The 57,671-nt window shown below is 48.2% G+C and carries 59 protein-coding genes and 1 riboswitch (1 of these 60 running past the window's edge); of the genes, 13 read left to right on the top strand and 46 right to left on the bottom strand.

What is annotated here, in order from left to right:
- From CHH60_RS27625 to CHH60_RS27600, 6 genes are all read right to left on the bottom strand, one after another.
- Positions 1–312, bottom strand: partial view of a hypothetical protein gene (locus CHH60_RS27625; RefSeq protein ID WP_176476235.1) — the 5' portion only. Its footprint begins 42 nt before the window's first position; only the first 312 of its 354 coding nucleotides appear in the window; its start codon is at positions 310–312; the stop codon falls past the left edge of the window.
- 262 nt (positions 313–574) lie between these two features.
- Complete coding sequence (locus CHH60_RS27620; RefSeq protein ID WP_110755419.1) at positions 575–784, bottom strand: hypothetical protein; 210 nt, start codon at positions 782–784, stop codon at positions 575–577.
- Positions 785–795: 11 nt separating this feature from the next.
- Positions 796–1,347, bottom strand: coding sequence for a VanZ family protein (locus tag CHH60_RS27615; protein WP_095362120.1), 552 nt, complete (start codon positions 1,345–1,347; stop codon positions 796–798).
- 28 nt (positions 1,348–1,375) lie between these two features.
- Positions 1,376–2,239, bottom strand: coding sequence for a M15 family metallopeptidase (locus CHH60_RS27610; RefSeq protein WP_095362119.1), 864 nt, complete (start codon positions 2,237–2,239; stop codon positions 1,376–1,378).
- A gap of 99 nt (positions 2,240–2,338) precedes the next feature.
- Positions 2,339–3,427 (bottom strand): HAMP domain-containing sensor histidine kinase, encoded by a 1,089-nt coding sequence (locus CHH60_RS27605; protein ID WP_095362118.1) that lies wholly within the window; start codon positions 3,425–3,427, stop codon positions 2,339–2,341.
- The gene (locus CHH60_RS27600; RefSeq protein WP_095362117.1) at positions 3,420–4,115 is read right to left on the bottom strand and encodes a response regulator transcription factor; all 696 of its coding nucleotides are present in this window, start codon (positions 4,113–4,115) and stop codon (positions 3,420–3,422) included. The genes CHH60_RS27605 and CHH60_RS27600 overlap by 8 nt, the downstream gene beginning before the upstream one ends.
- A gap of 84 nt (positions 4,116–4,199) precedes the next feature.
- Between CHH60_RS27600 and CHH60_RS27595 the strand changes: the two genes are divergently transcribed.
- From CHH60_RS27595 to CHH60_RS27585, 4 genes are all read left to right on the top strand, one after another.
- Entirely contained in the window at positions 4,200–5,150 is a 951-nt protein-coding gene (locus CHH60_RS27595; RefSeq protein ID WP_095362116.1) for a helix-turn-helix transcriptional regulator, read from the top strand.
- 73 nt (positions 5,151–5,223) lie between these two features.
- Positions 5,224–6,057, top strand: coding sequence for a zinc ribbon domain-containing protein (locus CHH60_RS27590; RefSeq protein ID WP_095362115.1), 834 nt, complete (start codon positions 5,224–5,226; stop codon positions 6,055–6,057).
- A gap of 650 nt (positions 6,058–6,707) precedes the next feature.
- Positions 6,708–6,875 carry a hypothetical protein gene (locus CHH60_RS30015; RefSeq protein WP_176476234.1) on the top strand — a complete coding sequence of 56 codons (168 nt, stop codon included), beginning with the start codon at positions 6,708–6,710 and terminating at the stop codon, positions 6,873–6,875.
- Positions 6,876–7,056: 181 nt separating this feature from the next.
- Entirely contained in the window at positions 7,057–7,746 is a 690-nt protein-coding gene (locus tag CHH60_RS27585) for a hypothetical protein (RefSeq protein WP_095362114.1), read from the top strand.
- A 265-nt stretch (positions 7,747–8,011) separates the two neighbouring features.
- On the opposite strand, the gene thiC is transcribed toward CHH60_RS27585, so the two are convergent.
- Both thiC and CHH60_RS27575 read right to left on the bottom strand, forming a co-directional pair.
- A complete protein-coding gene (gene thiC / locus CHH60_RS27580; protein WP_255248105.1) occupies positions 8,012–9,817 on the bottom strand; it encodes a phosphomethylpyrimidine synthase ThiC in 1,806 nt (601 codons plus the stop codon).
- Positions 9,818–10,170: 353 nt separating this feature from the next.
- Positions 10,171–10,284, bottom strand: a riboswitch (TPP riboswitch).
- Positions 10,285–10,406: 122 nt separating this feature from the next.
- Positions 10,407–11,150 carry an IclR family transcriptional regulator gene (locus CHH60_RS27575; RefSeq protein ID WP_095293204.1) on the bottom strand — a complete coding sequence of 248 codons (744 nt, stop codon included), beginning with the start codon at positions 11,148–11,150 and terminating at the stop codon, positions 10,407–10,409.
- A 361-nt stretch (positions 11,151–11,511) separates the two neighbouring features.
- Between CHH60_RS27575 and CHH60_RS27570 the strand changes: the two genes are divergently transcribed.
- Both CHH60_RS27570 and CHH60_RS27565 read left to right on the top strand, forming a co-directional pair.
- Positions 11,512–12,537 carry an alpha/beta hydrolase gene (locus tag CHH60_RS27570; protein ID WP_095362113.1) on the top strand — a complete coding sequence of 342 codons (1,026 nt, stop codon included), beginning with the start codon at positions 11,512–11,514 and terminating at the stop codon, positions 12,535–12,537.
- 160 nt (positions 12,538–12,697) lie between these two features.
- A complete protein-coding gene (locus CHH60_RS27565; protein ID WP_095362112.1) occupies positions 12,698–14,005 on the top strand; it encodes a Fe-Mn family superoxide dismutase in 1,308 nt (435 codons plus the stop codon).
- Positions 14,006–14,150: 145 nt separating this feature from the next.
- Here CHH60_RS27565 and CHH60_RS27560 read toward each other — a convergent pair whose 3' ends face one another.
- The 8 genes from CHH60_RS27560 to CHH60_RS27525 form a co-directional block, all read right to left on the bottom strand.
- Positions 14,151–14,375: a hypothetical protein gene (locus tag CHH60_RS27560; protein ID WP_095293207.1), complete on the bottom strand. Its 225-nt coding sequence runs from the start codon at positions 14,373–14,375 to the stop codon at positions 14,151–14,153.
- A gap of 70 nt (positions 14,376–14,445) precedes the next feature.
- Positions 14,446–15,309 (bottom strand): lipoate--protein ligase family protein, encoded by an 864-nt coding sequence (locus tag CHH60_RS27555; protein ID WP_095362111.1) that lies wholly within the window; start codon positions 15,307–15,309, stop codon positions 14,446–14,448.
- Between the two features lie 179 nt (positions 15,310–15,488).
- A complete protein-coding gene (gene folE, locus CHH60_RS27550; RefSeq protein WP_095293209.1) occupies positions 15,489–16,082 on the bottom strand; it encodes a GTP cyclohydrolase I FolE in 594 nt (197 codons plus the stop codon).
- Between the two features lie 93 nt (positions 16,083–16,175).
- Positions 16,176–16,439 carry a YneF family protein gene (locus tag CHH60_RS27545; RefSeq protein ID WP_095362110.1) on the bottom strand — a complete coding sequence of 88 codons (264 nt, stop codon included), beginning with the start codon at positions 16,437–16,439 and terminating at the stop codon, positions 16,176–16,178.
- Between the two features lie 225 nt (positions 16,440–16,664).
- Complete coding sequence (locus CHH60_RS27540) at positions 16,665–17,696, bottom strand: HD-GYP domain-containing protein (protein WP_095362109.1); 1,032 nt, start codon at positions 17,694–17,696, stop codon at positions 16,665–16,667.
- A gap of 15 nt (positions 17,697–17,711) precedes the next feature.
- Positions 17,712–19,547, bottom strand: coding sequence for a tRNA epoxyqueuosine(34) reductase QueG (queG, locus tag CHH60_RS27535; protein ID WP_095362108.1), 1,836 nt, complete (start codon positions 19,545–19,547; stop codon positions 17,712–17,714).
- A 170-nt stretch (positions 19,548–19,717) separates the two neighbouring features.
- Positions 19,718–20,323: a signal peptidase I gene (gene lepB / locus CHH60_RS27530; RefSeq protein ID WP_441339418.1), complete on the bottom strand. Its 606-nt coding sequence runs from the start codon at positions 20,321–20,323 to the stop codon at positions 19,718–19,720.
- Positions 20,324–20,552: 229 nt separating this feature from the next.
- Positions 20,553–20,978: a GNAT family N-acetyltransferase gene (locus CHH60_RS27525; protein ID WP_095293213.1), complete on the bottom strand. Its 426-nt coding sequence runs from the start codon at positions 20,976–20,978 to the stop codon at positions 20,553–20,555.
- Positions 20,979–21,510: 532 nt separating this feature from the next.
- Between CHH60_RS27525 and CHH60_RS27520 the strand changes: the two genes are divergently transcribed.
- Positions 21,511–22,122, top strand: coding sequence for a superoxide dismutase (locus CHH60_RS27520; RefSeq protein ID WP_056697187.1), 612 nt, complete (start codon positions 21,511–21,513; stop codon positions 22,120–22,122).
- Positions 22,123–22,189: 67 nt separating this feature from the next.
- Here CHH60_RS27520 and mutY read toward each other — a convergent pair whose 3' ends face one another.
- The 5 genes from mutY to CHH60_RS27495 form a co-directional block, all read right to left on the bottom strand.
- Positions 22,190–23,506: an A/G-specific adenine glycosylase gene (gene mutY, locus CHH60_RS27515; protein WP_095362107.1), complete on the bottom strand. Its 1,317-nt coding sequence runs from the start codon at positions 23,504–23,506 to the stop codon at positions 22,190–22,192.
- Between the two features lie 51 nt (positions 23,507–23,557).
- A complete protein-coding gene (acpS, locus tag CHH60_RS27510; RefSeq protein ID WP_095362106.1) occupies positions 23,558–23,956 on the bottom strand; it encodes a holo-ACP synthase in 399 nt (132 codons plus the stop codon).
- A gap of 323 nt (positions 23,957–24,279) precedes the next feature.
- Complete coding sequence (gene nadE / locus CHH60_RS27505; protein ID WP_095362105.1) at positions 24,280–25,089, bottom strand: ammonia-dependent NAD(+) synthetase; 810 nt, start codon at positions 25,087–25,089, stop codon at positions 24,280–24,282.
- A 138-nt stretch (positions 25,090–25,227) separates the two neighbouring features.
- Positions 25,228–25,662, bottom strand: a complete 435-nt coding sequence (locus tag CHH60_RS27500) for a BrxA/BrxB family bacilliredoxin (protein WP_095362104.1) — start codon at positions 25,660–25,662, stop codon at positions 25,228–25,230.
- A 221-nt stretch (positions 25,663–25,883) separates the two neighbouring features.
- A complete protein-coding gene (locus tag CHH60_RS27495) occupies positions 25,884–27,581 on the bottom strand; it encodes a two-component system sensor histidine kinase NtrB (protein ID WP_176476233.1) in 1,698 nt (565 codons plus the stop codon).
- A gap of 299 nt (positions 27,582–27,880) precedes the next feature.
- Here CHH60_RS27495 and CHH60_RS27490 point away from each other — a divergent pair, with 299 nt between their 5' ends.
- On the top strand, positions 27,881–29,155 hold the full coding sequence (locus tag CHH60_RS27490) for an NAD(P)/FAD-dependent oxidoreductase (RefSeq protein WP_095362102.1): 1,275 nt from the start codon (positions 27,881–27,883) through the stop codon (positions 29,153–29,155).
- A gap of 75 nt (positions 29,156–29,230) precedes the next feature.
- Here CHH60_RS27490 and CHH60_RS27485 read toward each other — a convergent pair whose 3' ends face one another.
- The 4 genes from CHH60_RS27485 to CHH60_RS27470 all read right to left on the bottom strand — a co-directional run bounded on the left by CHH60_RS27485 (position 29,231) and on the right by CHH60_RS27470 (position 33,221).
- On the bottom strand, positions 29,231–29,614 hold the full coding sequence (locus CHH60_RS27485) for a hypothetical protein (RefSeq protein ID WP_095362101.1): 384 nt from the start codon (positions 29,612–29,614) through the stop codon (positions 29,231–29,233).
- A gap of 84 nt (positions 29,615–29,698) precedes the next feature.
- A complete protein-coding gene (locus CHH60_RS27480; RefSeq protein WP_095362100.1) occupies positions 29,699–30,949 on the bottom strand; it encodes an ABC transporter permease in 1,251 nt (416 codons plus the stop codon).
- Between the two features lie 19 nt (positions 30,950–30,968).
- On the bottom strand, positions 30,969–31,700 hold the full coding sequence (locus CHH60_RS27475; protein ID WP_095362099.1) for an ABC transporter ATP-binding protein: 732 nt from the start codon (positions 31,698–31,700) through the stop codon (positions 30,969–30,971).
- Between the two features lie 201 nt (positions 31,701–31,901).
- A complete protein-coding gene (locus CHH60_RS27470) occupies positions 31,902–33,221 on the bottom strand; it encodes an MFS transporter (RefSeq protein ID WP_095362098.1) in 1,320 nt (439 codons plus the stop codon).
- A 489-nt stretch (positions 33,222–33,710) separates the two neighbouring features.
- Here CHH60_RS27470 and CHH60_RS27465 point away from each other — a divergent pair, with 489 nt between their 5' ends.
- Complete coding sequence (locus tag CHH60_RS27465; protein WP_095362097.1) at positions 33,711–34,172, top strand: MarR family winged helix-turn-helix transcriptional regulator; 462 nt, start codon at positions 33,711–33,713, stop codon at positions 34,170–34,172.
- An 86-nt stretch (positions 34,173–34,258) separates the two neighbouring features.
- Here CHH60_RS27465 and CHH60_RS27460 read toward each other — a convergent pair whose 3' ends face one another.
- The 4 genes from CHH60_RS27460 to CHH60_RS27445 form a co-directional block, all read right to left on the bottom strand.
- Positions 34,259–34,696, bottom strand: coding sequence for a hypothetical protein (locus tag CHH60_RS27460; protein ID WP_095362096.1), 438 nt, complete (start codon positions 34,694–34,696; stop codon positions 34,259–34,261).
- A 233-nt stretch (positions 34,697–34,929) separates the two neighbouring features.
- A complete protein-coding gene (locus CHH60_RS27455) occupies positions 34,930–36,444 on the bottom strand; it encodes an MDR family MFS transporter (protein ID WP_255248108.1) in 1,515 nt (504 codons plus the stop codon).
- Between the two features lie 45 nt (positions 36,445–36,489).
- Positions 36,490–37,062 carry a GNAT family N-acetyltransferase gene (locus CHH60_RS27450; protein WP_095362094.1) on the bottom strand — a complete coding sequence of 191 codons (573 nt, stop codon included), beginning with the start codon at positions 37,060–37,062 and terminating at the stop codon, positions 36,490–36,492.
- Positions 37,063–37,259: 197 nt separating this feature from the next.
- Positions 37,260–37,556 (bottom strand): hypothetical protein, encoded by a 297-nt coding sequence (locus tag CHH60_RS27445; RefSeq protein WP_095362093.1) that lies wholly within the window; start codon positions 37,554–37,556, stop codon positions 37,260–37,262.
- 198 nt (positions 37,557–37,754) lie between these two features.
- Between CHH60_RS27445 and CHH60_RS27440 the strand changes: the two genes are divergently transcribed.
- Positions 37,755–38,234: a GAF domain-containing protein gene (locus tag CHH60_RS27440; protein WP_095293228.1), complete on the top strand. Its 480-nt coding sequence runs from the start codon at positions 37,755–37,757 to the stop codon at positions 38,232–38,234.
- A 156-nt stretch (positions 38,235–38,390) separates the two neighbouring features.
- Here CHH60_RS27440 and CHH60_RS27435 read toward each other — a convergent pair whose 3' ends face one another.
- The 7 genes from CHH60_RS27435 to CHH60_RS27405 form a co-directional block, all read right to left on the bottom strand.
- On the bottom strand, positions 38,391–39,182 hold the full coding sequence (locus tag CHH60_RS27435; RefSeq protein ID WP_095362092.1) for a MerR family transcriptional regulator: 792 nt from the start codon (positions 39,180–39,182) through the stop codon (positions 38,391–38,393).
- Between the two features lie 293 nt (positions 39,183–39,475).
- Positions 39,476–40,900 (bottom strand): aldehyde dehydrogenase family protein, encoded by a 1,425-nt coding sequence (locus CHH60_RS27430; protein WP_095362091.1) that lies wholly within the window; start codon positions 40,898–40,900, stop codon positions 39,476–39,478.
- Positions 40,901–41,054: 154 nt separating this feature from the next.
- A complete protein-coding gene (locus tag CHH60_RS27425; RefSeq protein WP_095362090.1) occupies positions 41,055–41,477 on the bottom strand; it encodes a universal stress protein in 423 nt (140 codons plus the stop codon).
- 17 nt (positions 41,478–41,494) lie between these two features.
- Entirely contained in the window at positions 41,495–42,712 is a 1,218-nt protein-coding gene (locus tag CHH60_RS27420; protein WP_095362089.1) for an MFS transporter, read from the bottom strand.
- A gap of 157 nt (positions 42,713–42,869) precedes the next feature.
- The gene (locus CHH60_RS27415; protein ID WP_095362088.1) at positions 42,870–43,325 is read right to left on the bottom strand and encodes a MerR family transcriptional regulator; all 456 of its coding nucleotides are present in this window, start codon (positions 43,323–43,325) and stop codon (positions 42,870–42,872) included.
- Between the two features lie 176 nt (positions 43,326–43,501).
- Entirely contained in the window at positions 43,502–43,864 is a 363-nt protein-coding gene (locus tag CHH60_RS27410) for an SdpI family protein (protein ID WP_095362087.1), read from the bottom strand.
- Positions 43,865–43,972: 108 nt separating this feature from the next.
- The gene (locus tag CHH60_RS27405; protein ID WP_095362086.1) at positions 43,973–46,291 is read right to left on the bottom strand and encodes a heavy metal translocating P-type ATPase; all 2,319 of its coding nucleotides are present in this window, start codon (positions 46,289–46,291) and stop codon (positions 43,973–43,975) included.
- A gap of 227 nt (positions 46,292–46,518) precedes the next feature.
- Between CHH60_RS27405 and CHH60_RS27400 the strand changes: the two genes are divergently transcribed.
- Positions 46,519–46,890, top strand: coding sequence for an ArsR/SmtB family transcription factor (locus CHH60_RS27400; protein WP_095362085.1), 372 nt, complete (start codon positions 46,519–46,521; stop codon positions 46,888–46,890).
- A gap of 102 nt (positions 46,891–46,992) precedes the next feature.
- On the opposite strand, the gene CHH60_RS27395 is transcribed toward CHH60_RS27400, so the two are convergent.
- The 10 genes from CHH60_RS27395 to CHH60_RS27350 all read right to left on the bottom strand — a co-directional run bounded on the left by CHH60_RS27395 (position 46,993) and on the right by CHH60_RS27350 (position 55,493).
- Positions 46,993–48,153 (bottom strand): AI-2E family transporter, encoded by a 1,161-nt coding sequence (locus tag CHH60_RS27395; protein ID WP_095362084.1) that lies wholly within the window; start codon positions 48,151–48,153, stop codon positions 46,993–46,995.
- Positions 48,154–48,455: 302 nt separating this feature from the next.
- The gene (locus CHH60_RS27390) at positions 48,456–49,490 is read right to left on the bottom strand and encodes an LLM class flavin-dependent oxidoreductase (protein WP_095362083.1); all 1,035 of its coding nucleotides are present in this window, start codon (positions 49,488–49,490) and stop codon (positions 48,456–48,458) included.
- 160 nt (positions 49,491–49,650) lie between these two features.
- The gene (locus CHH60_RS27385) at positions 49,651–49,962 is read right to left on the bottom strand and encodes an ArsR/SmtB family transcription factor (RefSeq protein ID WP_095362082.1); all 312 of its coding nucleotides are present in this window, start codon (positions 49,960–49,962) and stop codon (positions 49,651–49,653) included.
- 92 nt (positions 49,963–50,054) lie between these two features.
- Positions 50,055–50,636: an NAD(P)H-dependent oxidoreductase gene (locus CHH60_RS27380; protein WP_095362081.1), complete on the bottom strand. Its 582-nt coding sequence runs from the start codon at positions 50,634–50,636 to the stop codon at positions 50,055–50,057.
- 115 nt (positions 50,637–50,751) lie between these two features.
- On the bottom strand, positions 50,752–51,126 hold the full coding sequence (locus CHH60_RS27375; RefSeq protein ID WP_341173756.1) for a MarR family winged helix-turn-helix transcriptional regulator: 375 nt from the start codon (positions 51,124–51,126) through the stop codon (positions 50,752–50,754).
- Positions 51,127–51,320: 194 nt separating this feature from the next.
- Complete coding sequence (locus CHH60_RS27370; protein WP_441339417.1) at positions 51,321–51,977, bottom strand: NAD(P)H-dependent oxidoreductase; 657 nt, start codon at positions 51,975–51,977, stop codon at positions 51,321–51,323.
- Between the two features lie 252 nt (positions 51,978–52,229).
- Entirely contained in the window at positions 52,230–52,688 is a 459-nt protein-coding gene (locus CHH60_RS27365; RefSeq protein ID WP_095362078.1) for a DUF523 domain-containing protein, read from the bottom strand.
- A gap of 57 nt (positions 52,689–52,745) precedes the next feature.
- Positions 52,746–53,996, bottom strand: coding sequence for a hypothetical protein (locus tag CHH60_RS27360; RefSeq protein WP_095362077.1), 1,251 nt, complete (start codon positions 53,994–53,996; stop codon positions 52,746–52,748).
- Positions 53,993–54,571, bottom strand: a complete 579-nt coding sequence (locus CHH60_RS27355) for an RNA polymerase sigma factor (RefSeq protein WP_095362076.1) — start codon at positions 54,569–54,571, stop codon at positions 53,993–53,995. Before CHH60_RS27355 ends, CHH60_RS27360 begins: the two co-directional genes overlap by 4 nt.
- A 190-nt stretch (positions 54,572–54,761) precedes the next feature.
- Positions 54,762–55,493, bottom strand: coding sequence for a class I SAM-dependent methyltransferase (locus CHH60_RS27350; RefSeq protein WP_095362075.1), 732 nt, complete (start codon positions 55,491–55,493; stop codon positions 54,762–54,764).
- A 166-nt stretch (positions 55,494–55,659) separates the two neighbouring features.
- On the opposite strand from CHH60_RS27350, the gene CHH60_RS27345 reads away from it, so the two are divergent.
- The gene (locus CHH60_RS27345; protein WP_095362074.1) at positions 55,660–57,015 is read left to right on the top strand and encodes an MATE family efflux transporter; all 1,356 of its coding nucleotides are present in this window, start codon (positions 55,660–55,662) and stop codon (positions 57,013–57,015) included.
- A 253-nt stretch (positions 57,016–57,268) separates the two neighbouring features.
- Positions 57,269–57,451: a hypothetical protein gene (locus tag CHH60_RS27340; RefSeq protein ID WP_095362073.1), complete on the top strand. Its 183-nt coding sequence runs from the start codon at positions 57,269–57,271 to the stop codon at positions 57,449–57,451.
- The last annotated feature ends 220 nt before the right edge of the window (positions 57,452–57,671 follow it).

Genomic DNA, 57,671 nt, shown 5'->3' with positions numbered 1-57,671 from the left:
CACAGCAGTGTAATATTCAATGCCACCTGCTAATTCCTGTTTGGTTTTATGTACGAGATAATAGGAATATTTCTGCATTAGTTCAGATCCGGTTAACTCAATGGGCAAATGAATGATCTCAACGTCATCTTTGTCGAAATAGTAACGATACCCTCTCTCTGACCGCCCAACGTTCATTACTGTCTGGATAACTAACAACTCATCACGAGTACAGCTGTTAATCAGATCTGATCTTTTCTGTTCTAAAGCACGCACTACTTCTTCGCCAAGGTGACGCAGCTTAGCTTCAGCCATTTCACTTTCGATTTCCATGATTGCTCTCATTCTACCTGTCAAGCTTATAGCTAATGAATATAACAATAAATATCCTCCTTTGTTAATATGTAGTTTGGTAATCTTTGGTCCTACTCTACCGCAATAGGAAGCCCATCCGCAAACCCCTCTCAAGACTTGTGTTATCAAATCCTGATACAATGACATACAAAAAAAGCTTCCCACCACCGTAGTAGTACGTGATGCGAAGCTTAATATGATGCATGCAAGATTGCTCTGTTTACTTAAGCTCAGTATCTTCCTAGTGTCCGATATGATGTGACGCCTCATCCAACAGCTGGATTGTACCCATGATCAGGAACAGACATGACATAACGATCAGTGAGCCTCCGACCCATCTCGACATGATCACTCGTTCCGCGATCTGCCGGCTCGAGCCATCTGTTACACTTCGTGGGTACACAAGAAACATCAAACCTGTGCTCATCAATAGTAAAGTGACTAGGATCATAATCTCCCTCCTTACACAGGACTCTCTTTAGGATTATACTCCTTCTTCACCGTTCGGGATTCTCCTCCAATCAACAACCGTTTCATGCCGAGAGCCATGGTAAACAGAATATATCCAATCACCCCGCCTAATGTATTCAACATCAGATCGTCCACATCGAATATGCCCATGCCAGTGAGCAGCTGTGTTACTTCATAGCCTAAACTTAGAAGTAGAGATGACAGAAATACGTTCGCTCCTGACAGCAGCTTGTTGCCCATCAGCATCGGAATGAACATCCCCAGTGGAATGAAAGCCATCACATTGCCCACCAGATGGATTGCAGTGCCTGGACGATGCAGTGACAGGCTGTTCCAGTCTCTTGAGATCTCCTGAAATGGCGTCAGATTGACGGTTCGTGTATGAATCAAATCCGGTTGATGAAGAAAAGCCATAAGCTGGACCCGGACAACTTCAAAGTCGACCGGCCCCCCTTTAAAGAGAATGAGCTTGGTTAGCAGATACAAATAGATGATTAACGCGGCAATCCAAAGGATTTTATGTTTGATTTTTCTCTGTCTCATGTTGAAGAACCTCCTTTGTGCAGCCTTGTTACTCCTTTACTGTGACAATGACTCCATCCCTGTTATCTCCCGATATGTCATATTGGCCATGCTCAGGTATGTATACGGTCGTATCCCCGGCTGCCCGGTAATAGCGGATATGATACTTCTCACCCTCCACTTCAACCATAATGTTATCTTTCTCTTTTAGCAAATCCAGATACTCTTCCAGCACCAGGTTATTCTTATACATGACAGCACTATGCGGAAGTCCCACATATCGAAAGTGCCAGGGTTCATATTGAATGCCCGTGAGACTCACCTTGTCCTTCGGATAACGGAGGATAAATCCATATTTCCAGGCATTTTTCTCGAGCCAGGCACCCTCTGGCGCTTCATCCATGGTGGTCAGCGTGGAGCCGATATCCATGGATAATCCGAGATTATGCTCACTGTGTCCTGCCGGAAGGGCGTAGTCTGATCCCTTTTCCTGATAAAGTTCATCCTGCTTGGCGAAGTCCCGATATCCGCTGCTGATGAGAAAATAACGTACTCCCTCTTCACCGGCCGCTTCAATCATCTTCTGAAAGGCTTGGGCCACCTCTCTCGAGAGCAATATGTTTTGATCCAACAATCCGTATCCACGGACCAGATCGTCCTGCTGCGCCACATTTATAATATCGGTTCTTATGCCTTCCGGATGAACCGGATAGGTTGTATTAACAAGCAGCAAGTTGCCCTTATGTACTTGATCCTGAATATTACCGGTGATGGATACTGTATACCCCGTATGGTTTTCATGCTTATCCTGAATTTCAATGATCATCTCATCCTTCTGCTGAAAAGATGCCGGCGATCTTGTCATCACGTATCCGATCAAAATGATGCATAGCAAAAAGCCCCACTTCTTCATCCTTGCTCCTCCTTTGCCTCGTACAATCAAGGATAGAGAAAACTAGTTAAAGAAAAAGCAGGGCATTTTTAAAGTTTTTCTTAAATTTGACGGCAAACCTCATTCCATTGCTGGAAGGCGCACCTCAAATAAGGTCCGTACCACATCACTCTGAGCCGAAATGGTCCCGTCATGCTGTTCCACAATATTTCGGGCAATAAACAGGCCGAGGCCTGTCCCACCCTCCTGAGGGGTCCGTGCACGATCTCCGGTGTAATACATATCGAAAATATGCGGCAAATCCTCCGGGTGAATATGCCCTCCATAGTTGATAACCTGGATGACGACCTGATCTGCTTCCCGGTATCCTTTCAGGTCCACATAGATGCCATCCTTGCCATGGCGTGCAGCATTAATCAGCAGGTTCTCAAACACCCTGGCGAGCAATTCTCCGTCTCCGGAGATGGTCAAATCCGACTCGATGGTTAATCGGGTGAGCAGACGATTCTTCTCAAATACAGGATATAATTCTTCATTCATCTGTTTCAGCAGTTCGCTAAGATCCAGCCGCATTTTCTGTATAGGCAGCATGCCATAATTCATCCGGGTAATTTCAAACAAACTATCAATCAGCTTCTCCAGCCGCTGGGATTTGGTAAAGGCAATCGATGTAAAGTGTCTGACCTGTTCCTCTGTCAGCTGATCATCCTTCATGAGCAGATCCAAATACCCAAGCACAGAAGTCAGCGGTGTTCGCAAATCGTGTGCCAGATTAACGACGAGCTGGTCCTTGCTGTTTTCGGCAAAATCTCCCCGTTCTACCGCCTCCCTAAGCTTCTCACTCGCCAAATTCACATCCTCCGCGATTGTACCCAATTCATCCTTCGAAGAGATCTGGACTCGATGCTGGAAGTCTCCATTTGCCAAATGCCTGATGCCTGTGGAAATATCCTTGAAATAGGTCACGTAGGGCTTGGTAAACCAGAAGAAAAACAGAATGGCGAGCGGGATGAATAAAATGAGGAAGAAATAGATATCTCCAATGCTTTTCATAAAATGGCGATATTCGGCAAGCTGATCTTCTGCTCTCACACCTGAATAATAAGCCTGCAAAAGCTTGTAAATCCCATAGGTGATCGCGCCAGAAGCCAGCATGCTCAGACCCAGCAGCATAATCATGGTTGTCCGAAAACTTCTTTGTTTAGTCATTAAATGTATACCCCACGCCCCAGATCGTTTTGATAAACTTGTTCTTGTCCAGATCTTCTCCGAGCTTTTTGCGCAGGGTTCGAATATGGACCATTACAGTATTGCCGCTCTCGTAATAGGCCTCTCCCCATACCTGTTCAAAAATGCTTTCCGCGCTGAACACCTGCTTGGGGTGACTTGCAAGCAGATACAGAATGTCGAACTCCTTCGGTGTTAGTTCCACCGGTTTGCCGTAGAGTGTTACGCTATGCTGATCCGGCGCGATGACGAGTCCGCCCTTCTCCAGAATGGAACGCTGGACGGGTAAAGACTGGCTGAATTGCAAGGAACGACGAAGCTGGGAGTTCACCCGGGCTACGAGCTCCATCGGATTGAACGGCTTGGTCATATAATCATCAGCGCCCATCACGAGACCCGTAATTTTGTCCATATCCGACGTTTTGGCACTCAGGAAAATGATCGGCATGTGGTGCTGTTCCCGGATTTTGCGGGTGACCTCATAGCCGTCCATGCCTGGCATCATAATGTCCAGGACTGCCAAATCGATCGCTTGCGTCTGAATGGCGTGCAGGGCCGACTTGCCATCGTATGCCGTGACGATGTGGTATCCTTCTTTTTGCAAATGCAAAGCAACCAGATCAGCGATCTCAACTTCATCGTCCGCAATCAGAATCGTAATTCGCTTCATTGCTTATCCCACTCCTATATGTGATGCTCAACAATATAACATATCTGAATCCAACATATAAATCATTGAGAGGAAACCTTTTTTATGAAATTGGACCGTTTATTAGCCATCGTTGTACTACTAATCAATCGTGGCCGTGTACAGGCCAAGGATCTGGCAGACACGTTTGAAGTTTCTATCCGCACCATTTATCGTGACATTGATACCCTGGGCCAGGCAGGCATTCCTGTCGTGACATATCAGGGCATGAGCGGTGGCATCGGCCTTGCGGAAGGTTATCGTCTGGATCGAAACGTATTGACTGACCGGGATCTGGCATCTATTGTTACCGCACTGCGCAGCGTCTCCACATCGCATACCAATGTAGCACGGGAGTTGTTGATGGAGAAACTAAGCAGCATTGTGCCGGAATCCAAAAATGATGACTTTCAGGCCGAAACCAATCGTTTCATTGTGGATTATTCGATGTGGACCCACCCGGAAGCGCTGCAAGACAAACTGCAAATCATTGAACAGGGACTGGATCAGATGCGTTCAATCACCTTTACCTATTGCAGCGCCGAAGGAGCCAACACTCACAGAACCGTCGATCCTCATACCCTTGTTCTTAAAAAGCACTCCTGGTACCTCTATGCGTTCTGTCATGAGCGTAATGAGTTTCGCATGTTCAAACTGGTCCGTATGCAGGACGTGACACTTGCTCATGAAAGCTTTGAACGCAAACCCATCAACCTGCAGGACAGGCCCTGGCAGCAGGAATGGGCGACTCCAGGGAACACGGTTGCCATGACGATGAGATTCCACGCCCGTGTCCGTCATATCGCCGAAGAGTGGTTTGGCATAGAGAACGTGATCCCAGACGGCCAGGGATATTATATAAGTCAGGTGGCTTTTCCGGAAGATAACTGGCTGTACGGGTTCATTCTTGGCTTTGGCGCGGATGCCGAGGTATTGGAGCCTCTTCATATACGTGACGAAATTCGCCGGATTGCAGAACAAATCGTGCAAAATTATGCTGCCCCTCCGCAAACCTGACAGACTGATGTCCAGTTCCTCTCGTTATACTTCATCTATATTCAAGCTGTACATAACGAGGAGGAATTGATGAATGAACGTCACTATATGCCAGAGCTGCGGAATGCCGCTGACCACCCCTACCCAATTCGGAACGGAAGCAGATGGAAGTGCAACCCGTGATTACTGCATCTATTGCTACAAAGAAGGCATGTTCCAACAGCCCAACATTACAATGGAAGGCATGATTGAGATGTGCACCGCGATCCTCATGGAAGAAGGTATGGATCAGGAATCCGCGCGGGCAATGCTGCGCAATCAGCTTCCCTTTTTGAAACGATGGAGCCCCTCCAATCCAGAAGGAAAAACAATATCGGCAGTAAGGAATTCCGCAGATAGCACCGAACTTCATTTTACCGATAAAGACCAGTCCATCTTAACTCAACCTGTTCGATATGTTACACTTCCTGGCAAACGCCTGGCTGGCATATCAGCCAGAACGACCAACGCGATCGAGATGAGCGGCCAAGGCTGCATTCAGGATCTGTGGAGCCGCTACTTCTCATCAGGGCACATCCCTGCACCGGAAGCACCCCGATATGGATGCTATACAGATTATACCAATGGTATACACGGGGAATACACCATCCTCGTAGGCCACGAGGTAGCTGCAGATGAAACGTTACCAGCTGGCATGAACTCCGTCGAGTTGCCACCAGCAACATACGCCGTATTCACCTCCCGCAAGGGTCCAATGGCAGAAGTTGTAGGTGAAGCATGGGGAGCCGTTTGGGGCTGGAGCAATCAGAACGAGCGAACGTTTACCGGTGATTTCGAGTTATATGATGAACGGAGTATGGATCCTGCCCATGTTCAGGTCGATATCTATATTGCGGTAAACCAAGCTAGGGCAACTACGGAAAATTGACATTTTTCATTTACATTTCCAGATTAACGTTACACAAGCCATCCAGCTCGCTGGATGGCTTTTTTGGTGCTGTTCCACTGTCTCACCTCCAAAACACGTATAAACTACCCCCATCCCGCTCACAACAACCGACTATGGTACCAAGTTAGTTAGCTGCAATGATACCTACTCTCCCAGACAATTTGTCTTATTTTCGTCACAATTGACATTCCTGAAACTGGGACTATTCACTTAACACCCGATTCGTTCCTCCCATACCAAACCCTGTATTTCAGGTCCTTTATTCCTGAATTTCCCTCAAACCGTTTACATCTCCTGAATACGGGGTAAAATCACTACAATCCAATTGGAATTACGTCATAACTTCCCGATTTCGTCTAACAAGTCACATGTACCTATATGCGCACTTGGAACGACTACCAATCAAAATACATAGTCCATATAAGATGAATTTAATGTTTACACCCCAACGGAGAGGGCAGGACTCACTGAAGAAGCGAAGCGCTCGCCTTTATCACCGGATTTTCCCCTTAAAGAGGGAATTCAAAAAATCTGGGGATAACAGCGATCGGAAGAGGGTACTGCAATCGCAGTGTTAAGTGTAACGTTTATAGGCTCAACTTATTTATCTACCAAAAGGAGGAACCAAGATGATCCGCATGCCTATTCAGCAAATGATCCCGTACCACCACCAATATCCGCGCAACACGGCGACCACTGCTCCCAAAAAGGAGAATGAGAACACTCAAGGTCTATCCTTTCACGAGATTCTGCAGCAAAAAATGGCTCAAAAGAACGTATCTCCTTCCATGCGATAAAATGAAACCTGACTGTATTGGAGTCTGACTATAGAACCGTCCTTCTGCCATTTGGCGGAGGGACGGTTGTTGGCATTGGTTTAAACGCTGTACAATTCCCGGCCCGTGTTTCTATAATGGATTAAATATCTGCAGCACTCACGACTCACAAAAAAGAAGCATTGGCAAAGGGGATGTCATTATGATCACGATCGGCTGTTATCACGCTCACTACTCCAACATCGCACTCATTGAAGAGGCGCTCGTCCCCTATGAAGTGGAACTTGTGCATTATGTCGATCCCGGTCTGGATCGCCTTAAGCAGGATACGGACTTCTCAGAGGCTGTCATTCGAGAAAAGGTATCCCGGACATTAAAGTGGATTGCCCAGTGTCATGCAGATGCGATTCTAGTCACCTGTACCCTGTTTGCTGCAGTACTGGCGCACGAAGCCCATCATGTCTCCATCCCCGTTATCGGTATTGATGATCCATTATTGCAGAAGCTGCAGCAGGATTCGCAGGAATACATTCTTGCTTTTACCAATCCAGCAACGGTTGAAGGAACGATGGCACGGGTGAATGAAGCACTACAGCAAGGTGAAACTAACGGGCAGGCAAACGTTGCGGCTCCTTCGAGAACAAAGGCCGCACTAATTCCTGGTACATTTGAATTGATCATGCGCGGCGATAAGGAAGGATATATGGAGGCGGTGACAACGGGCCTTCAGCAACTCGCTGCACAGTCACCAGAGAAAACAATTGTAGCTGCTCAGCTATCCATGGCTCCCGCGGCTGCCCTTGCTTCAGCAAATACGGGTAGTGAGATTTACAGCCCGCTCGCATCGCTGGCATCTTATTTGGAGCAGCAATTAAAAATTGGTAGACGTTAGTTAGGGTTATTCATTGCGTGAATGAAAGCTACCTCTGCCTTTCACGCATTAAAAAGGCTCTCGAAGGAGGGCCTGACTCAGAGGAATACCTGACGTCAACGCTGTGCTTAAGTAGCCGTTAGCCGGCTCCAACATAGAAATATCCGGAAGTTTACTTTTCTTATCAACGAAGCTAAAGGATTACAACTAAAAGCCGTTCTTCTCCCAGTAGTGGAGAGAACGGCTTTTATATATCTTAGGCTGCTTAAATTGCGCTGTAACGAGCTTAGGTTCGGGTTCGGTATTCCTCAGCCTTCTCCTGCATTCCGGCCGCTACAGCCTCATTCTCGGACAAGCCTTTGTCTGCGGCAAATGCACGAATATCCTGCGTAATGCGCATGCTGCAAAATTTAGGTCCGCACATGGAGCAGAAATGGGCCTCCTTGGCCCCTTCAGCCGGGAGTGTCTCATCGTGATAGGACAGCGCACGTTCCGGATCCAGTGACAGGTTGAACTGGTCCCGCCAGCGGAATTCGAAACGGGCCTTCGACAACGCGTCATCCCGGCGCTGTGCACGCGGATGGCCTTTGGCCAGATCAGCGGCATGTGCCGCAATCTTGTAGGCAATAACGCCCTCCCGGACATCATCCTTGTTTGGCAGGCCCAGATGCTCCTTTGGTGTCACATAACAGAGCATCGACGTTCCGAACCAGCCGATCATCGCCGCTCCAATGGCTGAGGTAATATGGTCATAGCCTGGTGCTATATCGGTTGTCAGCGGACCGAGTGTATAGAATGGTGCCTCCTTGCAGATCTCCATCTGAAGGTCGACATTCTCCTTAATCTTGTGCATCGGCACATGTCCTGGCCCCTCAATCATCACCTGCACATCGTGCTTCCACGCAATCTGTGTCAGTTCACCAAGCGTAGCAAGTTCAGCCATCTGGGCTTCATCATTGGCATCATAGATGCTGCCCGGGCGGAGTCCATCTCCGAGAGAGAAGGCTACATCATACCTTTTCATGATTTCACAGATTTCCTCAAAATGCGTATATAAAAAATTCTCCTGATGGTGTGCAAGGCACCATGCCGCCATAATGGAACCACCCCTTGAAACAATGCCAGTCATCCGTTTGGCCGTCATCGGTATGTAACGCAGCAGTACGCCTACATGGATTGTAAAGTAATCCACACCCTGCTCAGCCTGCTCAATGAGCGTATCCCGGTACAACTCCCAGGTGAGTGCCTCAGCTTCGCCATTCACCTTCTCCAGCGCCTGATATAGCGGCACCGTCCCGATCGGTACCGGGGAATTGCGGATAATCCATTCCCGAGTGGTATGGATATCCTTGCCCGTGGAAAGATCCATTACCGTATCGGACCCCCAGCGTACCGCCCAAGTCATTTTCTCCACTTCTTCTTCAATCGAAGAGGATACGGCAGAGTTGCCAATATTCGCGTTGATCTTCACGTGGAAATGACGTCCGATCAGCATCGGTTCGCTCTCTGGATGATTGATATTCGATGGCAGAATGGCCCTTCCGCTCGCCAGCTCCTGCCGGACGAATTCCGGCTCCACGCCCTCACGGATAGCAGCAAACTCCATCTCAGGCGTAATGATGCCCTGCCTCGCATAGTGCATTTGGGTGACACAGCGTCCGGATTGTGCACGCAGCGGTTTGCCGCGGAGGCCTGGATATTCTTCAGCTCCGGTTCTCTTGCCTCCAGGCTTCAGCCCGTTATCCTCCGGTTTGACGGTGCGTCCCTGGTACGCTTCTACATCGTTTCGTTCCGTGATCCATTGTGCACGCAAAGCTGGCAGGCCTGCCCGGATATCGGCGTGAAATCCGGGATCCGTCATAGGGCCGCTCGTATCGTACACGCGCAGCGGCTCGTTATGCTCCACCCCTTGGGGTGTATTCGTGTCATGAAGGGCAATTTCACGCTCGGGTACGGCAATGTCCGGACGCGAGCCCTGAATGTAAACTTTGCGGCTGCCGGGAAACGGTTGGACCCGTTCAGCAGCCACTGTTCCCTTTTCCAACCCCTGCCCTACATGTTCCTGTGCTGTTGTTCTGTTGTTTGTGCTCATCGCTACCTCTGCCTCCTCGTTGATTGTCCCATGGATGGGCCAGTTTGATTGCTCATGCACCCGTTCCATATCATCCACGCATAGGCAAGAAAAGAGCGGCCAACTTCCGAAGAAAGAACATTACAGCGGCATAGCACAGACAGAATCTGGCACAGGCATAAGTGGGTTACACCCAACTCAGCTCCCCCGCAAAAGAAGATAATCCCCTCTGCTGCGAATGATCGCTTGACGCTGTAAATAAAAAAAGCCGGTTCCCGAGGGAACCGGCTTATGTCCATCACCCATAACAAGCCTGATGCCAAGCTCCCACAAGTGGAGACATGCCAAAGGCTGGATTATGCAGGTGTTCGTGGTTATATCGCCGATTACTTCCCTACGCTGGTATGATCCAGATCAGGTGCAAAGGGTCCGGAATCTCATGCGATCCCGTCTCAGTCCGGACAATTCGGACTCCCCCAGTAACGTTAACAGTTGCGGTATGTGTACCGCAGTTTCATATTCAATTCATTCCAGCCCCGCTGGGCTGTCCATTACAGACTAGCGCAAGCTCATCAGAAAAACAACCCTTTATCTTCCATTGCATGCCGGATCAGGACAACATGAGGCCCATCTGCGCGGCTGCTTCCTTCAGTACAGGTGCATATTCGTGCAAAGTTTCCTGGGACAGGCGGCTAACGGGACCCGATACGGATAGCGCAGCAGCAATATTCCCCTTTCGATCCATAATGGGAACCGATACTGCAGCCGCTCCAGGCTCACGTTCTTCGTAGCTGGTCGCATACCCATTCTCCCGGATATCGCCCATCTGGGCCAGATAAACTTCGGGATCGATAAATACGGGCCATTCGGGGCCATTCATCAGCTCCTCCCGGTCTTCTTCCGTCGCAAATGCCATGAGTACCTTGCTGGAAGCCCCTACGGATAGAGGAAGACGTACACCAACCGGAGCCACCCGCCGGATGGCCTGATCACTCTGAACAGCCTGAATACGGATACGCTCACTGCCATCCCGCAGGTACAGACTGACCGTCTCACCCAAACGATCTCTGAGCCGCTCCATCGCTGGAAGCAGCAAAATAGCAGGGTCATCACTACGGGACATATGAGCAGACAGCTCCCAGATTCGAATGCCGAGCCTGTATTTCTCAGTGGCCGCATCGCGAATGACGAATCCCTTCTCCTCCAGCGTCGCCATCAGACGATGAACCGTACTTTTGTGCAAACCAATCTGGCTCGCAATTTCCGTGAGTCCAAGATCGCTCCGTGTGGTAAAACATAATAATATATCCAGCGCCCGTTCTACAGCCCGGACGGTTAATTTGCGGTCTTCCATGGCATAAAGCCCTCCTCATGTTTCATCACATGAAACTTGGTTACATAAATTATATGAGAAACGATCTCATCTGTAAACTAAAATGAGCCAAATCATGACGATAAGAAGTGTAAATATTTTCTTTTTATAAGACTAAACCCCCTGCAATTTGCACCATCAGGAAATGTTACCCATATATCTTTTGGACTATATAACAATTGCGTAACAAATGCCTCCAATCAATTGACTTTGACTATATGGAAACATACGATAAAGATATAAAAGCAAGACTTTGCTGCACATGCCAGCAAGGACTCCACGACATACTATCTGATCTGAACTCGTTGTTATCTTCAATTGATCTTAATAAGGAGGGGCAATCATGTTTCCGACATCCCAGAGCGAAGCCCCGCTGCAAACGAAAGTGTCCGATCTGCCTTCTTCGTTATCACCGAGGCTGATCCGGTTCAAACATATTATCGTAGCGTTGCTGCTCTCCGTTGTATTTTTTCTGCTCTTTTGTTTCATCGCCTTACACGGCTATATTGCCTGGGTATTATCCAACCCGACCGTAGCTCCCGTGTTCTCCAATCCCATGCAGGCCAAGAACATGAAATACGAGGACATCACGTTCCCGGCAGCAGATGGCAGCCGTACGATGCAGGGCTGGTATATCCCCGCAGACACAGATGTCAACAAAACCATTATCTTCAGTCATGGATATGGGGCCAATCGGGAGGAAACCTGGGTTCCCATGTATGACCTCGCTCACTATGCCCACCAGCTCGGGTTCAATGTCGTGATGTTCGACTATGGTTTCGCCTCACAGGTGAACAAGGCAGTCGCTACAGGAGGCAAAGCCGAGTCCCAGCAATTGCTTGGTGCCATTCAGTTCGCCAAGCAGCGCGGTGCTCAGGAGCTTGTCGTCTGGGGATTCTCAATGGGCGCAGGCACAGCATTACAGACTGGGCTGCTAACCGAGAACGTGGATGCCATGATTCTCGACAGCACCTTCCTGCTGGAGCCGGATACACTGTATCACAACATTCATAACCAGATTGATCTGCCGCGACAACCTACTTTGCAGATCATGAATCTGTTATTCCCGGTTCTGAATGGCACCGGATTACAGCAGATTCCGTATCAGGAAGTCAAAAAGAAAGACTATCCGTTCCCGATCTTCTTCATTCACGGGACGGAGGATGAGAAGGCTCCATATCCAATTGCCGAGCTTCTCGCCGCCAACCAGACGAACACCTACTCAGAGGAATGGATCGTTCAGGACGCGCATCATGAGCTGATCTTCCGGGAACATCCGAAGGAGTATCTCCGCCGTGTCTCTACGTTCCTGAGTCATGTGACGAAGACAAGCAGCGATGATGTGGAAAATACCAATACCGGAGAATAGAATCTTCCGGTGATCAGAGCCCCTATGGGGCTCTTTTTTTATGCACACATAGGACAACATGGCAGGAGAATATACTTTTGGGACGATTATAAATGGTTAATCACACCGTATCCCTTGAAGGGCTGATTTTACAATTTAATTGAATGGAGGTTTGCCGCATATGAATTGGTCTGGCTATGGACCCTTGCTGCCTCTGCGCATCCTAGAGGAGATAAGGTTCTGGAAGGAGCAGGAGAAAGAGCATACGCTTGTTATCCGGGCACTGGTTCCCGATCTGGAGCCCACTTACGTGAAGCTGCTTGAAGAATGGGCAGTGACGTTTGAAAATACCGAGAAGGTAGCCAACCAGCTGCTGAAACAGCTGTTACCCGGAACCCATCCGCCTGCCCCTTACATCATCGGATGTGTGGAACAGCTTGTCGCCTCTGCACGTTCACAATCGCGGGAGTTCATCAGGCAGCTGTACGTCCTGCTTGAGCAAAGTGCCGCTGTGCAAGCTGTCCCGCTCGCTAAGGCAGTCATTCTGCACTTTATCCGCGAATCGGAGTATTTCCTCGGCGTACTCGATACCTTGATTCAGCCTGGAATCATGCGGGATTCGGCAAGTGATGCACCCTTTTCTTTGGAGAAGTATGTTCAATTGTCAGGACGCACCGAGCGTGAAGCAGCGGAGGAGCCGTCTTCCGTTGCTGGAAAAGCTAACGCTCCGTCAGCTCCATCAGCTCCGGCACCTTCATCATCTTCTTCACAGGTGCAGTATTCAGAGGTCTCCGGTCTATCACCTTCTTCCGGTACGACAGAGAGCATCACCTTACCTTCTACACCTCCAGTAAAGGAGAGACCTGTTCCGATTGGAGGACACACGCTGCCTCCTCTGCCGTATGCCTACAACGCACTCGAACCACATATTGACGAGATGACGATGCGCATTCATCACGATAAACACCATCAATCCTATGTGGATGGACTCAATACAGCCGAGAAGAAATTGGCAGAGTCGCGCAAAAAAAATAATTTCGAACTCGTCAAACATTGGGAACGAGAACTTGCCTTCAATGGTGCAGGCCATTACCTGCATACGATCTTCTGGACGATCATGAATCCCAAAGGCGGCGGCAAACCTTCCGGCTTGCTTGCTGAACAGATCAAACGAGATTTTGGCAGTTATGAGGCATTCAAAAATCAATTCACTGAAGCAGCCAACAAAGTGGAAGGCAGCGGTTGGGCTTTGCTCGTCTGGAGCCCGCGGGCGCACCGTTTGGAGATTTTACAGGCAGAAAAGCACCAGAACCTGTCCCAGTCCGACATCGTCCCCCTCCTGCCGCTGGATGTATGGGAGCATGCCTACTATCTGAAGCATCAGAATGAGCGCAAGAAATATATTGAGGACTGGTGGAATGTCGTCTATTGGCCTGCGGTGGCTGAACGTTACGAAACGGCACGGAAGCTGTTGTGGCCACCCTACTAGAACTGAAAAGGGAACAAGAAAAAGAGATATCTCCAGCCGATAGACTGCCAGATATCTCTTCTTCATTTGCAATAAAAAAAGCAAGCCCTCTTGATTCAAGAAGACTTGCTTGTATTTGGATAGGTCTCTGACGCGTCATGCTAGACTAGGAAGCACAGCCCTCGCACGCAACATAGTTGTCCCCAACCTGTTTGCTGATGGCAATCAGGTCACCCAGCTTGATATCTTCCTCACCTGTGAACTCCAGGTCGGCAATACGTGCAACGATCAAAGCCGCAGCTTCTTCCTTGCTTGTTGCCATTTGGCTGAACTCAGACTTCTCGCCTGAAGAAACAACCTCATATTCAAATGTATATCTCAAAGTTTCCATCTTGGCACTCTCCTTCCGAAATCACATCATATCATCTCTATTAACCAATTCCAAGTGTTCTCGAACGATACTAATCGTAGCGCAATTTCATCTGCTCTGCCGTCTGCCTGACTGCCTCTCGATCAACGGACAATACGCGGTCAGTCTCAGCCAAAGGGTATCGATTACGAAGCGTACGGACCAAGGAAGCAGTGTAAGCTGCTGCAGAAGGCACTCCTGCCAGCTCTTGAAGACTCGCCATTGTGCCGGGGCGAACATCGGGATACCCTTCCTGCAGGCCGTCTGCTGCATGCTCATAGAACCTGCGTACCTCTGCCGCCAGCTTGTCTCCATGCCCTTCGACGATAATAAAAGCCGTAATAATATAAGCCTTCGCCTGTCTTCGCTGGGCGATACCGCAAAATTTCAATCCGCCGACACTAACATCATAATCACCGGGGCAGAAGGCACCCTCGATCTCTCCGGTTTGCGCCTGATTCGACCATGGCGTTAACGACTCGGCAATTAAAGCAGCCATCTCGCGGAAGTCATCGTGAATATTAATAGCACGGGCCGGATTAGGCAAAATCAGTGAAATGTTAACCACGCCCGGATGAAGAGGCACAGCCGCACCTCCTGAGGGACGAACACAGACAGCGGTTCCCTGCGATGTTATGCCTTCCATTGCCTCTACAGCCTTGGGGAGGCGGCGGTCCCGCAGTCCTGCAACAAAAGCGTCAGGATGACGCCAAATATGGGCGACCGGCAGATGCCCTTCGCCTACACGGCGGCACATCACCTCTTCCCATGCAAATGCTTCAAGCACACTGCTTCCATACCGAAGCAATGGTGTTTCCCAGATCTGTATACGACGCAGCCTGGATGACGAGCTGGACAGAACCGGCTTCTCTGCCCCAGGCTGTCCGGTTGTGGCTGAATTCAAAGGTACACTCATATTTGCTAACCTCCGACTAAACGAATCTGAATCAGGATAGGACAAGAACAGGGCTTTAAACATGCTGGATGTATACAAATGCTCATATAAATAAATAAGCCGGTTCCCAGGGAACTCGGCTTATTAGATGAACCGTTTTAATGATTGGACAAGGCTTGAAAGCTTGTCCGGGTCAGGTCTTAGTCCTTAACCAAAGACAGAAACTCGGCACGCTGCGCCGTATTGTCCCGGAAGGAACCACGGACCGCGGATGTTACCGTCTTGCTGCCAGGCTTCTTCACGCCGCGGGAGCACATGCACAAGTGCTCACCTTCCACAACGACCATGACACCATGTGGTTCAACAGCCTCGTTCAGGATGTCGGCAATCTGTGAAGTGATACGTTCCTGAACCTGAAGACGACGGGTAACTGCCTCCACCAACCGGGCCATTTTGCTCAACCCGACAATTTTGCCGCTGGGTACATACCCAATATGCACTTTGCCGAAGAAGGGTGCCATATGATGTTCACACTGGCTGTAATAAACGATGTCCTTCACAATGACAAGCTCTTCATGATTCTCGTCAAACGTCACGCCGAGTACATCGCGCGGGTCCACTTCATACCCGCCAAAAATCTCTTCATACATCCGGGTTACGCGTGCAGGCGTCTCAAGCAGCCCTTCACGCGTACTATCTTCTCCGATCAGTTTGAGGATCTGTTCCACATGGTACTCGATCTTCTCCCGATTGTCGGATACTTTTGAATTCAAATAATCTTTCACGCCAGCCACTGCCGAACGCCTCCTTTCGAACCACTTGGTGTAAGCCTTCTTTCACTTCCGCATTATGCATAATCGATTATGCAATTTGCTTGCTTACAACTATTATTTTCGGCGGCCCGAGTTTTTACGCGCAGGATGCTGCCCCGGCTGAGGCATCTTCGTGCCAGGCTGCTGGTTCTTCATCATCTGCTGGGCGCGCTGCATTTGCTTGCCATTCAGGTTATAACCCATTTGCTTCGCCATTTTTTGAAGCATGTCGGGATCGCTTTGCATTTTCTCGAGTTGTTTACGCAAGTAGTACACCCCGATGAAAAATCCCCCGACCAGACCTACAATCAATGTGATAATCGGTATTACTATTTCCATCTCTTAGACACCTCTGTATGCAATCTAAAAAGCCTGATAATCCGTGTCAGCACCTGATGTCCACTTGCCTGCTTGTACACGTGTCACGGACCGGATTTCCTGAAAGTTATCATAGCATTTCCGCACGATTGGAGCAAACGGATTTTCCAGCTAATAGTTAAAAAACGGTGAACCCAAACTTCGCTTCAACCTGAGGGTTAACCTCTCATGAAGATCCATGTAAACCTAGGTCATAACCGTCTCAATGAAAACGGTCGTTTCCCTGGCCAGATCCACTTCGATCACATCCAGATCATAACGCGTGCTTCCGCGTGCAACCCGAATGACCGGTCTGCCTGGCAGCCCCCGATGCTGCCGGACAATGACTCCAGTTTCTCTGGTGGACAGCCTGACGGCTGTTCCATTCGGATATACGGATACGCTGCGGTTAAATTCAATCAAAATGTCCCGATCCAGTTTCGTACCCGACATGGCCATCATCTCTTCACAGGCTTCATGCGGCAGCAGGCTTTGACCAGACGAGCCGTTGATCAGATTATCATAGATATTGGCCGCAGCGACTATTTTGGCAAACAGATGAATATCCTTGCCCATAATGCCTCTCGGCAGCCCGGTACCATCCACATGCTCATGGTGCTGAAGGGCCGTATGGGCCACAAGCAGACTGAACTCCCGCTTGGACTTGATGACTTCAAATCCCCGCCAGGTATGGTGAAGGGAAGCATTTGCTGCAGAAGCGCTGCCGGGAGGCTCTCCAACTTTGCCGATATCGTGAAGCAGCGCACCCACCGCCAGATCCTTCAACTGATTGTAGTTCAAACCCAAATTGAGTCCCATTACAGATGAAAGCAAACATACATTCATGGCATGTACGTACTGGGCGTTGTCCTTGGTTCGGATATCCGTTAACTGGACAAGCAGTTCCCGCCCGTTTAATACGTCGTTCAGCAGCTTGTCTATGCTAAGGGCAACCTTTTTCGGGCTCCAGTCTTTCCCGGAGCGCACCGCCTCCAGCGTCACGCTCATTTCATTAATAATAGCCCGCTTCGTGGCTTCATCCAGAATGTCTTCTGTCTCCACATCTTTATACGCTTCATCCTGGATGTACAGCATGGTTACGCCAATACGCTTCAGCGTATTAATCATAAATACGGTGAGCTGGACTCCTGCAGACAACAGCACTGTTCCGTTGCCTGAATATACGGTTTTGCCCAGACACTCGCCCGCCTCCACACTTTCCACGTTTACATACTTCATGAACGTCCCCCGCTCTTACGATTGCTGCTCCAATGTGAGCAATTGCTCCTTGGTTTGCAGACCGCCTACATAACCTACCAGGGTTCCGTCTTTGCCGCTGATGCGGTGACAGGGAATAATGATCGGAATCGGATTTTTGCTAATGGCATCCAGAACTGCACGAACAGCTTTGGGTCTTCCGATCGTTTCTGCAACCTGCTGGTGTGTTGAGGCCTCTCCATAAGATATATCGGACAGGACTTGCCATACTTGAAGCTGGAACGGTGTTCCCAGCAGATCCATTTCCAATTCGAAGGATTTTCGCTCCCCGGCAAAGTACTGCTGCAGCTGCTTCGCAGCTTCACTCAGCTTGTCTTCGTTTTTCTCGTATCGGTACTCACCAATCCAGGTTCGGGCCCATTGCTGCAGGTGAGCCTCACGTACATGAAATGCTCCAAAATCAATGTGACAGAGTCCCTTTTCCGTAGCACACAGCGTAAGTGTACCAATAGGTGTCAGCACTTCATCATAAAATACCGGCGTACCATGAAGCCCTGTTACGGCCGAAGGTTTCCACGCAGCCGCTTCCTGTTTCACCGGTTGGCCGGATGTATTCGAATTTGTATCGGTTGATTCATTCTTCTGTTCTTCTTGCTGCTTGTCACTCATTAGCCCAACCTGCGGCTTCTCGGGTAAGGTCCCGGACGAACTGAGTCGCTCCTTGGCCTTCTGCAGCATGCTTAGCACGTTTCCATCTTGTTCGTTAGCGGCAGCTTCCCCAATTGCTCTCATTGCGTCTTCTCCTCCAATTCTGCTTAACGCCCAGGCTGCGGTTCCCCGCAGCTCCGGACGCGGATCACGCTTCAGTACCTCCGTCAGCTTCGGTACAGCGCTTTTGTCTTTGAAATTGCCGAGTGCTATGACTGCGTTGCGCTGAATCGGCTTCTTGCCCCGCCAGGCGGCAGAGCTCTGCCCGAAGCGTTCCTTGAACTCGCGGTTGCCGATATCCAGCAGCGGTAGCAGCAGCGGCTTCACAATCTCCGGATCGGGCTGCAGATCGGGATGGTGGTCCCAGTTTTTGCCCCGATTCTTCGGACAGACGATCTGACATGTATCACAACCGTACAGACGGTTGCCTATTTTCAACATGAATTCTTCGTCCACAAACCCTTTGGTCTGCGTTACAAAAGAAATACACCGCTGTGCATTCAATTGTCCCGGACCCACCAGTGCTCCTGTCGGACAGGCATCGATACATTTGGTACATTCCCCGCAATCTTCCGTTACCGGTGTATCCGGCTGGAAGGGAATGTTGGTCACCAGTTCACCAAGATAGATCCACGATCCAAACTTGGGTGAAATGATGGAACAGTTTTTGGCGCTGAAACCAATGCCCGCTCGCTGGGATACTGCCCGGTCAACAAGTGCCCCTGTGTCCACCATGCTCTCAATCATGGCCTCTGGCACCCGTTCCCGTATAAACTGAACCAGCTTGTCCATTGCTTCGCGCAGCACATGGTGATAATCCCTGCCCCAGGCCGAACGGGCCAAAATGCCGCGATATGCACCAGGTTCCGACTTAGGCGGATTAACCATCTTCGATGGATATGCCACAGCGATGGCAATAAGCGAAGCAGGCTCGCCCTCCTTCAAGGCAGGGCGCACCCTTTTCTCGATGTCCGGTTCTTCGAAACCGGATGCATAACCGTTGTCCCGGTGCTGCTCCAGCAGTGATTTTAACGAAACAAAGGGCTCTGCCGAAGCAAAACCGACATCATCAATGCCCAGCCCGGGGGCAGCTGCCTTGATCTCCTGTTTTAACTGTTCCCACACGGAACCAGCATGAGCCGCCCCGGTCTGTACGCTCGTCATGTTCTCTTCCCTCTCTTCTTCTCCACTCATATTCACTAAACAGTGAACGCCCGCCTCAGTTGGGAGGACAGGCGTCTATATCGATACACTTCCGTGTGTACCGCATTTAAATGTGATAAGGGTCTATCTATTTGACGCAAAATGCAGTCTAAAGTTTCCGGACCAACATTTTACAGCTTCTTAATCTCGGAAAACGGCCAGAAAATAAACTCGGCTTTGCCGACAATTTCGCTGGATGTAATACTGCCAAACACGCGACTGTCCTTGCTCTTCCCTTCATGACGGTTATCACCCATCACAAAATAATGATCATCCTCAAGCGTGATCGGGCCAAAATCAGGATCCTGCACCTCGGTATCCGTATACGCCTCTGCCTGCTGTTCTCCATTCACAAACAAATGGTGGTCACGTACTTCAACCGTATCGCCCGGTAGTCCAACAATACGTTTAACCAGAAACTCCTTTTTCTCCACACCTTCACTCGGGTCCCGCAGTACAATAACGTCAAACCGGGATGGCTTCCCAATATCATAGACAATCTTGTTGACGAACAAACGATCACGCTCGACCAGTGTCGGCTGCATCGACTGACCTTTAACCATCGACAGGTTAAATACAAACAAATTCAGCAGCATCATGATCACAAAAGCAACAACGATTGTCTTCACCCAGTCCCAGAGTTCTGCAGCCCAGGATTTAACCGGCTGTCCAGACCCTGTCTGGTTGCTTCGATCTTCGGAATTCATACGCTCTGTAGAAGGTATATTGGAGTTCAAAGGGACACCTCGTTTATCAATTTTGTTCCAAATGAAGGCGTTCATATTCCCTCTAAGTCTATCTTATTTGCCGGAGTGAAACAATTGGTTATGAACACCAGCAGCGCGAGGCATAATCCGAAGCGTGTTATCATACAAATAGAAAGGCATATCCCCACGTGGTTACGTTAAAGGATATGCCTAATATAAAATGAAAATCTGTTTATTTCTTTTCTTTAATCATTCAAACCTAAGCTTTGGACAAAATACTAAGTTTCTGAAAAGCACTTAATATCTTGTTGGCACCGTAACCCATAGCTTCGTATAGAGGCATGGCTGCTTTGTTGTGCTCATCACCCGCGACCCATATTTGGCTGACTTTTCGTTGCTGAAAACGTTGCTCCATGGCCTCGACAAGTGTTTTGCCGACTCCACGGCGACGATAGTCTGGATGGACCGCAATACGGTAGATGCATCCCTGGTTGTGATCAATCGTACCGATCAAGGCGCCGACGAGGTCTCCCTCTTCTTCCGCAACCATAATCAGGTCAGAATCCCATGACAATTGACGGGCAAACGGGCCCATCGTGTTCTCATAACACTCTTCCGATAGTGCAACCTGGAGAAGCTCCGTCATCTGGCTTGCATCACTCAACTGAAAGGAACGAACGTGCATGTCTTAAATCTCCCTTTTCGTTAGCTTGATGAGGTTTTACAAAAAAGGGATCCCCTTTTTACCAAAAACCCAATGTTCGAATAATGACAAAAAACGAGAAAATACCGCTTCTTCGTCAATTAAACCATACTTTCCGCCATAAAACACGCATTTTCTTTTGAAAGCGCTTAATTGTAAACGTTTACATCCGAATATTAACTTTTACGTCTATGAAATCGACGAATATCACATAAATATATTCATATTGGGTAAAATATGTTTGTTAACCCGAGTCATGCAATTGATCAACTTCCCAGGGGACTTAATAAACAAAAATGTTGCTTAATTAGCCCGGATGCGGTTTAATATTAGTGGCAAGGGTATTATTACATATGTACCTGAGCAGTTTGCATTCATCCAATGATCGACTCTCCTTCACCAAGGTTGAGATCGAAATGATTCCTTTCGTCTATATCCTTGTACCGGGGATCGAATCAATTGATGATGCAAAATGCTGATTAAAAAATTCAAAATCTCAGGAGGTATTTTCACTATGGCTTTTCAATTACCGGCACTTCCTTACGCTAACGACGCTCTGGAACCACATATCGATGCACAAACGATGGAAATCCACCACGATCGCCATCACAATACTTACGTAACTAACCTTAACGCAGCTCTGGAAAGCGCTCCTGAACTGCAAGAAAAAAGCTTGGAAGATCTGATCGCTAACCTCGACAGCGTACCAGAAAGCATCCGCACAGCGGTTCGCAACAATGGTGGTGGACATGCTAACCATAGCCTGTTCTGGGAAATCATTGGACCTAACGGCGGCGGCGCTCCAACAGGCGACATCGCAGCTGCAATCGACAGCGAACTGGGCGGCTTTGACAAATTCAAAGAAGACTTTGCAAAAGCAGCTACAACTCGTTTCGGTTCCGGTTGGGCATGGCTCGTTGTAGGCAAAGATGGCAAATTGTCCATCACTAGTACGCCTAACCAAGACAGCCCGCTCTTCGAAGGTCTGACTCCAGTATTGGGTCTGGACGTATGGGAGCACGCTTACTACCTGAAATATCAAAACAAACGTCCTGATTACATCGGTGCTTTCTGGAATGTAATCAACTGGGATGAAGTGAACAAACGTTACGCAGCAGCGAAATAAGACTGCCTGCCTATAAGAAGAGCCTGATTCGGTCGTCATGACTGAATCAGGCTCTTTTTTATTGGAATTATTCCTTTACCTCATCATACGCCCCAGCAAAGTAACTGCTCAGCAGCTTCAAGAAGACATTAGGGAATGCCAGCTTGTCCATATCCTTGGGCCCGATCCATCGATAAATGAGTCCGTCTCCCTTGCCTGTCTGCGACAGGGCAGAGTTATAGGGTGTATCCGCAGCTTCCGTAACGCTCTCTCCAACCAGATCGGCTGTTGATGAACTAACATCCAGCATGGAAGCAGCCATCTCCTTGGCGGCCGCCTGGGCATCTGCATCATAGGCGGCTCTTGCTTCCGCAGCGATCAGCGGAAGCTCCTCACTGCCCTGGTCCTGCTCGGTGAACTTGTACACCTGCAGGTTCCAAACAATGTGGCTGAACACATGCTCCGCATGGGTAGCCAGCCCCTCCGGGCGGGCAGCGAAGCCCTCCGCCCACAGACTGCCAGCCAGCAGTGCCATGGCTGGCTCATCGGCCAGCGGCCCCGCCGCCTTGCCGGCTGCGGCGGGCGCCGCCAGCACATGCGGCAGCTCCCACATGCGGGCCAGCAGGCCCGTCGCTGGGCGCTGGCGCACAAGCACTTGGCCGCGATGCTCGCCGCGGCCCTCAACCAGGGCGACCAGCCGCTGCTCAGGGCGCGGCGGCTTCGCCTTGGTCTTGACCGGCAGCGTGAGCTCCCGTCCGGCGATGCGGCCGGAACATTGCTCCATGACCGGGCAAGTCAGGCAGTGCGGCGCTTTTGGTGTACATACCAGCGCACCAAGTTCCATCAGCGCCTGATTGAAATCACGCGCGCGCCCTTCCGGAATGAGCTCTCCTGCAAGCTCTTCCATTAGTACCCGGGTGCTGCCCTTCATAATGTCCTCATCAATGAGGAAGTATCTGGACAGAACCCGCATGACATTGCCGTCCACCGCAGGCTGCGGCTGGTTGAAGGCAATACTGAGAATGGCCCCGGCTGTATACGGGCCCACCCCTTTTAATGCAAATACGGCCTGTTTATCCTGCGGCATCTCTCCTCCGTGCAGCTCCATCACCTGCTGGGCTGCCGCCTGAAGGTTGCGGGCACGGGAATAGTAACCAAGTCCCTCCCAGTTCTTCAGCACATCCTCTTCCGCCGCTTCGGCCAAGGCCTGAACGGTTGGGAAATTGGCAATAAACCGGTTGAAATACGGGATGACCGTATCCACGCGAGTCTGTTGAAGCATGATTTCCGATACCCACGTAAAATAGGGATTATTGTGACGACGCCACGGCAAGTCACGTCTGTTAATCATGTACCAATCCAGCAAATTCACACTAAAGTGTTGCTTTTGTTCCATTAAACCCATATTCCGTCCTCTCCTGTTACCTTGCTATTCCTATTGCTCTATTCTTACCAGCTATTTGTCCGTCTTCTCCACAATGGCAAAAGCTGCCGCAAGCTCTGTCTGATGCGTAATACTGAGATGAATATCATACTGCTGGTCATATGGCAATTGAAGCCGTTCCCAAGCCTGGCTCGATAACGTGGCGACCGGGCGTCCCTTTTCGTCAGGAAGCACCTCGATATCTGTAAAACTCATCACTCGGCCGATGCCGCAGCCAAACGCTTTGGACACTGCTTCCTTGGCTGCAAACCGGCCAGACATAAATTCAGTCATTCTCTTCCCTCGTTCAGCTGCCAATCTCCGCTCAGCCGGAGTTAAAATTCGAGCTATAAATGCTTCGGCATAACGACCAGACAGCAGCTTCTTCATACGTCCGATCTCCAGTACATCGTTTCCAATTCCATATATCATTAACGATTCACCCGCTTAATCTTTTATGCTGTGTAGAATCTTGAATGGTTTCTATTCATCGCTGTTACTCCGAACACGTATTCTATTGTAGCAGGAGGTAGAGCGAGAAGCGAGTACCTCACCGACATTCCCATTAATGTTAAAATAAGAATCCGGAAGGATGTGGACCTGGGCCTGCTGCTTCGTCAGATTGAAACCTGGAATGGATCATAATGGATATCAACCATTTTCAACTACAGCAAAAAGAGTCACTGCCTCATGCAGTGACTCTTTTTTTCATTAACAAGCTAAATCATTCACCCTGTAAACTTTACACCAACATTTTAGATGCCTGGGATGGCATTGCGTTTATGGTGTGTGCGTGTATAGAATGACTCAAGACGCTCCTGTGCAGCAGGATCAATCTGTTTGCCTTCCAGATAGTCGCTGTTATCCTCATAGGAAATACCCAGTTCCTGTTCATCGGTCTGGCCTTCCCAAAGCCCTGCTGAAGGAGCCTTGTCCAGAATTTCGCTCGGAACACCAAGGTATGCAGCAAGCTGACGAACCTGACGTTTGTTCAGGCTGCTCAGTGGGGTAATATCAACTGCCCCGTCGCCCCACTTCGTATAGAAACCGGTGATGGCTTCGGAGGCATGATCCGTACCTACCACCAGCAGGTTTTCTTCAAAAGAAAGTGCATATTGCATAACCATGCGGGTTCTTGCCTTTACATTCCCTTTGCCTTGTGGAGTCATATGACGTGGGCTGCCCATGGATTTGAAGCCTTGCTCCACTTCAAGCGCGATCTCATTAACCGCATCTTCAATATTGGTTTCCACCACATGCTTCAGGTCAAACGCTTTTGCAACCGCGTAGCTGTGATCGATATCGGATTGCTCACCGTATGGCTGGAATACTCCCAGTGTTTTGTATTCCTGGTTGTTCTCAGCTGTGAGTTCGTCTGTAGCCTTTTTGCACAACGCTGCAGCGACCGCACTGTCAATTCCGCCACTAATGGCAATAAGCAATCCCTTGGTACCGGAATTTTTCACATAGGATTTCAGAAAGTCAACGCGTTTGCGGACTTCCTCTTCTTCATTAATGCTTGGCTTAACCTTCAACTCAGCGATGATCTGTTGTTGCAAACTCATCGTTCAACACACCCCGTTTCTACATAAATGAAATTTGATGTCCAGCTTGAAAGGTCCGAATGGTTCAATAACCTTATTTGCTCAAAATGAAACGCCCCGGCATCGGTCATCCGAAGGGCGGGGCGCTCCTAGAGCTAATTAACGGCAGTAACGGTCAAATGCATTCGTGAGATCAGCCGCAATTTCCTCCGCAGAACGGTCTTCCACTTGGTGACGCTCGATAAAGTGAACGAGTTCACCGTCTTTCATCAGAGCAATGGAAGGTGAGGACGGAGGGTACGGTGCAAAGAACTCACGCGCTTTTGCTGTAGCTTCTTTGTCCTGTCCGGCAAATACCGTATACAGGTGATCCGGTGTAATATCGTGCTGAAGCGCTTGAGATACACCTGGACGACACTGACCTGCGGCACATCCGCACACCGAGTTAATCACGACAAGTGCTGTTCCTTTAGCATCTGGCAGACTAGCTTCTACTTCCTCAGGGGTACGCAATTCCTGAATACCCAGGCGAGTCAGCTCATCCCGCATCGGTTGAACCATATCTTTCATGTATTGATCAAATGACATCGACATTCGTTTCACTCCTTATTAATGGTTGTTCTATTATTTCGGGGAACATGTAATTGCCTCGGAATCCACAATCATCAATGCTCCGCCATACAAAACATGGATTTTAATGATGTGCTATCCCTATTATACATCGCCAAGCAATGAAAGCAAGGTTCAGACTCCGCCTGCGGTAAGGCTTCTTTCATATTATTATGTCTTGTTCCCTGGCAAAATATGCTGAGCTTTTATCGTTGAAACGAAACCTTGAAGGTCGTACCCTCACCTTCCTGTGACTCCACCGTAATCGTTCCGTTGTGTCGTTCCACGATGCTTCGGCACATGGATAACCCGAGTCCGGTCCCTTTGGCTTTCGTCGTATAAAAAGGTTCAAACAGCTTCTCTTGCTTCGGTTGTGCTATGCCTGCACCTGTATCGTGTACACACAGCTCGACCTTGTCATCGACCATCCGCGTTTCGAGCGTCAGAACCCCCTTCTCTGTCATGGCTTCCATGCCGTTGCGAGCCAGATTGAGCACGACCTGCTTGATTTCTTTCGTATTCAGGTGCAGCTTCGGCACATTATGGTCAAGCATGAGTTCGATACTCTGTCCACGCAGATTGGCATCTGCCCATAACAACGGGCTCAATTCATGGATAATGTCATGCAGCTGGGACTCTTCCTTTTCTGAGATTCGGTTCTGTGCTAGGGAGAGAAAGTCATTGATGATGCTGTTTGCCCGGTCCAGCTCCTCCAGTACAATCTGATAGTAGTGATCTAGCGATTCGGGACTCTTCTCTTGCATTAATTGAAGGAAACCGCGTACAACCGCCATCGGATTTCTCACTTCATGGGTTATGCTGGCAGCCATCTGCCCCACTAGACTTAGACGATCCACATTGTTCAGCTCGCTTCGCAGCATTTCCAGCTCAGTAATGTCCTGAATAATGAGCATGGCTCCCGTGACCTCTCTTGACCTTTCGTGTGAAAGGGAGTAGATCGGCACGGTCCGTGACTGGAATACATAGGACCCATAGCGTACAGTCATTCCGTTGATTTCCCCATGCACAACAGCCTTACGTATACTGTTCTGCAAACTATCGGCCTGACCCTGTTCGACAAACTGGCTGGCCGGGAGACCGATAAAATTGGAAGTGGTCGTGCAGGGCAATTGATTTCTTGCTGTTTGCTCCATGGTATCATTAACAAACTGTACAGTTCCCTCCGGGTCCACTGTAGCGATGGATAATGGAACTGCGTTCAGTATTTGGTGAAGCTTTTCCGTTTCGGATATGTATTGATGATGAACTTCGGACAGATGTTGTTCCAGCCCCTGATGATGATGCATATGCTCAATCCAGAGCATACTAAAGCTGCCTGCAAGAACGGCACCAATGATGTACCCCAGCATGATGCCTATCCCTTGAGCGAGGGAGAACGTTGAATTGCCATCCATCAAAGGAATGCACAGCAGGGCGGATACAATCAATTCTGCTGCGATCAACGAGCTGACCATCGTCATTTTGCGTGAACGCGTATAGTGCTTGAATCGTCTGGCCGTCAACCATACAATAGGATAGAGAAGAATGCCTGTTTGAAGGAGAAACTCGTACAAGGTGTAGGGATGTCCAATAAGAAAATAAGCGATTACATGGAGAAGGGTGAGCGTGAGGCCTACCACAGGCCGGCAGTACAATAGGCTGATGGTAAGAGGTACAACCCCCAATGAAATGGGAATAGCGGCGGGATACGCATAATGGGCAAATAGCAAACAGAGCAGCATACTGGCTGCACTTGTCAATGCCAGACAGTTCAGCATCATTCCACTGCGATCTGCTTTGGCCTGAACATTTTTAGGAAGTCCCAGATAAAAAAAGGGAATCAGGAATACTGCAGAACCTGCCAGCAGCACTTGTAAAAGAATGTCCTTTAACGCAACCATCATGCCATCTCCCTCCTCGCCCGCACATACCCTCATGTATTTCTGATTAAAACATAGGCGACAGTATATTACAATATATCCCTTGAGACCTCATATTAGAACAGTTGCTTTCATTATAAATGGTTAAAGATGTGTACCATTTGTCCTATAATCCTGCATAATTCGATTTTTAACGTCCAAGTGTACTATATATAGAAAACGAAAATAGCTGGAATCTATATGTGGTTTATTCAATTTCTTACCAGTGTTCAATTAAGAGTAATAAAGTAGACAAAATCAATGGAAAAAGAGGGTAATAATATATGTATGATGTCATTGTAATTGGTGGCGGTTCCGCAGGCTTAATGGCATGCGTTGCTGCTGCCGAGCATGGAGCCTCTGTGCTTCTGCTGGATAAGGGAGATCAACTGGGCCGCAAGCTCGGAATCTCCGGAGGCGGTCGCTGCAATGTGACCAATGCCAAAGAGACAGATGAATTGATCAGGCATATTCCCGGTAACGGGCGTTTCTTATATAGTTCATTTCAAAATCTGGACAATCAAGGGATTATGCGTTTCTTCGAAAACCTGGGTATTGCCCTGAAGGAAGAAGACAATGGAAGAATGTTTCCCGTTACAGACAAGGCCAAAACGGTGGTCGATGCTCTGGTGGGCAAGGTGGTTTCCCTGGGTGTGGAGATTCGTACCAAAGAGCCTGTCGAGGAGCTGATTCATGATGGACAGCATGTACAGGGTGTCAAACTTGCATCGGGGAAGATCGTCAAAGCCCATGCAGTCATTGTAGCAACCGGAGGCAAATCCGTACCTCAAACCGGTTCAACCGGGGATGGTTATCCTTGGGCTGAATCAGCCGGACATACCATAACGGAACTTTACCCGACCGAGGTACCGATTGTTTCCGGTGAGAGCTGGATCCAATCCAGAGAACTTCAGGGGTTATCTTTGCGGGATGTAGGGTTATCTGTACTGGATGCCAAAGACAAGACTGTGATTTCGCATCGTGGTGATATGATCTTCACGCATTTTGGTGTATCGGGTCCTATCGCCCTCCGATGCAGTCAATTCATTCGTAAGGTACAAATGAAATCCGGCAGCACTCAGGTCATGATGAGCATTGATTTCTTCCCTGATCTGACTCCAGCTGCTCTGGAAACACAGGTTCAGCAGGTCCTGGAGCAAGAGTCACGCAAGGCGGTTAAGAACATTCTGAAAACTTGGGTACCTGAACGAATGATTCCATTACTGATGAAACGTGCCGAGATTAGTGAAGACCTGACGTTCCACCACTTTCCTAAAGGCATGCTCAGCACATTATGCGGACTAATGAAGTCTTTTACCTTCCGCGTGGATGGCACACGTTCTCTTAAGGAAGCCTTCGTCACTGGCGGAGGTGTGCACTTAAAGGAAATATACCCAAAAACAATGGAGTCCAAGCTGTTGCCAGGTCTATTCTTTTGCGGTGAAGTCCTGGACATCCACGGCTACACTGGAGGGTATAACATTACCGCTGCATTCTCTACCGGATACACCGCTGGCATGCATGCCGCAGAGTATAAAAGTGCCAGTAGTATAAGATAAATAAACATGCCAAAAACAAGAAAACCTCGATGTGCCCACATGCTGTGGGACCCGAGGTTTTTTCTATTCGTCTGATTATGCTTTTACACTGCCCGAGAATCCATCCACTGAATCGTCAAAGGTTGGGTCATCGTCCCGATTATGCAATCCTTGTTGAAGCCCGCTGTCCTGAGTTCCATTTGCATAACCTTCTTGCCAATCCTCGTTAATGATATGAGCCGGAATGGATATATCCTGAAATTGATCAAACCCGTCTGTTTCAGCCAGGAACGCTGCGCTTCCTCCGTGTGACTGCACAATCTCCACCGCGGACTGTATATCCTGGCGATCGGTAGGAATGTACAATTCCAGCGGCCCCGATGGATACGGCTTATATCCAAGCTCCTTCAGCGTGGCCTCCGCCGCAAGCAATGCTGAATGGTCAGAAAAATGTACCTGAAGTTCACTATCGTCCATCATTCGTTTTTTCCTCCTCACTACAGTTGATCTCTCCTATAGCATGGTCACTTATGGAAGACGATATGCGAATTCTACTGAGATACTTTAGCTTGAACGGGTCAATCGAATCCATCCTCCCACGGAAAGGCAGAAGAGTCCGAAGACCACGACAGCTGCCGCAACAATGATACTTAACAGCCAGCCAAGCCAGGTTATTCCCAAAGCGAAACCCATGATAAGGCCCAGCGGGATAAAAAGCATCCGAACCATCGTCAACCCTGCACGGTGCAGGGCAGCCGGGTCATAGGATAGGAGCTGCACATAGTCTGAATTCGCGAACACATCCCATGAGCGATAAAACAGCAGGGTCAGCATAATAATCAGCAAGCAGCACACGATGACATTAACGGGAAAAGGGGGAAGCATAACAGCTGCTGTGGAGAGACTACCCAGCTGCAAATACAGTTTCATCGTGGAAGAGTCTCGAAAAAAAGCTTTGAAAGCCGTTTCGGCTGTCCGGTTGGACATGGAACGATTGCGCAGAAGCCTGCGCCTTTTTCGAAAAATGACTGTTTTTGTACGAGGAACCTTCGGCTTGGATACCGATTGACTTAACATAAGCGCCGTTAGCTTCAATCGACCTCGTAAATCCTCCCGTACATCCCCCTCAAACGTGCCCTTCATCAACAGCCTCATTTGGATCAAAGTGACAAGGATAAGGATTCCGACAAAGATTCCAGCAAGCTGTCTCCAGATCTCTCCGTCCATCCATGACGTTGTACGGATCGTAAAAAGTCCCAAGGCAATCGCGGCAGGGATGAGTCGAATCCAGCGTCTCCATCCGGTATATCGCACCTTAATGATGTGCAGAGCGATCGCCTGAATGGAAGCCACTATACCAAACCAGAGCGCAAGGAGCGCGATAGGTGTAAATGACATTTCATAAACACGAGACCACAAGGGTGCGGTCAAGGCCGTAATCACCATCATTTTGCCCAAATGCAGCACACAGGCTCGGAAAAGCCCTTGCTTCATTAAGGTCCGCATCCATAACGGTCTTGATTTCAGAAACAGCATGTCCGCTTCTTCCACAAAGATCAGTACACCGCCTGAAAGCATAACGATATCGATCAGCCCTGTCAGGACAGGCACAGATAGTTCAGTCGCCCATGTTGGTAGCGGTTTGGTCCATAGACTCGAATACCAACCGATCAGATACAGCAGCCCCGGAACCAGCAGATACAACCATACGGTCCAGTCCACTGCCAATCTCAGATTTTTCAACTGTCCATTGAAATGCTCTCGACTCCTGCGTCTATATAAACGAAGTGGTGTATATCGCTCAGAGTTTCCCATCCCTCTTTCACCTCCCTGACTAGGATGTCAGTATATCAAAACAGTCGAATAAGGATAATTCTGGCTGCCCGGCTACAGCGCGAATCTCATCCAGCGTGCCTTCAGCGGCCGATCTGCCTGCTGCAATCAGTACAAACCGGTCACAGATCCGTTCCGCTGTATCAAGTACATGCGTGGACATTAGCACCCCTGCCCCGCGGCGGCGTTCCTCATCAAGCAGCTGCAGGAAATCCTTCGTTGCACGCGGATCCAGTCCAATAAAAGGCTCATCTACAATATATACATCAGGTGAAGCCAGGAAGCCGATCATCAGCATCATTTTCTGACGCATGCCTTTGGAAAAACTGCCGGGAAGATCATCGCGTACATGATCCATGCCGAAACGAACCAGCAGTTCCTCCGCTCTCACAACAAATTCCCTTTCCTCCATTTCGTAGGCCGCTGCTGCAAGATCAAGATGCTCCCAGAGAGTCATATATTCATAAAAGACAGGCTGCTCCGGGATGTAGGCATATCTGCCCTCTCCTCCAATTGCAATCTCAAACTCGGCATGCTCCAGCAAGCCAAGCATCGTTTTGATGGTCGTGCTTTTGCCTGCACCGTTTGGACCAATAATACCTACCAGTTCTCCTGGATACACCTGGATTTGAATGTTTTGTATCGTCGACTTGCCTGCTTCATATCCTGCCTCTGCTATATGTACGTCCAGTATGGACTGCTTCGATGCTGACTCTTCCATATCGATCTTCATGACCTTCACTCCCCGGTTAATGACTTGTCCAGTGTGTTCTCCATTATTGTAATGGAGGTATTAGCTTTGTATTTGATCATTTTGAGCATCTTTAATGAATTAGAGATGGAAAATGAAAAACCTTTAAACACACAAAAAAAGCAGGGTTCCGAAGCCCCTGCCTTTTTAAAACACTAGAGTGGAATCTCATACCAAATGATGCTAATCGCTTACAGCCACTGCCTCACTCGCCACCGTTACATCCATCATTTTCGATCTGCGTTTTAATACATAGACCAATCCCAGAAGTGTCATCAAAATGCCTGAACATACAAAGGCAGGGATAACACCAAACGACGTGACCAGAAATCCCCCTACAACAGGACCCATAATATTGCTTGCTGTCATGACGCTGCCAACAGTACCAAATACACGCCCAGTCATCGCTTCAGGAGTTTGTTCCTGCAGCAAAATTTGAAAAGGCACCACGGCGAACCCAATTCCGATTCCTGCCAGGGCAAACATCGATATCAGCAGCAAGTTAGCACCCAGACCAGCATGCGGCCATACGCCGACAACGACACCTGCTGCACCAATGACAAGCCCAGTTATCGAGGTTCCAATGCCCATTTTCAGCACATGTCCTGCTCTTTTCCACTTCCTCACACTCATGGCTGCAATTAACGTTCCAACCCCACTGGCACCAACGCACCACCCCAGCAGATCACTCGAAATTCCAGGCAGCTGTCTGAACAGGACAACGGTCTGGGAATCTGCAAATTGCAGAAACAGAATGGCGGATGCCAGCAAAATGAGAGAAGAGCCTACCTGTGGAAGTGAAGCGAGCATACGAACGCCTTCCAGCGTATCCTTCAAAAAGGCACCTTTTTCTCGGGATGAAATGCCCCCTATTTCTTCTCCCTTACTTTCTTGTACGGACGGTCTTGCAGATTGGATCACCCGCTTACCCGGAATCCACAGCAAAATAATACCCGAGATGAGAAACGAGGCTGAATCCAGAATAAAACACCAGGTAATCCCAAAGGCTGCCACCAGCAATCCGCCAAGCGCAGGACCTATAATTTTGGACATCTGTTCGATCACCGAGCTGATGGAAACGGCTTGAGCCAGCTGCCCATGCGGCACAAATTCCTTCAACTTCCCGTTCTTGGCAGGTGAGAATACGACGTCGAATAACGATTTGAGAATAAGCAATACGTATACATGCCAGATCTGATCGGCAAAAATGAACCCGGCAACAATCACGACTCGTGCACCGTCCGCTGCGATCATCAACCATTTCCGATTCATCCGATCCGCCAGCGCACCTGCAAACGGCCCTGTCATCAGCACAGGCAATGCCGCACAAAGTGTAGTAAACGTAATTTCCCACGGCGTAGCATTCCAACGTATTCCCACCAACGTCAAGATTGCCAACAAATGCAGCCAGTCGCCCAGATTGGAGATGGCCTGCGCCACCATCAGTGTTACAAATGGACGGTTATGCTTCAGCCCGCGTTGTCCCTTCATTGTCATTTCCATTTCCGCTTCTCCTCCACTTGCCGGAATGTTGATATGGCTTTAATTATATAAATGGAGACTTATTCCAACCTCCTTCCGGAGACGGAGAAGAGCCAACATCCGAAGGATGAACTTTCTCAGGTGCAGGCTGCCATGGAGAAGGACGAAAGCTTAAATTTTAAATGCTAAAAATGCAGATCTTGTGACATATCGCATGTTTTTAGTGGAAACAGAAGCTTACAATAGGGACATGGCGACAATCTGAATCGTCAAATGTAACCTACTCAACCCTATATAAGTTGAATATATCGTTTACATGTTAATCGTAACGAAGAGGACAGAAAAAACCTGAAAAGCAACGCGTTCACCTTTATCACCGGATTTTATCTTTGAAAAAGATTCAATAAAATCTGGAGATAACAGTGATTGGAGGGTTGTTCTGTCATCGTAGTGGCAGATAGTAACCTTATATTTCAACTTATATCACTAAACTGAAAAGGCGGGATCAGCATGCTGGAATTACAAGAAATCGGAACCGAACGTTCACTTCATCTGTACCGCACCTTGGCCAAAACATTCAAGAGCGTGAATGAACACGCTGTATCCGGTAGCAAAGTGCACGGCTTCAACCCTACTGCATACGGGGTGCTGGAAGTACTGTATATGAAAGGAGCACAGCCGATTCAACAGGTAGGCGCACAACTTCTGCTGCAGAGCGGGAACGTAACCTATGTCATTGATAAGCTGGAGCAAAAAGGGCTTTTACATCGCAAACACTGTCCGCAGGACAGACGGATTATATTTGTGGAACTGACAGAGGAAGGTCACCGGACCATGGATGATATCTATCCAGGGTATGCACACAAGATCGATCGTGCAGTCAGTGGTCTGAGCGAGGGTGACAAGACATTGCTGTCTGAGTTATTGGAAAGGCTTGCGCTCGGCGCAGACCGTCTATCCGCTAATGGTTGAAGAAATAACCCTGCTGAATAGTGAAAAATAAAATAACCGGTTTCGCCATTCTGCGGCGTAACCGGTTATTGTTGTTGAATTATTTATTAACTTACGCGCTTCCTCGGCTTGCTGATCCATTTCAAAATGAATTGCCATAACAGATAAACAAACGTAATGATCAGTACATATAAATACTGCCCGGTATGCTGAAAAGCATCCATCCTGAATACAAAGATCGCAAATAGAAAACCACATCCTATCCCCAACAGGAGATAAGCCACAATTACATAAATCAACCTTGTTCCTGGATCCTTCATTTTTGTTGAAGCAAGCACACGATCGACGAATAGGGAAAGAGGCAAAATGAGGAATAGCATCGTGGCCGCATTGATCAGCAAACTTATGATCCATATATACCAAAAAGGATAGTAATACGTATCTTCTGCTCGTTCCGCCAACGTTAGAAATCTTGAAACCCCAACGTACAAAGAAATGGTTATGACGGTCAGCAAGGCTGCAAATAATTTAATGGAAAATGGCATGTACCAATTAGATTCAGTCTTTGAATTATTCAATACACCTCAGCCCCATTCATATCAGATAACTCCATCTGGTACGGCGAAAAAGTAAAAACCTACTATAAATTATATCAAATTCCCATTTAGAACCAACAAAAAAAGCAGCTGATCACAGCTGCCTTCTGGTGAAATCAGTGCTTTATCTCGTTGTGCTAATCAACAAAGTATCGGTCTTATGTACCGCATGGGTTAGACAATCACTTCCCGGCAACCTTGGCCTGTTTCGGCATTCCTGCCTCTGCCTCTTCCGGTACGATTAAACGTTTGCGTAATGCTAATGTGGTTAACCAGGATACGATCGCAATGACGAACATGATGACAAACAGGGAATGCAGACTGCCTTCCAGCACATTCCGAAGCAATGCCCATTTGTCATCCGACAAGGCAGCATCTGTATGCGGTGCGAGCAGCTCATTCAAGTCACTTTCGGAAATGCCGGCATCGGCCAGGTGCTGTTCACTGGATAATTTCGATATCCGGTAATTCAACCATGTGCCAAATACGGCTGCGCCAATCGTTTGCCCCAGAGTACGCATGAACGTATGCAGTGCCGTTGAAGATCCACGTTCCTGATATCCTACAGAGGACTGTGCAATGATGGTGAATATCGTAAACGCAAATCCAAAGCCAAGTCCGTATATAAAGGTCAAAACAAACAGCACGGCCTGCGGGGATGTTCCCCCGACCAGGAATAGCCCTCCCGAGCCAATCGCGATTCCGGTCAATCCAATGAGCGCAGTCAGACGTGACCCGATTTTCATCAACAGACGACCTGCCAAAACGCTACCGATTAACCAGCCTACAGACATCGGCGCGAGCAGCAGTCCGGATTCAGTTGCATTGCCTCCGCGAACGCCCTGTACCCATAACGGCAAATAACTGGTCAGGCCGATCATCAACGTGCTGGTGAGCAGTCCCGCAATATTGGCAACGCGGATATCCCGAATACGGAACAGATGCAGCGGAACCATCGGCGCCTGGGCTCTTTTCTCAACAACAAAGAATAAGATCATGAATACAACCGCAACTGCACTCAGCCCCAAAATGAGCGGAGAGCTCCAGGCATAATACTGCCCGCCTGCTGACAACACAAAGAGTAATGCCGTTATGCCCACCGTGAAGGTCAGCGCACCGACGTAGTCGATTTTGGCGGTACGAGGTGAGATGTCTTCCTTCAAATAACGAAATACGAACCACATGGCAAGCAGACCAAATGGCACGTTGAATCCGAAAATCCACTGCCAACCAAGATTATCGACAAAGTAACCGCCAAGCAGCGGCCCTGCCAGGGAAGATATGCCCCACACCGAACTGATCCAGCCCTGAATCTTGCCTCGTTCTTCAATTCGGTAAATGTCTCCAATAATCGTAAACGTAACAGGCACAACCGCTCCTGCCCCAATCCCCTGAATGGCACGGAAAATAATCAACTGTTCCATATTCTGTGAGAAACAGCAAAGCAATGAACCGAGCAAAAACAATGCACAGCCAATCAGGAACACGGGCTTTCGGCCGTAAAGATCACTGATCTTGCCAAAAATCGGCGTGCTGACAGCCATCGTGAGCAGATATGCGGTAAAGATCCAGCTTAGCAGCTGCACACTTCCCAGCTCACTGACAATCGTTGGCCCCGCCGGACCAATGACCGTTCCTTCAATCGCCGACAAAAAGGTTGCCAGCAACAATCCTGCCAAGATGAAACTGCGTTTCAAACCTCCGGTTGTATTCACACAAACCCTTCTCTCTTTGTTCTCTGTTTATTTACGGTGCTTGCGCAGCCACTCATCGTACAGCAGGGAGTACATCACCATATCCTTATACCCTGTTGACGTATGCTGTACCTGGCGAAGCAGGCCTTCCCGCGTGAAGCCTTGGTTCATTAGAAACTCACCGGAAGCGGCATTTCGCGGGTCGACCAATGCTTCAATCCGGTTAAGCCCCATGGTCTCATACCCGAAAGGCAGCATCACCGAGAACACTTCGGTCATATATCCATGCCGCCAGTAGTCACGACCCAGCTCGTAACCTATCTCTCCGCGGAATGCGCCTTCAAGCTGCCAGGTATTGTATCCACAGCTACCAATAAGACGGCCTTTCTCCTTCAGTTCGATGCCCCAGCGAATCGCCTCCTCTTCCCCTGCCATATGATTAAGCAACCCAATCATAACCGCAGCTTCACTTGTCCCGATCATCGGCGCCAGATTCATATAGCGGGTCACCTCCCGGTCTGACCAGTATGCGAACATCTGAGCCGCATCCCGGCGGCGCATTTTGCGCAGACGAAGTCGTGCTGTCTCGAGTTCGGGAATTCTCCCTCTGGATTTATACATAAAAAGACACTCCGATCCGATCCATCTCTGCAGACCATAAGATTCAATAGTCATCTAAACATAACCTGCGCCGATTGGCAACCGTTCAGTCATCGGTTTTGATATCAAAAAAACCGGGCCGCAAGGGTCCCGGTCTTGTTGTACGTATGATTCAATCGAGCTGTCCTGTAACAGCTTGTCCTGCCAGAGTTTCATCCTCAGGCGGTTGAAGCCTTCTTATCTGCTCCCAGCAGCTCATCGCTGACCCGGCCAAGCACAGCCGTAATTTCCTTATACTCTTCAATGCCTGTCCCGGTCAGGCTCCACTTGTCGCCATGGGCGGTCAGGAAGTTTTCCTGCGTGAGATGTTCAAGCTCCTGCTTGATCTCCCGCTCACCAACACGATAGCCGCGCTCCTCCAATAGAGGCAGTGCGTCACCGACGGTTAAATCCTGATTTTGGGCCAAATATAGAAGATGAATCCGTACAAAAAGATTCTGTACCTCTGCGTGCATAATCCAAACTCCTTCCAGGGTTATAGCCCTCCGTGATTGCTAAGTAATTACCCCGTGCGAGAAGCTGAGAAACAGGATGAATTTACAGGGGTTTCCCCTTCTCAATCAAAATTCTACCGAAATCCTCCGCTTGACTAAAGGCATGTACTGCACTATCTTGAAAATAAGTACCATTTTTGCTCGGGAGGGTGATTCACCATGTTTCAAGCTGTTTCCTATGAAGGAACACGAAGCGAGCAGCACACCGCCGTCCTGGGACAGTTAAGTGCTCTGATCCGCGATGAACCAAGCGCCATTGCCAATCTGGCAAACGCTGCGGCGCTGCTCAATGTATTTTTAACCGATACCAATTGGGTCGGATTCTACCTTTATGATGGCAAAGAACTTGTTCTTGGTCCATTCCAAGGGCTGCCTGCCTGCATCCGTATTCCGCTCGGACGCGGGGTATGCGGCACATCTGCGGCGGAACGACGCACACTCGTTGTAGACGATGTTCATGCTTTCCCAGGTCATATTGCCTGCGATGCCGCATCGAACAGTGAGATTGTCGTGCCCATTATCAAAGACGGCGAATTATATGGGGTGCTCGACATCGACAGCCCGATCAAAAACCGGTTTGACGACGAAGATCGTATTTTCCTGGAACAGGCCGTCAAACTGCTCACAGAGCAGCTGTAACCACGGTTCTGCCGAAGGTCATTGTACCTATAATAAGCAGGTCGTTACAGCAATACGTACCGAAGATAACCAAAAAGCACAGACCATTAGTGGTCTGTGCTTTTTGGTTTATGCCTTTACATCCATGTTCTGCTCGCCCATGGTTACTCTATGCATCTAGGTCAATTCCTGTTCCGCTTTGATCATCATGCCGTCTCGCAAAAATTCAGCCAGCTTCGGATGATAACCATCGTACATTTGGCGGAAATTTTGATGCTCCACATACAGATTGCCCAAATCACGATAGATTTCGGCAGTAGGCGTGTAATAATCCTTGACCCATTCGAGATGTCTGCCAATGATATGCTGAACTTCCGGGGATTCAGGTGTCAGGCCATCTTCGATCGCCCGCTGTAAGTCCCGGTTGATTCGGTCTATTTTTTCCTGGGAATCCAGGTAATCTTCTTTGGTTTTGAGTTCCCCGTCATAAGATACGGCTGATTCAGATTGTGCTGGATGCCAGTTATTCGTTATGACCGGTTCATGGTTCGGTGCCTCCGTTGAATCAGGCAGCATACTGTGATGCCCTTTTTTGACAAAACCCTGATACAACTCCCGAACCTCAAGCTCATATTCTCCCTGCAAATGGGAAATGGTTTTGTCCAGAGTCTGGATCAAGCCATGCAAATGTAAGGCCTTCTCCAGCAGCTGAATGCGCTGTTGCTGCATCAGTTGAATGATATCGTGATGATCCTCCTGCAGCATGGAGCCGATTTCTTCCTGCTCCACTCCCAGCTCCTTACAGAACAGAATCTGCTGGAGCTTCAACAGCTCCGGTTTCTCATAATAAACTTCATTCTGGTCTCTACCTGCAAATGCAGGTGTTAGCCAACCTGATTTCACATATTGGCTCAATTCATTCAGACTTATACCGGACATGCCGGATACGTCTGCCATGGTATACGCCATTCGCAACACCTCCTGTCTACACTGCCTTATGATTCAGGTTTATTCATACTGCTTTTTATGTTGATTGAGTTAGGTACAAGATGGGGACAACAATTAGTCGATTGTTTTGCGGTATGTAAAATATTTATACCCTTCTGATGGGATGTGAACCGGGGGTCAGAAGGGAAATCGAAAGTGTTTTCACTATTTCCTATTGATTGATATAAGAAAAGTCCCGCACCAACTACATTGGGTGCAGGACCTTATTATTACTTCATGTTAGACAGGGCAAAACAGCCTGTTTGCAAACATCCTTAATTTTTATTGAACATGACAAATTTGAGTTCTGTCATTTCTTCAACGGCGTATTTGACACCTTCACGTCCCATACCGCTCTGCTTCACACCACCGTATGGCATGTGATCCACCCGGAACGTAGGAATGTCGTTAATTATGACCCCTCCAGCCTCGATATGATCAGCTGCATGCAGTGCCGTATGAATATTGTTCGTGAATATACCAGCCTGCAGTCCATAGATAGAATCATTTACGTACTCAATGCCTTCTTGGACCGAGTCAACAGTGTTAATTACAACAATCGGTGCAAAGACTTCCTGGCACGACACCTTGGCATCACGCGGCACGTTAACGAGCACGGTTGGACGCAGCACGCCTCCTTCAGCCTCTCCTCCTGCGGCGACCGTAGCTCCTGCCTGTTTTGCCTCTCCGATCCAATCCAGTGTCCGCTGTACGTCTTTGGCTGTAATAAGGGCCGAAACAACCGTATCCGGCTTCAGCGGATCTCCTATCACGACTTGATTCGCTTCTTCCGCGAAGCGGCGTATGAATTCGTCTGCAATGGCACGGTGTACATAGATACGCTGCAATGAAATGCATACCTGACCCTGATACGTAAAAGCACCTGTCACGCATCTTGGCACGACTTTGTCCAGATCCGCATCCTGATCCACAATGACAGCTGCATTTGATCCAAGTTCCAGTGTTACCCGTTTCAATCCCGCCTGACTGCGAATGCTTGTCCCTACAGCTGGGCTGCCCGTAAATGTAATATGGGCTATGCGTGGATCGGATACGAGCACATCACCAATTGTTTTGCCATCTCCGCTTACCACGTTTAATGCCCCATCCGGCAACCCGGCTTCCTGAAGCAGGTTTGCAATATAGTAGGCAGACAACGGTGTCTGCTCAGCCGGTTTCAGAACAATGGTATTGCCTGCTGCAAGTGCAGGTCCAACCTTGTGTGCCACCAAATTCATCGGAAAATTAAACGGCGTAATCGCCCCGATGACACCCAGAGGCTGTCGCATGGTATATCCGATGCGCCCTTCGCCGCCCTTGGCTGCATCCAGGGGAACAGTCTCTCCCGTCAACCGCTTCGCTTCTTCTGCGGCAAAACGGTACGTTTCCACGGTACGATCCACTTCCGCAAGGGCAGCCGTGATCGGCTTGGCAGCTTCCAGCGCAATCACTCGTGCCGCCTCTTCCTTCCGCTCTTCCAGCAGGGCCGAGAGTTTGTAGAGAATGTCTGCACGCTTATGGGCAGGCATGAAGCGCATCTCTTTGCCGGCCTGAACGGCAGCTGTTATGGCTGCTTCTGCCTCCTCCGCTGAAGCGGTAGACACTTCCGCCAATGTTTCTCCGGAATACGGTGCCTGAAGTGCCTTATATTTTATGGATTCCGTGGGTTTACCACCGATAAACAGATGTTGTTTTTTCATTATTGAATCCTCCAATCCATCATTGCTGCAAGTCCGACCTATGAAGTTACAGCGGGTCAAGTCCATGACAGAACAACCTGGTGATCGCAGTTATCCTTTATCTATTTATACACCACAGCAGTATCTTCAACCCAGCCTTAATTCTGGCAGAGTCCTATTTCACCGTTAATACCGGGCATTCTGCTTGTTTCAATACACCGTGGCTGACACTGCCAACGACGATTTCAGCCAGCACGCTTTTGCCACCCGTGCCCATTACAATGAGATTGCCCTCTCTCTCACGCGATACCCGGCAGATCTCGTTTACCGGGTCTCCTGCTATCAGCAGCGTCTCATAAGGGATAGAATGTCCGGACAACAGCTGTTCTACCGGTGCAATAATATGCCGCCCTTCTTCCGCAATTCGGGCTTCGAGGTCTACTCCCAGAGCCGGCTCATTCAACGATATAGAAGGATTCACATGCACGATAATCAATCTGGCGGGATGCTTCAAATTTTCAGCTAAGTCAACTGCTGTTTCCAACGCCTTATGAGCATGATCCGACCCATCAACAGCCACTACGATTCGTTCCAGCATTTCAATTCCCCCATCCATTAATGTGTAATTGCTGCATCGATATCACGCAGATGTCTACGGCGTGCAAGCAGAACCACGACACCAACCAATACCATCAATGCGCCAAAATAAAACGGTGTTTCCGGCAGGAACCATTCCGACAATTTACCTGCAAGCCAAGGTGCCAGCGCACCGCCAAGGAAACGTACGAAGCTGTAGGCAGCGGACGCAACCGAGCGTTCAACCGGAGCAGCCTCCATAACAGCCGTCGTAATCAATGTGTTGTTGATACCGAGGAATATCCCGGCGACGATAACAGCAACAATGACAGTTGTGGACGATCCCATGACTGTACCCACGGCCATAACAATAAGGTCAATCGCAAACAGGGTCAGCATAACACTCATGGAAGGGACCGAGCCGAATCGACGCTGCAGTCTTGGTGCCACGAATACCGACGTAATCGCAAGCATGAGGCCCCAGCCAAAGAACACATAACCAAGTCCGTGCTCATCCAGGTTCATCACATAAGGTGAATAAGCCATCAACGTGAAGAAACCAAAGTTATACAGGAAGGCAGTAATCGCCAGTGTTTTCAGGGATGGATAACCCAGCGCCTTGAACGGATCGGACAAGGAACTGCGTGTTTTCGGCTTGGCCATTTTGGGCAGCATAAACGTAATGCTGATAAAGGCAATCATCATCAGGACTGCAACGCCATAGAATGGGCCACGCCATGAGATGGAACCAAGCTCACCACCAAGCAGTGGACCTACGGCAATACCAAGACCAAGGGCAGCTTCGTACAAAATAATCGCTTTGGCTGTCCCCGAAGTGGACAGACCAACAATGGCAGATAACGCTGTAGCGATAAACAAGGCATTACCTAGCCCCCAGCCTCCGCGGTAACCAACCAGGGCACCAACCGTATCTGATGTTCCGCCCAGAGCAGAGAAGATGACGATAAGTATAATCCCGCTAAGCAGCGTCCATTTGACACCGATCCGGCTGGAAACAACGCCAGTAATCAGCATGGCAATCCCGGTTACGGCGTTATAGCTTGTAAACAGCAAGGAAACCTGACTTTTGGATGCATGCAGCTGATCTGCAATGGCAGGCAGGATCGGGTCAACCAATCCCAGCCCCATAAATGAAATGATACAAGCGAAGGCGACAGCCCATACAGCCCGTGGTTGGGACAGTAATCCTCCGCGTGATGACGGCAGTTCATCAGGTAAGGATGGTTCTCTTTTCATACATGATACCTCCTAGTTATGAATTGAAATATAATTGTAATGCATGAAATTTTCATTTCATTTTCAAAATCAAGTGAAACAAAACGGCACAAAATGACACCGGCTCTCCGGTGCTTGCACGATTTCGTTTGTATGGAGTTATGTGCTGCTCTCTTGCTTATCCGTCTTCCGGATGTTTCGTAATCTCATTCTTTTGTAATCGCTGAATCCCGTTCTGAACCCTTTCTCGCAAATCCTCCAGCTCTGCCTGTACGGCATGAATACTCTGCAGTTTCTGTTCAATTAACTGTAGTTGACCACCCAGCGTTTCATCCATACTCGTGAGTTTTTCAATCCGATCCTTCACTTCGGTTGTCTGCTGGTAATCAAATCGCTGCTCATTCAGCACATCAGCCATTGCGATATACGTATGCAGTTCCTGTAGGGAGAAGCCAAGCACTTCCTTGGCACGGACGACCTTTTTCAGATAGTCGATATCCTCTCTCGTATACAGCCGCGTGCCACCGTCCGTCCGCTGAGGTGAAGGCATGACACCAATCTCTTCGTAATACCGGATGGTACGCTTCGTCAAACCACATTCCTTGGCTACGTCGTCGATCTTATACAAGCTCATTTCCTTCACCTCACTTTTATATGTCTATAATGTTATGTACATAATTATATATAATTATAACGTTAACGTCAACGTTAGATTTGATCTGCAGCAGCGCCATGACCTCACCGAACACAAAAAAGACCCGCTTTCGCGGATCTTCTGCCTCTATCTTATATACATCAAACTACGATTTTCTATGATGCACCTTGCTCGCTTTGCTTCCGCTTCTGAGCATGCTGTACTTCCTTTAAGCGCCCTTCCACTTTCGTAAACAGTCTGAACGTATAGAACGCAACTGCAAACAGACTGAGTACGAGTGCCTGTACATCGGTAAACCAGAATCCAAGAATACCAAACACCGTAATTATGACCCCAAACTGCATCATCAGGTTTGCGCTGTAACGCTGAGCTTCGTCCCATAAATCGGGATCACTCATGGCGCGCGGGGTACGATAACCATATATGCCATTAATCTTTTTCGGCGGTTTTTTGAACAGCATTAACCCCAGCACGAAATAGCACACTCCGCATATTAACCCTACAATTGCTCCTGCCAAATTGTTCTCCCCTTCTCTTCAAACGTGCCTCTAAACATGCCTGCAGCCATAAAAATAAAAAAACGGCTCTACGTATATACGAAGAGCCGCGTCGTTCGTTTCGAAAACTTAAATGTTCTTCACACGCAGCACCCGCATAGCGTTCAGAACGGCTAGAACCGTAACACCCACATCGGAGAAAACAGCTTCCCACATCGTGGCTATGCCGAACACTCCAAGCAGTAGGAAGATCACCTTAACGCCCAAGGCAAAACCGATATTTTGCCAGACAATCATTCGTGTCCGCTTCGCAATGCGGATGGCGCTTGCCAATCTGGACGGTTCATCCGTCATGATGACCACATCTGCGGCTTCGATGGCAGCATCAGACCCGAGTCCTCCCATGGCTACACCTACATCCGCACGAGCCAGCACAGGTGTATCGTTGATGCCATCCCCGACAAACACCATTTTCTCCTTCGGAGACTTGCCCGCTTCGAGCTCTTCGAGCCGTTCTACTTTGTGCTGAGGCAGAAGCTCAGCGTATACCTCATCGACTCCCAGCTGCTGGCCAACGGCTTCACCAACGGCTTTGGCATCACCTGTGAGCATGACCGTTTTGCGGATGCCGAGTGTCTTCAGTGCCTGTATCGCTGCCGCAGCATCATCCTTCACTTCATCCGCAATAATCAAATGGCCAGCATATGCGCCTGCTTCAGCAACGTGTACCACTGTCCCTACCGTCTCTGGCTTGGTATAAGTAATACCCGCCTGTTCCATCAGTTTCGCGTTCCCTGCCAGCACTTCACGGCCATCCACACGGACTCTGATCCCATGTCCGGCAACCTCGTCATATCCTTCAACACCTTGTGTACGGATATCTTTGGCCCAGGCTGCACGAATCGATTCGGCGATGGGGTGATTCGATTGGGCCTCCGCGATGGCTGCGAGTTCCATCAGTTCACCTTCTGTACGTTCGCCTTCCGGACGAATAGCCGTTACGTTGAATACACCTTTGGTTAGTGTACCCGTTTTATCAAAAACAACTATTTTCACATCATTCAATGCTTCAAGGTAATTGCTGCCTTTCACCAGAATCCCGTTACGGGAGGCAGCCCCGATCCCGCCGAAGAATCCGAGTGGAATGGAAACTACCAGTGCGCATGGACAGGAGATGACCAGAAAGACCAGTGCACGATAAATCCAATCGGCAAATGTTGCACCACTTAGCACGAGCGGTGGTACGAACGCAATCAACGCTGCAAGAATAACGACGATCGGCGTGTAATAACGGGCAAATTTACTGATGAAGTGTTCCGTTTTCGCTTTGCGGCTGCTGGCATTCTGCACCAGATCCAGAATCTTGGATACCGTCGATTCTCCGAAGGTTTTGGTCACTTCAATCGTCAGCATACCATTCTTATTCACAAAACCACTGAGTACATCACTTCCAGGCTCCAGTTCCCGAGGAACGGATTCCCCTGTAAGAGCAGACGTGTCTACCATGGAATGTCCTGCCTTCACCATTCCATCCAGCGGAACCTTCTCACCCGCACGGACAACGATGCGATCACCGATGCGCACATCTTCAGGAGAGACACGCTTGGTCTCATCGCCAGAACCGACCAGAATATTGGCATAGTCCGGGCGAATGTCCATAAGCGACTGAATCGACTTGCGAGAGCGGTTAACCGCCATACCCTGAAACAGCTCCCCAAGCTGATAGAAGAGCATAACCGCTACCCCTTCAGGATACTCACCAATGGCAAAAGCACCAATCGTTGCAACCGACATCAGGAAGTACTCGTCGAATACCTGACCACGAATGATGTTTTTGCAAGCCTGGAGGACGATATCTCCTCCTGCAATCAGATAAGCAACGATATAGAGAGCGAGCTGTGCCCATCCGTCCAGTGGGGACCAGATGGCCGCAGCAAGTAGGGCAGAGCCGGCGGCAAGCCGGGTAAGCAGCACCTTCGTCTGTCCTGCACCATGCTCGTGCGAATGCCCGGCATGCGCATCATGATCATGTGAATGACCGTGGTCATGCCCGGCATGACTGTGATGATCATGCGCATGATGTTGTGCACCATGACCATGGCTATGGTGATGCGCTCCTTCCACAGCTGTTTCTGCATGTGTGTGCAGTTGGCCGTCCAATGGATCTCCCAGCCCGGCAGAAGTCTGATTGCCGAGCGGCGGTCTCCCTTTTTCCGAGATGCGAATGTGCGGCTCAAGCCGCAGGACCTTACGCTTCGCTTCTTCCATAACTTGCTCATCCATATCGGAAGTTGTATGCACCAGCAGGGTTTTGGTTACGAAATTAACGGAGCAATCCGTTATACCCTTTATTTTTTTGACACCATTCTCAATCTTCAGCGCACAATTGGCACAATCCAATCCATCCAGCAGCAGTTCTCGTTTCACCTGTTCCTGACCGGTTCCCATGTGAATTCTCCCCTTTGCAGTTTGAAGCAGCATGAACATTTTAATTGAAGTTAATATATGAGCAACCATTCATATATTTGATTAACCCTATTATATGCACGCCTAAACTGGAGTGTCAACGATCGATGTTGATTTTACAGACAGAATATGCTAATAGTAATCATTTCGCTTTAGACGTTTTTTGGATATAATAGGCGTATAGTTGCTAGCATAGGCGGTGATAGGAAATGGAACAACCGGTTAAAGCGCCAGCGGATTGTGATGCGGCCTGCTCGGGAACGGAAGCGGACGTAGAGTCCATCCGCACTTCCCTTATAGATCGGGAGACTTCTTCCGAGATGGCGGATTGGTTCAAGGCGTTCAGTGACCCAACCCGACTACGTATTATTGATGCGCTGTTGCAGAAGGAATTATGTGTACATGATCTGACGGTGCTGCTTGATATGGGACAGTCGGCCATTTCACACCAGCTGCGTTCACTCCGCAACATGCGGATCGTCAAACGCCGCAAGGAAGGCAAGACGGTGTATTATTCTCTGGATGATACGCATATAGAGCAAATCTTCCTGCAAACGCTCCAGCATATTAAACATGGCTAGGCGTAAGCCAGCCTGTTCAGACAAAGAGAACCCCCGTCTTTCGGCTGCTGCCGATGACAGGGGTTCTCTTTCGTTAAGGGTACCGTTTTCCACATGCAGTACCTACAGTAAATTGTTTTTATTCGGATCATACAGACCGGAACGGCTCTTGAACCAGTTGAAGATGTGGGATACACAGACCTTAAGCACCGCATAACCCGGAACGGCCAGCAGAATGCCCACCACACCGAACAGATTGCCTGATGTCAGAATGACAAAGATAATTGTGATCGGATGAATTTTGAGCGTTTTGCCCATGATCTGTGGAGAGATAAACTTCCCTTCAATTAGCTGTACAATCGTCCATACCGCCACCATTTTCAGCAGCATCACGGGAGAAGTCACCAGCGCCACAATGAGTGCAGGCGTAATGGCAATCGCAGGTCCCAGATACGGCACCACGCTGGTAAAGGAAGCGATAATGGCCAGAATCAATGCGTAATCCAGTCCAATGATCATATAACCGATATAGAGCAGGATACCGATACAGAAGCTCACGATAATTTGCCCGCGAATGAACGAACTGATCTGGTGGTTAATGTCGTGAAGTACCTCCATGGCACCCGTACGGCTTTTGATCGGCAGAAACGACAGGATCTTCTCCGGAAGCTTCTTCCCGTCCTTAAGCAGGTAAAACAGAATAAATGGTACGGTTACAATGGATAATACCGTTTCGGTAAAAGCTCCAAGGAAACCGCCGAGTTTATTCCAGGTGGAATTCAGAATCTCTGTAGCTTTCTCGGAGATCGTTCCCCACCAGTCCTGCCAGTTCATGTTCACCGTTTCCTGGACCTGACTGAACAGCTGACTGCCCGTAAGCTCCTCGAACTGCTGTCTGACATTTTCACTATACATCGGGAAATTAGCGATAAGCCCCATAATCTGATTGCGGAGCACTGGAATGACTGCCAATACCACAACCGTCAAAATGCCGCCAATCGCGAGGTAAAGGATCAGTATCGACCATCCACGCTTAATCTTCCACTTTTCCATCACATCCACCAGCGGATTCAGCAGATAGTAGAGGATACCAGACAGAATGATAGGCAGTACAATCGTCTTGATTAGCACCGCAACTGGATGCAGAACAAAGGATATCTTTGTTAGCACCATCACGTTTAATCCGACCAGCAGCAGAATCAGCAGAAATAGGACAAACTTGTTGTTCAGAAAAAACCGCTTAAACCGATCCGGCCAAATGCGGGGTTGTTCGGGTTGCTCCATGGGCATGTCTTCCTCTCTTATGTATCTGATCATGATAAAAATAAGCTTTCATACTGCATGCCTCATGCACATGCGAATAAAGAAACTTGTACAAGCCAACATATGTATAATGCTCTTGGTTTATACGTACGGCTCTTTTAACCGTTTCAAAATAGACCGTAATGTCATTTTACCCTAAAAAATCAGAACTGCCTCATAAATTCATTAGGATGAGTTCTTGATAAGCAAAAACGGACCGCCTCTTGCGAGGGCGACCCGTTATTGAATCCGATATTCTAATCCTTGTTCTTATGCTGTTAAAGTTATGCCTTACCCGCCAATTGTGCGATCAATTCATAAGAATGCAGACGTGCCTGATGGTCATAAATCATAGATGTAATAATAACCTCATCCGCTTGTGTCTGGGCAATAAATGATTCAAGCTGTCCACGTACCGTCTCAGGTGAGCCGTTCACGGCTGCTTTCAGCGTCTGTTCCACTCCAGCTCGCTCGCGGTCGGTCCATTTGCCTTCCATATCGGCTGGTGGTTGTACCAGTCCTGTCGTCCCGCGGATGATGTTCAGGAACTGCTGCTGCATCGTTGTGCCAAGCCATGCTGCTTCTTCATCGGTATCTGCAACAACTGCATTCACACCTACAATAACATGCGGCTCCTTCAGTGTGTCAGAGGGCTGGAAGCTGCTTCGATATGTTTCAAGGGCAATACGAGTATAATCGGGCGAGAAGTGGCTGGCAAAAGCAAACGGCAATCCGAGCCGCCCTGCCAAACGTGCACTGAAATCACTGGAACCGAGCAGGTAAATTGGGATGTTCAACCCTTCACCCGGCACCGCACGAACAGGTGCATGATAGGATGTAGCAGATGTATCGAAGTACGCTCTCAGCTCAGCCAGCAATTCCGGGAAGTCTTCTCCGCTGTTCAGATCTTTGCGCAGTGCAAGAGAGGTACGGCGGTCACTACCTGGTGCACGGCCCAGTCCAAGATCGATACGGCCCGGATATAGGGATTCCAGTGTTCCGAACTGCTCGGCAATAACGAGTGGTGCATGGTTGGGCAGCATGATACCACCGGAACCGAGACGAATGGTATTCGTGCCACTTGCCAGGTATCCGATCACTACCGATGTAGCGGAAGAAGCAATACCTGGCATATTATGATGCTCAGCTACCCAGTAGCGATGGTATCCCCAACGCTCGGCATGCTGTGCCAGATCCAGACTATTGCGGAGCGCATCTGCAGGTGTAGCACCCACAACGACAGGAGCCAGATCCAGGATGGACAGCTTAACGTCGTTAATATGTTGTTTATGGGATGAAACTTGGTTATCAGTAGTCATTATAAGAAGTTCTCCTTTGGTGAGATATATTTTTGTATATCCAGATATATAGATGTAAATACACATAGAAATAGGAGTACCAGCATTGTTCTTCGCCGTTTACATCCGGACGGAATCCCCGCCTGCTGCTGCATTCTTGCTTCCGTCCTGGCGTCCGGCTTTATAACTCGTGCTGTACATACTCGGCAAATTGACGAATGGTTTCTTCGTTGCGGCGATAATACGTCCACTGGCCCCTGCGCTCGGAGAGCAGCAGCCCGGCTTTGAGCATGGTCAGCAAATAACTGGATATGACGGATTGAGCCAATCCAGCCTTCATCTGAATGGTTCCGACACAGATCCCGCTCTTCCCTTTATCGGGATGCTGAGACAATTCCAGAGGTGAGAAATGCTGCTCCGGATCTTTGAGCCATGACAGTATCTGCCTGCGTGTCTCGTTGGACAAAGCTTTAAATATGAGTAAAGGTTCCATGGGTAAGATTATACCCCCTTTCTTCTATTTTGCAAACCAAACAGGTCGATTCATCATGCGAATCGACCTGCCAATTGTTGCATTAGTCTTCGTTAGAATTTGGTGCTTACCGTTTGCTTCACTTGCTCCAACATGGATTGATAAGCTGAGTCATCCAGATATCCGATACTGCCAAAGAACAAATGATCCACGGACTCAATTCCTACGAAATCAAAGATTCCGACATCGGAGGTCATTTTCATGCCGGCAGTCATGCCAATCTGGTCATATATGTCACTAGGTGTACCGTGTGTATTGATGATCAGTCCTTTTTTGCCTGTTAACAGCTTCTCGATTCCTGCTTCGCCTGAAGCATAAGCAAAACCATATGCAAATACCCGGTCAACGTACCCTTTCAAGATTGCCGGCAGCCCTGTCCACCAGATTGGGTAGATAAACGTAATTGCATCGGCATCCGTGATAAACTTCTGCTCTGTCGCAATATCTTGTGGATTCTGTCCTGCTCGCATGGATGCCGTGTCAGCTGCGCTCAATACAGGCTGAAATTCCAGAGCATACAGATCACGAACAACAACTTCATGACCTTGGGCTTCAAGTGCTTCTACAGCCGTGTTTAGAATGGCGCGATTGAAGCTGTCTGCGTGGGGATGTGCATATACGATAAGATGTTTCATAATAGATTACCTCCAGGTTATTGTTATATTATGCTGCTGCATAGTGAAGCAATTGATACTCACTAGACCTATCCATAGATATCTATGTTTTTGTCTAAAAAAATTTTTTCTTTTTTTATAGCTTATGAACGATTCCAATCAACAGACTTTCCAGCTGTTCCGCTTGCTCATCTGTCATTCCACCATAGACCATTTCCTGAATTGTCTCCGATACTTGTTCAAAAATGGGCTTAAGCTGCCGTCCTTGCTCTGTGAGGCGAATCAACGTCACCCGGCTGTCTTCCGCACTCTTGCTGCGTTCCACATAGCCCAGCTTCTCCAGCTTGTTCACAAGCACGGTCACCGTTGGCTGTGTACGATGAACACGTTCGGCCAGCGTCTTGATGGACAGCGAATCTTCACGGTACAAAAACATCAAAATGTCACCGTGGGATGGAACAATCCCCGTAACGTCGTGCTGCTCCAGTTCCTGAACAATGCGTTTGTTCACATGATCCCTGATCCTAGCGATTAGTGCAATTGCATTATATTTTGGCATGACCTCATTATACATAGATGTCTATATATAAGCAAGCTTCATTTTTATTAATGTGTTTTATTAAAGCGTTGGCATTTGTCAAATCAGCCCCTGCTACCTCCTTGATGTAACAGAAGATAACCGAGGCTTACTTCGTATGATTTTATTTACTCAATCCATTCTGTAATCTTGTCCAGAGGTTGCCGAGACTTTTCGCGTTTAGGTTCCTCTGCACGATAGCCAAACGCCGCCATCATCGAAATGTCCCACGCTCCATTCTCCAGCAAACCTTCTTCTTCGAGAATACGATGCACATCCTGGTAGCTGAAACCTTCAATCGGGCAAGAATCGATGCCAATAAGAGCTGCCGAGGTCATCATATTGCCAAGTGCAATGTAAGTCTGTTTGGATGCCCAATCGAATAGCGTTTTTGGGTTCTCAAGCAGACGCTGGTTGTTTTGAAAATTTCCGTATGCCGCACTTGTTAACTCAAACACATCATCCGGCATGCCCTTAATCTCTTTGAGCATGTACTCCGCATAAGGGGAATTATAACTTGCATCGGTCCGGGCCAGAATGACCACGAAATGGCTCGCCGTTGCCAATTGCTTCTGCGCTCCAGAGGATACTTCAGACAAGCGCTGGCGTAGCTCCGGTTTTTGCACAATCAAGAACTTCCATGGCTCGAATCCGATCGAACTCGGTGATAGCCTTCCTGTTTCCAGAATAAATTCAAAATCCTCCGCTGTAATTTTCCGTGAACCATCAAATACCTTCGTTGCATGCCGGAAATGATATGCGTTCAAAATTTCTTCTTTTTTCATTGTTTGTGTTGTAGGCTCCATGAAACTCCACGTCCTTCTCTTTAATTATTTTAATGGTATGCTGACTCTCGGTGTCTTCATTATTTTCTCATTTGCTTAAGTATTAGTTTAGAATCTATAACTACAAATTAAAAGTACGCACATTATTGTTGCTCAGTATTTAAAAGTAAGTATTGTGTCGTTACAAAGAGAAAAAGCCGCTTCGAGAATATGATTATTCTCCTGGGCGGCTTGTTCCATACCTTGTATGCTTTACAATTGTTCCATGAATTCAACTTCCGAAATGACTTTATAGCCTTCTTGCCGAAGCAGAGCGGATGTGACGCCTTCACCTTGTACCTTGTGATTAGTGAAGTTACCATCATAGATGGCTTGTGTGCCGCAGGAAGGACTGAACTCCTTCAATACAACACAAGAAACATCCAATTTTTTGGCCCATTCCAGCGTTTGATAGGCTCCCTTAATATACAGATCTGTAACGTCCCTGCCACCTCTCTCCAGCACCTGTGCTGTGCCTGCGAGCACATCCTTGCCTGTACCTCCGATAATCTCTGCCGGTTCCCGCGGGGTGGAGAATCCGCCGAGCAGTTCCGGACAGACCATCATGGCCTGCTCTTGCGCTACGAGCTCCTGAATCTTCTCATCCAGACTCGCTGTTCCGTTGTAACGGCAGGCTACGCCAGCAAGACATGAACTCACCAAATATTTCATTATGCTCTCCTTATGTTCAATTCCTAAGCTATTAGGATTGTATCATACCGATTAAACTTAAAGATCTGATATTGTAATCATGGTAATGCGTGCATTTTCTTCATAACGAATTTGAATCATATTGGCCATCTCTTCCAAGCGGAATGTTGCCATGCCAACATTGTTTTTATCCCGTTCAAAGACATATTTATCAAGATCAATACCGAACATTTTTTGGATTATGGGTGCTGCATTCTGCCTGATTATTTTTTCGTCCATGTTATTCAGCTTATCAAAGTAGAGCTCATACTCCTCACCCGTTTCGAGCTCTGGAACGCCCCTTTGAAAATCCATTACAGTATATTCATTGCTAAATCTCCCACCAACACTTCTTACCAAATAGCGGTCTCCAAAATACAGGGACGTTGTTTCCTCAAGCTGTTTATCATTTTGAGTAAACGTTACACTTTTCAAAGCAGGTGCTGGCTCACCAGACAAGGCTTCAATCGAACTTCTCGCATTGGTTATCAAATCTTTGGACACTGTGTCGGTACTCACTGTACCAGAAACCGAAACTGCTTCATCCCGTGTCCATTCAATGCTGCCACTACCTTTCCCGTTCTCCAAAAATAATGTGGTAAACCATACAGGCTTCTCCTGACCCTGCTTCATTTTCACATAACGTCTGGCTGAGATTGGCTTCAGCGTTGGATCGCTGTTAATTCCTTTAAGAAGCCCAGGGACTTGACGCAGAAACCGGTACTCCAGCTCGCTGCCAGGCATCTCACTTCGCATATCGGCTTCCACCAGTGCTCCAGTCTTCCCATCCAGCCACATCTTGGCATACTCTGATTTATTCACGTCGCCAGCCTCGATATATACCCACCCGGTAATTGGACCCTTCTTAGCGTAATGGACTTCCAGTTGTTTACCTAGATAGTCTCTCATCGTCATAGCTACAGTTTGCTTCATCTCGCTTGTTAGCAGGTTCATGCTAGGGTCCTCCGAGAGCTGCAGAGCAGACACAGGATACACCTTCTCTACAATGGGTTCCAGAACCTGTCCATTCCATAAGATAGCTGCTGCAGCTACTGCCGCAACTGTTGTAACTACAACAACCTTCCAGGGACGTGAACGAACAGTACGACGGTTACGCTTCATAGTATGTTGTTTCTTCTTGTGATCTGGAGCATCATTGACATGTTTCTCACCCGTTTTCATCCATTCCACCTGGCGAAGTACATTCTGCTTGTGCTGGTCTTGAAAAGGAGACGATGCAAACGGCTCCTTGCGGATTTCTTTTTCCCAGTCCTCATCCTTGAACCTCATCTATTTCTCTCCTCCCATTGTTTCCGCACTTTAGCTTTGCCCCGTGATAATCTCGATTTCACTGTACCTGTACTGATTCTCAACATTTCCGCAATTTCGTTCATAGTGAGCTCATACTTCAGATGCAGCAACAAGATTTCACGAAACTTATCCGGCAGAGCCAGAACGATATCCCATATTTCATGTACATGCTCCCTACTTATTACCTCGGCTTCAGCTGAGGGATGGGCATATGGTGCAGGCGTCATCTCACGAATATGTGAAGGTCCCTGTTCTGATTCGATCGGAAGCGTCTCCCCCCATAAACTGCTGCGAAAAAACCTCGATTTCCGGTATGTAAATGTCGTATTTCTAGTAATGGTGAGCAACCAGGTTTTCAGAGAGCACTCCCCGCGAAAGTGTTTGATCCCGGAGTATGCCCGAATAAATACTTGCTGTGATATTTCGTCTGCCTGCTCCGTACTTTTGGTCAAAAAGTATGCATAGTTCCACACATCATTTCCATAGTCATCCATCATGCTGCTGAGTGTGTAATTGTCGATCGTCTGGGCCTGGGCCAGAAATTGATATTCCAACGGATGTTCACCTCACTTAATAAGACTGTATCATCTCCGGTTTGGTTCCCAATCCGATCATTTTCTCATTTCCTTTTCTAAAATTAATTAAAATAAACCAGTAGGGTTCCAACGATGTGAACCTACTGGTTAAGCCATATCCAGGCTATGCAGCCTAATACTAACCATTCTAGCCAACTTTACAGATAGCTCATGCTTTAACTGCTGCGATCATGAGAAACATGGGACGGCGATTCTCGTCTCGCATACCCGGGATTTCCATCATCTCAGGTGAAGGTTTGGACTCAGCAACCTGCTGAATCACAAATCCCGCCTGGATCAGTTCATTCAGATGGGTTTCCAACGTCCGGTGGTACTTAACTACGTCCTGATTCAGGAAATTGGCGACACGCTTTCCCTCCTGATGGTAGTCATCCACAGGCCAATGCATAATCTCACCTTGAGGCCCATAGTGCCAATCCTGCGCAGCACGAGCCGTGAAGATCGGATGTTCCACTGAATATACCAATGTACCACCCTCGACAAGACAAGCATGGATTTGAGCAAATACCTGATCCAAATGTTCAATGTAGTGCAGCGCAAGTGAGCTAATGACCACATCAAATTGTTCAGGGGCAAATTCAATATCTTCAATGGCCATATGCCTGTACTCAATCCGAGAATCATCCGTCATCTCCCGGGCACGCTGCAGCATATTCTCAGATAGATCTACGCCAATAACTGATCTGGCCTGCTGCTCCCGTGCATAGCGGCAATGCCAGCCAAAGCCACAGCCCAGATCCAGTACATTTTTGTCCTTCAACTCAGGTAGCATGGTTCGCAGTTTATACCACTCACCTGCAGCCTCAAGCCCTTGAGTAGAACGAGCCATCTGACTATAGTTCCTGAAAAACTCTACCTCATCATATTTGTTCTGCTTCATACAACAGCTCCCCTTCTTTATTAAAAAGACTACAGTAACTCTACTACATAAACGAGGTTTTTGAGGAAAAGTTGCCAAGCAAATTCATCCCGTGTTATCATACAGAACGAACGTTCAGTATTATTTGTTACAGAATGAACATTCAGTTTATTAAATGGAGGTTATTATGAACACGAACTGGACGCATCCCCTCGAAAGGCAATCTGTAGGAAAAGCTTTTGTAAGCTACCTTGTGCCATCCATACTTGGGATGCTGGTCATTGCTTTTAATTTTATTATCGATGGCATCATGGTTGGGCACAAACTTGGATCCACTGCGCTCGCCGGAATTGGTATTGCTTCACCGGTATACACCCTTTTCGTGGCAATGTCGTTATGGATCGGCATGGGCGGAGCTACCCTGTATTCCAACTATATGGGTCAAAGGGATATGACCACAGCCAAACAAATATTCACGAAATCAATTACGATTATTCTGCTAATTACGATGGCTATAGGATATACCGCATTTACATTCAAGGACCAACTGGTCTATGCTTTGGGTGCCAATGCAGAGACGTTTCCCTATGCCGCTGACTATATAAACATCATGCTGTTGTTCGGGTTTGTATTCACCATTGAAAATGCCCTGACTATCTTTGTCCGTAACGACGGTGATCCCAACACCTCCATGTACGCGCAGATCACATTTGCCGTAGCCAATATCGTTCTTAATTATATAACGTTGTATGTACTCGAATGGGGTGTGCAAGGTGTGGCCATCGGTACGATCGTCTCGGCTTCCCTAGCCCTGCTTGTCCTGTTGTCTCACTTTTTCAAAAAATCCAATAACCTTGTCATCACTCGGTTCAAATGGAATACCAAACTGCTCGGAACCATTGTTCTTATTGGTTTTCCCAGCTTTCTTGCCGAACTCGGCATGTCTGTCTTCTCCATCTCACACAACATTTCACTGGACCGGATTGCAGGTACGGATGGTGTAGCATCCTTTACAGTACTGAATTATATCCATGGTGTAGTTTTGCTCGCTTTTCTGGGTCTGGCTTCTGCTGCCCAACCTCTGGTTAGTTACTATCATGGAGCCAAACAGATGACGCGTGAAAAACAAACCATTCGCATAGCCTCCAGAACGGCTCTGGCCTGTGGTGTCATACTGCTGCTTGTTGTGCAATGGGGAGCACCTTATTTCGTTCAGATCTTCGGAAACTTCAGTGAGAGTGTCACAAGCAATGCCGTGTATGGTTTAAGAATATTTACTTTTGCATATCTGTTTATGGGGATCAACTTTGTCATGAGCACCTATTTCCAATCGGTAGGGAATGCCAAAATGGCAATCTGGATCACGGCTGCACGTGAGATGATCATCATGATTGCATTCATTGCAGTCCTTCCATCTTTCTGGGGCGTAACAGGTGTATGGCTTGCTGTGCCTCTCTCTGAGATGCTAGTTCTCGTGACAATTGCCGTTTACTATAGGAAACGTACTGTTTCGGAGAGGATTCATAGTCTGACTATTGAGTAGATTTTAATTTTACAGTTAAAAGGCCTGTCTAATCCATGGATTAGACAGGTCTTTCACATCCATATTCGGTTGAATGTCATAGAAAACGAATTAATTAGTTCAAATTTGGATTAACCCAATTTCACCAACTATATTGGAATATCGAAACAGCCATTGCTGTCCATTGTTGCATCGAGCCCATACTTGTTCAGAATTTGTTGAGATCACTATGGTACAGTTGAATGATTAACCTGATTGGATGGTGCACGAACGAATGGATAAGGCATACTTCGAAGAAATGCATAAACTTGGGCATGATGATGAATTAAGATATCGGCTTCTTATTAGAGGCGTTAAACAATTATTAGAGAATCAGAAAAAGGAACGCATCAAACAACGTTCCCAATTGCTCAAACTCCGCAAGAAAAAAGAGCCCCAGGCTGCTAACTGGTCGTAAACATATAAGAAGTCATAAATAGATAAAAATTTCATCTTAAGTAAAAGAACAAATGAGCTAGTGCAACACCCCCATCGGGTAGATCCCTATTTATTTCTTAACTACAAGTGTGTTTATGAGTCATAATAGAAGGAGGCACTATTCAATTAGAATAGTGCCTCCTCTTGTATTTATTTAATAGTATTTAATAGTCATTCTTATAATAATCTTACTTGAATAT

This window comes from Paenibacillus sp. 7523-1, assembly GCF_002276415.1.
Taxonomy (GTDB): Bacteria; Bacillota; Bacilli; order Paenibacillales; family Paenibacillaceae; genus Paenibacillus; species Paenibacillus illinoisensis_A.
Note: the sequence above shows the minus strand (reverse complement) of the source record. Positions and strands in the feature narration are given on the sequence as shown.

Bases quoted from the DNA above. Each gene is read 5' to 3' on its own strand.
- CHH60_RS27470 (WP_095362098.1), bottom strand. From the start codon at position 33,221: ATGGAAATGACAATGAAGGGACAACGCGGGCTGAAGCATAACCGTCCA.
- thiC (WP_255248105.1), bottom strand. From the start codon at position 9,817: ATGAGCACAAACAACAGAACAACAGCACAGGAACATGTAGGGCAGGGG.
- queG (WP_095362108.1), bottom strand. From the start codon at position 19,547: ATGACGAGCGTACAGACCGGGGCGGCTCATGCTGGTTCCGTGTGGGAA.
- CHH60_RS27600 (WP_095362117.1), bottom strand. From the start codon at position 4,115: ATGAAGCGAATTACGATTCTGATTGCGGACGATGAAGTTGAGATCGCT.
- CHH60_RS27345 (WP_095362074.1), top strand. From the start codon at position 55,660: ATGAACACGAACTGGACGCATCCCCTCGAAAGGCAATCTGTAGGAAAA.
- CHH60_RS27395 (WP_095362084.1), bottom strand. From the start codon at position 48,153: ATGGAGCAACCCGAACAACCCCGCATTTGGCCGGATCGGTTTAAGCGG.
- CHH60_RS27430 (WP_095362091.1), bottom strand. From the start codon at position 40,900: ATGAAAAAACAACATCTGTTTATCGGTGGTAAACCCACGGAATCCATA.
- CHH60_RS27420 (WP_095362089.1), bottom strand. From the start codon at position 42,712: ATGAAAAGAGAACCATCCTTACCTGATGAACTGCCGTCATCACGCGGA.
- CHH60_RS27575 (WP_095293204.1), bottom strand. From the start codon at position 11,150: ATGGAAGACCGCAAATTAACCGTCCGGGCTGTAGAACGGGCGCTGGAT.
- CHH60_RS27490 (WP_095362102.1), top strand. From the start codon at position 27,881: ATGTATGATGTCATTGTAATTGGTGGCGGTTCCGCAGGCTTAATGGCA.
- mutY (WP_095362107.1), bottom strand. From the start codon at position 23,506: ATGGGTTTAATGGAACAAAAGCAACACTTTAGTGTGAATTTGCTGGAT.
- CHH60_RS27605 (WP_095362118.1), bottom strand. From the start codon at position 3,427: ATGACTAAACAAAGAAGTTTTCGGACAACCATGATTATGCTGCTGGGT.
- CHH60_RS27340 (WP_095362073.1), top strand. From the start codon at position 57,269: ATGGATAAGGCATACTTCGAAGAAATGCATAAACTTGGGCATGATGAT.
- CHH60_RS27480 (WP_095362100.1), bottom strand. From the start codon at position 30,949: ATGGGAAACTCTGAGCGATATACACCACTTCGTTTATATAGACGCAGG.
- CHH60_RS27565 (WP_095362112.1), top strand. From the start codon at position 12,698: ATGAATTGGTCTGGCTATGGACCCTTGCTGCCTCTGCGCATCCTAGAG.
- CHH60_RS27450 (WP_095362094.1), bottom strand. From the start codon at position 37,062: ATGTATAAATCCAGAGGGAGAATTCCCGAACTCGAGACAGCACGACTT.
- CHH60_RS27390 (WP_095362083.1), bottom strand. From the start codon at position 49,490: ATGACTACTGATAACCAAGTTTCATCCCATAAACAACATATTAACGAC.
- CHH60_RS27380 (WP_095362081.1), bottom strand. From the start codon at position 50,636: ATGAAACATCTTATCGTATATGCACATCCCCACGCAGACAGCTTCAAT.
- CHH60_RS27555 (WP_095362111.1), bottom strand. From the start codon at position 15,309: ATGAGTGTACCTTTGAATTCAGCCACAACCGGACAGCCTGGGGCAGAG.
- CHH60_RS27520 (WP_056697187.1), top strand. From the start codon at position 21,511: ATGGCTTTTCAATTACCGGCACTTCCTTACGCTAACGACGCTCTGGAA.
- CHH60_RS27370 (WP_441339417.1), bottom strand. From the start codon at position 51,977: ATGAAAAAAGAAGAAATTTTGAACGCATATCATTTCCGGCATGCAACG.
- CHH60_RS27540 (WP_095362109.1), bottom strand. From the start codon at position 17,696: ATGAAGTATGTAAACGTGGAAAGTGTGGAGGCGGGCGAGTGTCTGGGC.
- CHH60_RS27500 (WP_095362104.1), bottom strand. From the start codon at position 25,662: ATGTCGATGTCATTTGATCAATACATGAAAGATATGGTTCAACCGATG.
- CHH60_RS27435 (WP_095362092.1), bottom strand. From the start codon at position 39,182: ATGGCGTATACCATGGCAGACGTATCCGGCATGTCCGGTATAAGTCTG.
- CHH60_RS27445 (WP_095362093.1), bottom strand. From the start codon at position 37,556: ATGCACGCAGAGGTACAGAATCTTTTTGTACGGATTCATCTTCTATAT.
- CHH60_RS27615 (WP_095362120.1), bottom strand. From the start codon at position 1,347: ATGAGACAGAGAAAAATCAAACATAAAATCCTTTGGATTGCCGCGTTA.
- nadE (WP_095362105.1), bottom strand. From the start codon at position 25,089: ATGAGTTTGCAACAACAGATCATCGCTGAGTTGAAGGTTAAGCCAAGC.
- CHH60_RS27460 (WP_095362096.1), bottom strand. From the start codon at position 34,696: ATGCCATTTTCCATTAAATTATTTGCAGCCTTGCTGACCGTCATAACC.
- CHH60_RS27365 (WP_095362078.1), bottom strand. From the start codon at position 52,688: ATGAAATATTTGGTGAGTTCATGTCTTGCTGGCGTAGCCTGCCGTTAC.
- CHH60_RS27610 (WP_095362119.1), bottom strand. From the start codon at position 2,239: ATGAAGAAGTGGGGCTTTTTGCTATGCATCATTTTGATCGGATACGTG.
- CHH60_RS27570 (WP_095362113.1), top strand. From the start codon at position 11,512: ATGTTTCCGACATCCCAGAGCGAAGCCCCGCTGCAAACGAAAGTGTCC.
- CHH60_RS27440 (WP_095293228.1), top strand. From the start codon at position 37,755: ATGTTTCAAGCTGTTTCCTATGAAGGAACACGAAGCGAGCAGCACACC.
- CHH60_RS27495 (WP_176476233.1), bottom strand. From the start codon at position 27,581: ATGATGGTTGCGTTAAAGGACATTCTTTTACAAGTGCTGCTGGCAGGT.
- CHH60_RS27595 (WP_095362116.1), top strand. From the start codon at position 4,200: ATGAAATTGGACCGTTTATTAGCCATCGTTGTACTACTAATCAATCGT.
- CHH60_RS27485 (WP_095362101.1), bottom strand. From the start codon at position 29,614: ATGATGGACGATAGTGAACTTCAGGTACATTTTTCTGACCATTCAGCA.
- acpS (WP_095362106.1), bottom strand. From the start codon at position 23,956: ATGATATATGGAATTGGAAACGATGTACTGGAGATCGGACGTATGAAG.
- CHH60_RS27405 (WP_095362086.1), bottom strand. From the start codon at position 46,291: ATGGGAACCGGTCAGGAACAGGTGAAACGAGAACTGCTGCTGGATGGA.
- CHH60_RS27585 (WP_095362114.1), top strand. From the start codon at position 7,057: ATGATCACGATCGGCTGTTATCACGCTCACTACTCCAACATCGCACTC.
- CHH60_RS30015 (WP_176476234.1), top strand. From the start codon at position 6,708: ATGATCCGCATGCCTATTCAGCAAATGATCCCGTACCACCACCAATAT.
- CHH60_RS27465 (WP_095362097.1), top strand. From the start codon at position 33,711: ATGCTGGAATTACAAGAAATCGGAACCGAACGTTCACTTCATCTGTAC.
- CHH60_RS27620 (WP_110755419.1), bottom strand. From the start codon at position 784: ATGATCCTAGTCACTTTACTATTGATGAGCACAGGTTTGATGTTTCTT.
- CHH60_RS27545 (WP_095362110.1), bottom strand. From the start codon at position 16,439: ATGGAAATAGTAATACCGATTATCACATTGATTGTAGGTCTGGTCGGG.
- CHH60_RS27350 (WP_095362075.1), bottom strand. From the start codon at position 55,493: ATGAAGCAGAACAAATATGATGAGGTAGAGTTTTTCAGGAACTATAGT.
- CHH60_RS27475 (WP_095362099.1), bottom strand. From the start codon at position 31,700: ATGAAGATCGATATGGAAGAGTCAGCATCGAAGCAGTCCATACTGGAC.
- CHH60_RS27560 (WP_095293207.1), bottom strand. From the start codon at position 14,375: ATGGAAACTTTGAGATATACATTTGAATATGAGGTTGTTTCTTCAGGC.
- CHH60_RS27425 (WP_095362090.1), bottom strand. From the start codon at position 41,477: ATGCTGGAACGAATCGTAGTGGCTGTTGATGGGTCGGATCATGCTCAT.
- CHH60_RS27360 (WP_095362077.1), bottom strand. From the start codon at position 53,996: ATGAGGTTCAAGGATGAGGACTGGGAAAAAGAAATCCGCAAGGAGCCG.
- CHH60_RS27590 (WP_095362115.1), top strand. From the start codon at position 5,224: ATGAACGTCACTATATGCCAGAGCTGCGGAATGCCGCTGACCACCCCT.
- CHH60_RS27415 (WP_095362088.1), bottom strand. From the start codon at position 43,325: ATGAGCTTGTATAAGATCGACGACGTAGCCAAGGAATGTGGTTTGACG.
- CHH60_RS27400 (WP_095362085.1), top strand. From the start codon at position 46,519: ATGGAACAACCGGTTAAAGCGCCAGCGGATTGTGATGCGGCCTGCTCG.
- CHH60_RS27385 (WP_095362082.1), bottom strand. From the start codon at position 49,962: ATGGAACCTTTACTCATATTTAAAGCTTTGTCCAACGAGACACGCAGG.
- CHH60_RS27525 (WP_095293213.1), bottom strand. From the start codon at position 20,978: ATGCACGTTCGTTCCTTTCAGTTGAGTGATGCAAGCCAGATGACGGAG.